Origin of the sequence: Salinicola peritrichatus (genome assembly GCF_003206715.1) — a bacterium.
In the GTDB taxonomy this organism is placed as follows: domain Bacteria; phylum Pseudomonadota; class Gammaproteobacteria; order Pseudomonadales; family Halomonadaceae; genus Salinicola; species Salinicola peritrichatus.
In genome coordinates, this window is sequence record NZ_PZJU01000029.1 from 118,398 (window position 1) to 174,932 (window position 56,535).

Genomic DNA, 56,535 nt, shown 5'->3' on the forward strand with positions numbered 1-56,535 from the left:
CAGGCGTTGTGGGACCTCAAGGGGCGCGATCTCGGGGTGCCGGTGCACCAACTGCTGGGCGGCGCCTGCCGTGACAAGATGCGCATGTACGCCTGGACCGGCGGCGACAAGCCCAGTGACGTCGGTGCCGGCGCCAAGGCGCTGGTGGACCGGGGCTTCACCGCATTCAAGATGAACGGCACCGCCGAGATGGCGATCGTCGATTCCCACGCCAAGGTGGATGAAGCGATCGCGCGTGTCGCCGAAGCGCGCGATGCGGTGGGCCCGGACGTCGGCATCGGCATCGATTTCCACGGCCGCGTGCATCGGCCGATGGCCAAGGCGCTGCTGCGCGAGCTGGAGCCTTACCATCCGATGTTCGTCGAGGAGCCGGTGCTGCCGGAGCACCTGCCAAGCCTCAAGCACATCGCCGGCGGCCTGGGCTACCCGATCGCCACCGGCGAGCGGCTGCATACGCGCTATCAATTCCGCGATCTGCTCGCCGAGGGCATGGTCGATATCGTCCAGCCCGACCTCTCCCACTGTGGTGGCATCAGCGAAGGCATGAAGATCGCCACCCTGGCGTCCTGCTTCGACGTGGCGCTGGCGCCGCACTGCCCGTTGGGGCCGCTGACGCTGGCGGCCTCGCTGCACGTGGATGCGGTCAACCACAATGCCTTCATTCAAGAGCAGAGCATGGGCATCCACTACAATCGGGACAACGACGTGCTCGATTACCTGGTGGACAAGTCGGCGCTGGCGATCGAGGACGGTTACTGCGCGATCCCCCAGGGGCCGGGGCTCGGCATCGAGATCGACGAGGCTTTCGTCGAGGAGCGCGCGAAGGTCGGGCACCGCTGGCGCAATCCCGTCTGGAGCCATGAGGATGGTTCGATAGCAGAGTGGTAATTCTCGGCGCTCTGCTGGCTGCGCTCGATCATGCGGCGTTGACGGACGGACAAGCTTACTCATTGAACCCCATGTCAACTCCGTCGCTTGTCCGCCTTTTGCCTGGCCTGATCGTCGCTCGCCGACGCAGAGCATCCGAGAATGTGACGCCCTGCGGGCTACGCTCAATCATGCGATGTTGAAAAGGCGGGTGCGAATACAGGAGGAAAAAGGATGAATGAAACACGTAAATTCGCGCTGGAGCAGGCGATGCGCGAGCGGCCGCTGGTGGCGATCCTGCGCGGCATTACGCCGGCGGAAATCGATGCGGCGTTCGATGCGCTGGTGGCGGCGGACTTCAAGCTGATCGAGATTCCGCTCAATTCGCCCCAGGCCTGGGACAGCATCGCCAGGATCGCCAAGCGCTGCCCGGACGACGTGGTGATCGGCGCCGGTACGGTACTGGACGCGGCCCACGCCGAGCGGCTGGCGGCGCTCGATGCGCCGCTGCTGATCACGCCCAACACCGATCTGGAGGTGATCCGTGCCGGTGTCGAGCACGGCCTGGCGCCGATGATCGGCTGCATGACGCCGAGCGAGGCCTTGGCCGCGGCCAAGGCCGGCGCCACGGCGCTCAAGCTGTTCCCGGCGGCACGCCTGGGTACCGGCTATTTCAAGGATATCAGTGCGATCCTGCCCAAAGGGTTGCCGGTGTTGGCGGTCGGCGGCATCGACAAAAGCAACATGAGCGAGTGGCATGCCTTTGGCGCGGCCGGCTTCGGCTTTGGCAGCAACCTCTACAAGCCGGGTCGCAAGGCGGAAGAGGTTGGCGCTATCGCCGCCGAACTGGTCGCCGAATGGCGCAGACTAACCGAAGTCGCGCGCCAGGCCGACCATATCGAACGCGAGGCCGACGCATGAGCGGTGGGCGTAACGAATGTCTGATCGTCATCGACTGGGGGACCAGCAACTTTCGTGCCTTTCTGGTCGATGCCGCCAGCGGCGAGGTGCGTGACAGCCGCCGCTCCGCGTCCGGTTTGCGTGCCCTGGAGCAGAGCGAATTTCCGCATTACTGCGCTTCGCAGATCGACGACTGGCGGGATGGCGGCGGCGCGGCTTCGGGCGCTGAAGGTGGCGCGGGTTCGGGCGTCGAAAAAGTGCCGACTTATCTTTCCGGCATGGTCGGCTCCAAGCGGGGTTGGTTCGAGGCGCCGCAGCTGGAACTGCCGGTCTCGACCGCGGATCTGGCCGACAATGTGGTCGCCGCGCCGAGGCTCGATAACGTCTGGATCGTGCCCGGAGTCAAGCAGGTCGCGTCCGAGCATGTCGATGTCATGCGTGGCGAGGAGGTCCAGGCATTCGGCGCGCTGGCGCTGGCGGGCGTCGAGTCGGCCGATTGCTGCCTGCCGGGTACCCACAGCAAGTGGGTTCATCTCGAAGACGGGCGCATGCGCGATTTCACCACCGTGATGACCGGTGAGCTCTACCATGCCGTGCGTTTTCATACCCTGCCGGGGGAACCGGCGCGTGATGACGCGCCATTCGACCCGGCGGCGTTTCGACTCGGGCTGTCGCGTGCCGGCTGTCCGGGTGGGGTCATGCATGCGCTGTTCGAGGCGCGCAGTCGGCATCTGTATGCGGGGCTGGCGGCGGAGCAGGTGGGCAGCTTCCTCTCCGGTGTGTTGATCGGGGAGGAGGTCCGGGCGATGCGCCAGGCACGGCCGGGTATCGAGACCGTACGCCTGATCGGGGCCGCATCGCTGCGTGAAAGTTATACGTTGGCGCTGGAGACCGCCGGCATTGCCGTCGAGGCCATCGACAGCGACCGGGCCACGCTGGCGGGCGTTACGGCGATCGCTGCTCGGCATGCGTCCCGGCGGTGACTCGAGTGCATCAATATGGTGCATCATCCAGTGACATTCCTGCGACGGCCCGGCATTCCCGGGCCGTCGTCGTTGGCACGATCCGTGCTACCTTCACTTCAATAGGCTGCGCAAGCGGGCAATCGTTAATCAGAGGCTTCCTTGAATGGCAAACAGGGTGATGCAATGGGCGATGCGACGAACGGGCCGGCCTTGAACAAGCCTCCGCTGCTGATCTTTACCGATCTCGACGGGTCTCTGCTCGATCACGATACCTATGACTGGCAGCCCGCTTCGGGCTGGCTCTCCCGGCTGGAACGGGAAGCCGTGCCGGTGATCCCGACCACCAGCAAGACCCGCGCCGAACTGTTGGCGCTGCGCGAGGAACTCGGCCTTATCCAGACGCCGTTCATTGCCGAGAACGGGGCAGTGATCGGCCTGCCGCCTTCGTGGCAGCATGCGCGTCTTGATCGCGATCCGGCATCTCCGGACGGCCTGGTGGTGAAGACACCGAGCCTGGACGTCGATTTCATCCGGCGGCGTCTGGACGTGATTCGCGAACGGCACGACCTGCGCTTTCGCCGCATGGGGGAGATGAGCCTCGAGGAAGTCCGCGAACTGACCGGGCTCGGTGCTGCCGCGACCGAGCAGGCAATGACCCGCGAGGGGAGCGAGCCGCTGGTCTGGGAGGACGACGAGGTCAAGCTGGGCAAGCTGCATGAGACGCTGCGTATCGACGGCCTGCATCTGACGCGTGGCGGGCGTTTCTGGCACGTGATGGGCGCGGTCGACAAGGGCCAGGCCGCCGAGTGGCTGGTGGCGCGATTCCAGGCGCTGCGTGGTTACCGCCCGCGGACGCTGGGGCTCGGCGACGGGCCCAACGATCTGGCGCTGTTGGCGGCCACCGACATGTCGGTGGTGATCGCCGCCGGTCACGGGCAGCCGATGCCGCTGGAGAAGCCATGTGTGTACCGTACGCGGGCGCACGGACCGCAAGGATGGTCCGAAGGGGTGTCCCATTGGTTGCAGAAGGAACTGGGGTGGGAAACGGAATTCCCCGATGAACGACAGGCGCCGGAGAATGACGCCGGCGACAATTGACGAGGACGCCGCATGAGCGATTTCTATCAGAACGGTATCATCACCAACTTCCATAACCTGACCCGGCGTTCGATCGAGGCGCTGGAGAACGACCTCAAGCGGTTTTCGCGCAGCCGCCCAATGGGCCTGATCCTGCCGTCGCTCTACTCCGAGCTGGAAGGGCCGGCACTGTCGCGCATCGTCGACGAGCTGTGCAAGGTGCCCTATCTCAGCGAGATCGTGATCGGCCTCGATCGCGCCGATCGCGAGCAGTTCCTCAAGGCGCGGGAGTTCTTCTCGCGCCTGCCTCAACACCATCGCATCCTGTGGAACGACGGCCCGCGCTTGCAGGCGTTGCAGCAGGAGCTGTCACAGGAGGGATTGGCGCCACAGGAGCCGGGCAAGGGCTGCAACGTCTGGTACTGTTCCGGCTACGTGCGCGCTTCGGGCAAGGCCGATGCGGTGGCGCTGCACGACTGCGATATCGTCACCTACGATCGCAGCCTGCTGGCGCGGCTGATCTATCCGGTGGCCAATCCGCGTTTCCACTACGAGTTCTGCAAGGGCTACTATTCGCGCATCGCCTCCGGCAAGCTCAACGGCCGCGTCGCGCGCTTGATGGTCACGCCGTTGATCCGTGCATTCAAGATGATCTACGGGCCGTTGCCGTATCTCGACTATCTCGACAGCTACCGCTACCCGCTCTCCGGCGAGTTCTCGATGCGCGCCGACGTGCTCGACGGCATTCGCATTCCCAGCGATTGGGGGCTCGAGATCGGCGTGCTCTCCGAAGTCCACCGCAATTTCTCGACCAAACGCCTGTGCCAGGTGGATATCGCCGATGCCTACGACCACAAGCATCAGCCGGTGTCCGAGGACGATCCCTCCGGCGGTCTCAACCGCATGAGCATGGACATCGCCAAAGCGATGTACCGCAAGCTGGCGACCCTCGGGGTCGAGATGAGTGTCGAAAGTTTCCGCACGGTGAAAGCCACCTACTATCGCGTGGCGTTGGACCTGATCGAGGCCTATGACCACGATGCGGCGATGAATGGACTAAAGCTCGACCGCCATAGCGAGGAAGCGGCGGTCGAGCTGTTCGCCGACAACATCATGCAGGCCGGTTCCGCGTTCTTCGAATCTCCCCGCGACAAGCCGTTCATCCCCAGTTGGAACCGGGTGCAGGCGGCAATACCCGACCTGCAGGATCGTCTCTATGAAGCGGTGGAACTGGATAACACAGGAGACGTCTGACGCGGAATCATATGCCCGGTGCAATACCGATTGCCCCGGGCATGTGACTTAGAAGCTCAAGGTCAGTCCGGCGTTGTAGGCACGTCCGTCCAATACGCGGCCGTAGCTGCCGTAATCCACGCGCTTGTCGAAGAGGTTATAGACCCCGCCGTAGAGCGACAGATTGGACATCAGACGGTAGTTCAGGCCGGCATCCACCAGGGTGTAGCTGGGGTAGGCGTCGGATAGTCCCGAGCGCGCCGCCACCTGTTCTGCCTCGCCCTTGAAGCGCGCTCGCGCCCAGATATTGGTCGCGGCGTTGGCGGCCCAGTCCAGCCCCAGGCTGGCGCGGTGTTTAGGCTGGTCGTCGAGTGGCAGACCGGCATTTTCACCACTTTTCTGCTCGCTGTCGGTATAGGTGTAGCTGGCGTTCAGGTCGAGTGTGGCAGTCAGGGCCCAGTCCAGTCCGAGTTCGACACCATCAACCGAGGCTTCATCCACGTTCATGTACTGGTAGAGAGCGGTGTAGTCATCCCCCAGATAGATGCAGGAGGCATCGCCTTCGCGGGTGTCACAGACTACTGGCTTCTCGATCTTGTCCTCGAATTCGGTGTGGAACACTGTGGCGCTGGCGAGCAGGGCAGGCGTCGCCTGCCAATAGGCTGCTAGCTCATAGGTAAGGCTCTTCTCCGGCTTGAGGTCCGAGTTGCCAACGTCGCGGCAGTCGGCGCAACTCGGTCCACCGCCACCCTCCAGCCAGTTGGAATCGCCCTCCTTGAGATCCGGTGTGCGGTAGCCGGCGCTGACGCCCCCTTTGAAGGTAAGCGTGGGAGTGGCATCGAACACACCGTAAAGGCGCGGCACGAACTCGCTGCCGTAGTTTTCGTCCTTGACCCAGCGGGCGCCAGTAGTCAGCGAGAACCGATCGGTCAGAAACCATTCGTCTTCGGCGAACAGGGCACTGTCCCAGCGCTCCAGCGTTGCTACGCCCAGCGCTCGATCGGGGTGGTCGATCTCCTGCTTGCGATATTCGGCACCAACGGTCAGCAGATGATCGGCCAGTGGGATCACCGTGGAAGATTTGACCGTAGTGCGCTCGTAGGTCGAGGTGTACGAGCCGTCGTCCTGATCGAGATCGGTGTGCTTGACGAAGCTGCGGGTCTTGAGCCGGTCTCCCCAGTCGAGTTCGTGCGTCAGGGTCTGATGGCGCCGCCGGGTTTCAAAGTCGCGCTCACTACTGCTGCTGCGTCCTTCGGTTGCGCGTGTGTGCTGGTCGCCGTAGCCCGCCTCGAGGCTCAGTGTGTTGGCATCGTTGGGCGTCCAGGAAAGTTTGCCGCTGTAGGTGTCGCGGTCGTAGTCGGGGTAGCCGTACTCGATGTCGTCCTCGCCGCGTTGCAGTTTCGAGGCGCTGAAGGTCGCCGATAGTGTGTCTTCGATCAGCGGACCAGACAGGTAGAGATTGCCTTGCTGGCGGTTGCCGGAGTCGCTGTGCTGTTGCACCAGCGTGTCGGCGGTTAGTGAACCGGTCCAGCGTTCGGGTACCGCACGGGTGATGATGTTGATCACCCCGCCTAGAGCGTCGGAGCCGTAGAGTGTCGACATCGGTCCACGAATCACCTCGATGCGCTCGATCGCTGCCATCGGCGGTAGCCAGCTGTATTCGGCGCCGCTGCCGTAGCCGTTGTAGTAGGCTTGGGAAGAGTCCTGGGGTACCCCGTCGACCAGAATCAAGGTGTACTGGGAGTCGAACCCACGGATCGATATCTCGCCGGTACCGCCTTTGCTGGTCGGTCCATCGTCGACGTAGACCCCCGGTACGTCCTGCAATGCCTGGGTGATGTCGCGATACGATTTGCCTTCCAACTCCTCCCGGGTAACGACTGAGATGCTGGCTGGCGCATGCACTGGGTCGACGGCGTAACCCGACGCAGAGGCCGAGGTCACGGTCAAGGGGGCGAGCGTTTCGGCGCTCTGGGCCTGGACGGTGGCAGGGAGCGTGCCGCTCAAGGCCAGTCCCAGACTAGCCAGTACCCATTGGTGTCCGGTGAGCCCTCCTCGAGAGGTAAGGTCTGAGTGTGTTCGTTTCAGTGACATGTGATGTTCCCTGTTTTCTTTGCCTTGCTGAGAAAGTCAAAGGGCTCATCGCAGTCCGGCCTTGGGAAATCGGCATCCGGTCGATGACGGCAAGTTGCGCTATGGCATCTCGGTCCGCGTCGGTTGGTTGCGTGTTTCCTTATCGTTGTGTCGTCAGGTGTATGTCGTTACGTTCGTCGGGTGCCTGGGGTATCGTTGTCGTTTCTCTTCGGTGAGCCGAGCGCGCGAATGGCGGTGGTCGTCTCCTCGAGCGTTTTCAAGATCATTCGTTGCTTGTCCGGCGGCAGCGCGAGACTCTCGTGCAACGCCGCCTTGAGGTCCATGCGGGCTTCCAGCATCGCCTGGGCCAGCATCGAACTATCTTCGTCCGGCATGTTGAGTTCATAGGCTCGCCGCATGGCGGTGAGCTTGTGCCCGGCGCGCTGCAGGCGCTTGCGAACTTTGTCGGCTTCGCGCCGGAGCTCATCACATTGCCTGTGTCCGTCTTTGGTCAGTCGATAGATCTTCAGTCGTCCTTGCCTGGATCTCTCGATCAAGCCTCGTTCGAGTAGCTTCGACAGGGCGGGATAGAGACTGCCCGGGCTGGGACGGTAGAAGCCTTGCGACAATTCCTCGATCCGCTCACTCAAGGCGCTGCCGTGAGCGGGTGACTCCCCGATCAGAATGAGCAGCAGTAGCGCCAGTTCGCGGGCGTTCAATTTGCGTGCGGTGGGCATGCCGAGAGGCAGGCCTGGCGGTCGCCGTTCCTTGCCTTTCTGATGTTCGCTCTCCAGCACGCGCTGGGATTGAGGACCGTCGAGTGTCGCTGTCATCGATAGGCTCGCGTGATGCCGTCTTGGGTCGTGATGCCATCGGGCGTTGCCTCGTCGGAGGGCGTGTCGCAGGTAACGACTATGGGGCAATCGCGCTGCGGGTGGCTGATCACACTGACCGGCTGGCGATAGACATTGCCCAGGCGTTCGGCGTCCAGTACTTGCCATGGCGTGCCTTGTGCCTGAATCTTCCCCTCGGCCAGCAGTACTAGATGATCGGCATGCGCGGCCGCGAGATTGAGATCGTGCAGGACCACCACGACGCAGCATCCCGCTTGCGCCAGCTTTCCCACGCTCTTGAGCAGACGCTCCTGGTGCCGGAGGTCGAGTGCGGCGGTGGGCTCGTCGAGTAGCAGAATCGGTGTCTGCTGCGTCAGCACGCGCGCGAAGGTGGTACGTGCTTGCTCGCCGCCGGAAAGCGTCGTCGCATCGCGTGTCGCCAGGTGTCCGATCTCTGCGGCATGCAGGCTGGCGGTCACGACGGTGTCATCCTGCTCGGGCGGCAGGTCGCGCAGGGCTCTGCCCATGCGTACCACTTCTTCGACTTGATAGGCGAAGCGCAGCACGCTGTCCTGCGGCATGACCGCTCTCCGCGCGGCGAGTTCGGCAATGCTGAGGTCCGTCAGGCGATCGCCGGCGAGACGCACCTCGCCTGTGTCCGCCTGTTCGTCACCGGCGATCAGCGACAGCAGTGACGACTTACCGGCGCCGTTGGGACCGATCAGAGCGGTGATGCGGCCGTATTCGCAGCGTAGGTCGATGTCATGCAGTACCCGCTTTCCGCCCAGCGTTAGCGACACCGAGACGACATCGATCGCCGATACTGCGTTCTCGAACGTGTTGGGCGAGGGCGGATTCATGCGCGCTTTCCCATGCCACGCCCGCGTGCGATCAGCCAGAGGAAGAAGGGGCCGCCGAGCGTGGCCGTCAGAATACCGATCGGTATCTCGCTGGGCGGGTCGAGCGAGCGGGCGCCGATGTCGGCCAGCATCAGAAGCAGTCCGCCGGCCAGCGCGCTGAGCGGCAGCAGGTGCCGGTGGCCCGGCCCCATCAGCAGGCGGATCAGATGCGGTACGACCAGTCCGACGAAACCGATAGTACCGGTGAAGGAGACTGCGGCGGCCGTTAGCAATGCGGTCAGTATGACCAGATTGCGGCGCAGGCGGACGACATCGACACCGGCATGTCTGGCCTGGCGTTCGCCTAGTGCCAACAGGTCCAGCGGCGTTGCCTGGCGACGTAATAGCCAACCAGCCAATACTACGATCGGGGCGATTACCGCCACGGCCCGCCAGTCGATGCTGCCGAGTGATCCCATCGCCCAGAAAAGCAGGCTCTCCAGCTGTGCGGTGCTGGCGAGGTAAGTGAGATAACCGGTCGCGGCACCGGCGATGGCGTTGATGGCAATGCCGATCAGCAGCAGACTGGCATTGTCGCCCTGGGGTGTGCGTACCGCCAGGACATAGATAAGCGCGGTCGTGGCGGCGCCGGCGACGAAGGCGCCCAGCGGGAGCGTCCACAGTCCGAAGGTGTCGAGCTGGAGTACGATGACGGCGACGGCGCCCAGCGATGCACCGCTGCTGACGCCGACGATGCCGGGATCGGCCAGTGGGTTGCCAAACAGCCCCTGCAGAGCGGCACCGGACATCGCCAGTGCGGCGCCGACCAGCAACGCCATCAGGGCTCGTGGTAGTCGCAACTCCCAGAACACTACATGGGCCAATCGTTGGCCCTCTTCGGTCTCGAACGGTGTGATCAGCGCTTTCAGGATCTGGTCGAGCGATAGTGGCACCTGGCCGGTTACCGCAGCGCCGATCAAGGCCAGCAACAGCCCGACCGATAGACCCAGATAGACGGGAATCGCAGCTGGGCGGGAGCGGCGACGGGTACGCATGATGAGCAGGTTGCGAGGGGGAGCCGTTGTCATGGTGAACGCTTGCCTCCGACATCGGCTAAAGCGCGGGCCAAGGCCAGCGTCGCTTCGCCGCTCTGTGCGGCATCGAATTTCACCGCGGCGTGAGGCAGCACGACCAACTGCCGGTCGCGGGCGGCAGGCGTATTGGCCAGCCCCGGTACTTGTTGCCAGATGCCGTTCGGCCCACCCAGCGCCGGCAGTTCGAGATCGGAGACCAACACCACCTCCGGCGCCATGCCGATGACACCTTCCGCCGTCAGTGACTGATAGCGTTCCAGTCCGGCTTCGGCGCCGGCATTGATGCCACCGGCGCGTTCGATCAATCCATTGACTGCCGTCGAGCGGCCGGCGGCGGTAACGGCACCGGTCGTTCCCGCGCCACTACTCGAGACTTGAAGTACCGTGGGGGAGTGATCGATGGGGGCGACGATGCGGGAAGCCTCTGCGTAACGGGCCTCGATCCGGGTCACCAGTTTCTCACCTTCGGCTTGGCGGCCGACCAGCTTGGCGATTTGCTGGATACGCGTCGTCGCCGGCAGTTCGCGGGAGACCATATGATTCTCGATATCCAGCGAGCCGGCGCGCTCGAGAATCGATAGGTCGCGCCCGGGATTTCCGCCGATGATGAGCGTCGTGCCCGCGGCCAGAATGCCCTCCAAGGTCGGCAGTCGCCGATAGCGTGCCGCATGGGGAAAGGCTGTCCGAAACGCCGGATCTGTCGGCATCAGTACCAATTCGTCCCCTACGCCCAATGCCTCGAGAATCTCCGCATGCCCCGGATCCATGACTGCAATTCGCGGGACATCCCGGTTCGCCGCTTGCGCGCCGTTGCAGGCGAGAAGCCAAAAAAGTAGAGCGACGATCGATACGGTCCACAACTGACGCATCCCCGAGTCTGGAGTGGAGAGGACTGCTGCTGTCATCGGCGATGGAGGGGGCACGGCGATAGCTACCTAGCATGGAATGATAGGATATATCGTACGATAAATTAAATGATAATCAAACTCATTAATGAATCAGCCATCAACGGCTGCCGCCCGAACGTAGAGAGCCGAGGCTTTATACCTCGGCTCCTATGGCTAGAGGGTATCGGATCCCGCCGAAATGCCCCATGTGATGACCTTGCGCGAAAACGGGCTCTGATACGAGCCGCTATGCTGTCTAAGCCGGGTCGCTGTCATGAATACGCCGTAGTGCTTCCGCCACGGCGGCACTTTGGCCTTCCGCCGCCAGGTTCTGGCGATGCGTACCGTAGCGCACCATGGTTTCCATGGACGTGCTGTTCTGACTGGCGCGAAGCGCTTCCGCCCCTGCGTCGCTCTGACCGGCACCGATGTCGAGGCGCCACATTCCGAACTGGTTAGTGGACATCAAGGCGGGTTGTACGTTGAGTGGTTGATGCAAGCGCTGCATTGCGGCCTGCTGAGCCACGCTATTGCCGGCTTGTGCCAGTACGGGAGCGCAACCTGCCAAGGCGACGGTTGCCGCAATGCGCATCCAACGAGAAAAGATCGCTGATTTCATGATGACCGGTTCCTATTGCAAGAAGGTGTTTGCGACCGCGTTCACGATCGTGGTCGACAGCGGGTCGACTACGGTGCAACTCGCTGTCGGCTGACCGTAAGACGCATGGGCAGGTGATCTATTCCTGGGTTGGCTGAAATGTCTCACCGGGGAAATGGCGTCGGAGTGCGCAGTCAGGAAATAAAGGAATATGAGCAGGCTCTAGATTTTATATTCAAAAAAGATCTAACGTTAGAACTTGATTGGCGATATGCTGTGAGGTGTATCGACTTCCAGGAGCCCTCATGCAGACCTTCGCGCTTTCGAAAGGCCAGCCCGATGTCGCCGGTTTTTTCGATCCCCGCACCTTCAGCATCCAATACGTGGTCAGCGACCCCGCCACGCGGCAATGCGCGATCATCGATCCCGTACTCGACTATGACGAAAAATCCGGTGCCACGGCGACGCACCATGCCGATGAGCTACTGGCCTATATCGCGCGGGAGGGCTTCACGGTGGAGTGGATCCTGGACACTCACCCTCATGCCGATCACTTCTCCGCCGCCCATTACCTCCATGGCAAGACGGGGGCGCCGACCGCGATCGGCCGCCCGGTGACCCAGGTCCAGGCGTTGTGGAAGGAGATCTACCACTGGCCGGATTTCACTGGCGACGGCAGCCAGTGGGACCGCTTGTTCGCCGATGGTGACACCTTCCCGATCGGTGAGTTGACAGCGCGAGTCATGCATTCGCCGGGGCATACCCTGGCCTCGATTACCTACGTCATCGGCGATGCCGCCTTTGTTCACGACACCTTGTTCCAACCCGATTTCGGCACGGCTCGTGCCGATTTTCCCGGTGGTAGCGCGCATCAGCTTTGGCATTCGATCCAGGCGATACTCGCGCTACCCGAGGAAACGCGCCTATTCACCGGACACGATTACATGCCCGATGGCCGCGAGCCGCAGTGGGAGAGCACGGTGCGCGAGCAATGCGAACGAAACAGGCATCGGGTCGGCCAGTGCAGCGAGGCAGAGTACGTCGAACTGCGCCGGCGCCGTGATCGCGAACTGCCCATGCCCAAGCTGATCCTGCATGCGTTGCAGGTGAACATTCTGGGCGGGCGTCTGCCCGAGCCGGAAACCAACGGCAAGCGCTATCTGAAGATCCCTCTCAATGCTCTGGAAGGTGCCGCTTGGGAGTGATGACGCGCCGAAGTCTCAGCGGAATCCATCATGACAGGAGGAAACGATGAACGAACCGGCAGCGGTGAATGGGAAACGCCATGATGTCGTCATTATCGGTGGTGGCGCCGGAGGTATTGCGGTGGCGGCGAGTCTGCACAAGCGCCAGCCGGATCTCGACATCGCGATCGTCGTCGCCAATCTGCTCGCATTTCTCGACAATAAGTCGCTGCCTTCCGGTTACCGTGGATCTACTGGACCTTGATGCTCAAGGGGCTCGAGTGGTTGGCGAAATCGGCGGCACGTTCGTGAGAATCGGCCGGTCACTCGTGAAGCATGCAGAGATGGGCTCGGCAACGAACCGATGAGAGCGCCAATGTCGATACGAGAGAAGGATACCGGGGCGTGAGCGGGAGAGGGCGCTCGGGCCTGACGCGCTGGTTGCCGATCCTGGCGTGGGGGAGGCGCTACGACCGGAAAATTTTCGGCGAGGATCTGGTGGCGGCAGCGATCGTCACGCTGATGCTGATCCCGCAGGCGCTGGCATACGCGATGCTGGCCGGTCTGCCGCCGGTCGTCGGACTCTATGCCAGCCTGCTGCCGCTGATCGTCTATACGCTGATGGGAAGCAGCAGCACACTTTCCGTCGGACCCATGGCCGTGGTGTCGCTCATGACCGCTGCGGCACTGTCGCGGGTCGCCGAAGCGGACTCCGCCGGCTATGCGGCCGCGGCGCTCGTCCTGGCGCTGCTCTCGGGCGGCATCCTGCTGATCATGGGGGTGTGTCGACTCGGTTTTCTGATCAATTTCCTGAGCCACCCTGTCATGACGGGATTCGTCAGTGCTTCGGGATTACTGATCGCCGCCAGCCAGCTCAAGCACCTGCTGGGCATTCCTCTCTCCGGTTCGACGCTACCGGCGCTGCTTTCTCGACTGCCGTCGGCGCTGGAGCGGCTGAACTTGCCGACGCTCGCCATGGGCTGCGCTTCCCTCATCATGCTATGGCTGATCCGACGTTGGGGAAAGGCGGGCCTCGAACGTTGCCGGGTGCCTTCACGCGCTGCCGGTATGCTGGTCAAGCTCGCGCCCATCGCGACGGTCGCCATTGCGGCATTGGCTGCCAGTACCGTCGGGTGGCTGGGACACGACGTTTCCACCATCGGGAAGATTCCGACAGGCCTGCCATCGTTGATGCTGCCTCCCTGGGATCCCGGGCTCTGGCGGACATTGATATGGCCGGCGATACTGATCAGCATCGTCGGCTATGTCGAATCGGTATCGGTGGCCCAGGCGCTGGCCATCCGTCGTGGCGAACGGTTGGACCCCGACCAGGAGCTGGTTGGCCTCGGCGGTGCCAATCTGGCTGCTTCGATCAGTGGTGGCATGCCGATTACCGGTGGCTTTTCGCGGTCGGTGGTCAATTTCGATGCCGGCGCACGCACCCCGGCCGCCGGTGCCTATACCGCCGTCGGTATCGCCGTGGTCATGCTGCTGTTCGCGCCATGGCTGCGCGAACTGCCAATGGCCGCGCTGGCGGCGGTCATCGTCATTGCCGTGCTCTCTCTGGTGGATCTGCCGGCGTTCGCGCGCGTCTGGCGTTATTCGCGGGGCGAGGGCGTAGCGATGGCGGCGACGGCGGTGGCGACACTGCTGCTGGGTGTCGAAATCGGTATCCTGGTCGGCGTCGGCATGTCGCTGGCGCTACATCTCTACGGCACCAGCCGACCCCATAGCGCGGAGGTCGGGCGGATTCCCGGCACCGAGCATTTTCGCAACATTCGTCGCCATGCGGTGGAGACCGACTCCCACCTTGCCATCCTGCGTGTCGACGAAAGCCTCTATTTCGCCAATGTTCGCTATCTCGAGGATCTGGTAACGATGGTGACAAGCCGCGATCCACCGCCACGGAACCTGGTGTTGACATGTCAGGCGGTCAATGTGATCGACGCCAGTGCCCTGGAGAGTCTCGAGGCGTTGAACCGGCGCCTGACGAATCAAGGGGTCGGTCTGCATCTGGCCGAGGTCAAGGGCCCGGTGATGGACCGCTTGAGCCATACGGGGTTGCTCGAATCGCTCAATGGACGTGTCTTTCTGAGCACGTTCGAGGCGTGGCGCGCACTGCATGGCCGTGGGCCAGCGCGGCTCTCCATGCCCTGTATCGCTACACCTGGCGTCACATTCCCATCGCCTCGGCAATCGGCTTCATGACTCAAGCAGAAGGAGCGGTGACATCGTGGAACTCGTGAGTGCGTTAAAGGGCTTGATCGGCGGCGGATTGATTGGTCTCGCCGCCGTGCTGCTGATGGGCCTTCTCGGCCGCATTGCCGGGATCAGCGGCATCGTCTCGGGAGCGCTGTTCGAGCGTGGTAGCGACCGCGGCTGGCGGCTGGCATTCATAGCCGGATTGATCGCCGCTCCGGTGCTGCTGGCCATGACGGGGCTCGAGTGGGGCAACGTCGTCGCCGAGCCGGGGCGCCTGATCGGAGCGTCGGCCTACGGTCCCGGCGTCATGCTGATCTCCGGCCTGTTGGTCGGTTTGGGCACCGGCATCGGCAGCGGCTGTACCAGTGGCCATGGCGTGTGCGGGCTGGCTCGCCTTTCGCCGCGCTCGATCGCGGCGACACTGACCTTCGTCATCGTCGCCATGCTGACCGTCTACTTGCGCCACGTGATAGGGGAGTGATACATGATCGTCTTGTCTGGACTGCTTGCCGGACTGCTGTTCGGACTGGGCCTTTCGATCGGCGGCATGACCGATCCCACGCGGGTGATCGGCTTTCTCGATGTGACCGGGACGTGGGATCCGACTTTGGGCTTCGTGCTCGGCGGCGCCGTTGTTACCTCATTCGTCGGCTATCGACGGGTGTGGCGGCGCGGTGCGCCGCTCTTTGCCGAGCGCTTTCAACTGCCGAGCCGGCGCGATCTCGACGCGCGTCTCATCGGAGGCGCTGCTCTGTTCGGCATTGGCTGGGCGCTGTCCGGCTACTGTCCGGGGCCGGCGCTCGCCTCGCTGTCGGCAGCAGGCTGGCCTCTGATCACTTTTCTGGCGGCGATGATCGCTGGCTGGTGGCTGGCGCGGCGATGGTCGGCGCGCCACTGAGCGTCAATTCCTGCCACTGCCAGTCCCATCTGGGCTGGCTCCTCTGCCCGGACTCGTGGGTATTTGGTGTGGGTGGAGACTTCACCGACATTCTCCGCTTTTGATCCCATGACGCGTGATTGCCTCATACCCGATGCGTGGATATTCAACCGTATTTCGAGCATGAAAAGCAGGTATGAAAGCCATGGTTAGCCGTGTCGTAGCCAGCCGTAGCAGGCGATTCCCAGCAGCGTCATCGCGAAGGAACCGAGCACATGTATCAGGGTGCCGGCCAGCGCCCAGATCCAGCGGCCGCTCTGGATCGCGGTCACCATCTCGGCGGAGAAGGTGGAGAAGGTGGTCAGGGCGCCCAACAGGCCGGTCACGGCGAACAGCTTCCACTCCACGCTCAGCGACGAATCCTGAAAGAAGCTCAGCGCCAGCCCGATCAACCAGGCGCCGGCCAGGTTGGCGATCAGCGTGCCGGGCGGGATATGCAGAAAATAACCGTTGTACTGCGCGCCGAGCCACCAGCGCAGATTGGCGCCGATGGCCGCGCCGAGGCTGATGGCGAGTATGGGTAACCACATTGACCTTTCCTTATCGCGTATCGATGGGATGGGTGGCGCTGGCGGGCGATAACTTTATCATCTCGAGACGAAGCGACAAGAGGGGCACTGGCGTCTTCAGGTTCTCAGGGCTGCACCAACCACAGACTGCGATAGGGGCGCAGAATATCGCGCTCTTCCGGATGTGGATTCCAGTGTCTGCCATCCTTGAGTACGTCGTACCAGTCGCCTTCGGCGAGTTCGGCGATATCCAGTGGCTGGCGCTTGTCGCTGATGTTGTAGATCGCCAGCAGACGGCGGCCGTTGGCCAGCGGGCCGCGCTCGATGGCGAAGATGCCCGGCGGTGTCTCGAGCACCCGCTGTGGCGCCTCGGGATGGAAACAGGGCTCGTTGGCGCGAATGTTGAGACGCCGCTTGAGCGAGGTGAAGGCCTCGCGGGTCGGCGTGCTGCGGCTGTCGATCAGTTCGTCGAGTTCTTCCTTGGGCCATTGGCGGCGATTGATCGAACGCAGCCGACCACTGCGCTCGACGCCCTCGTGATCGTTGAGCGTCGCGGTCAGCGAATGGAAGTAGATCCCGGGAATCCCCTGCAGCGCCAGCATCAGGTTCTGGCTGCACAGGAAGCGTTCCACCTGCCAGGCATCGGGACCGCGGCGCGTGCCTTTCATGGCATCGTAGTAGGTGATGTTGATCTCATAGGGGGAATCGCTGCCGTCGGGGTTGGTCCTCATGCTGACGTAGCCACCGAAGCGGTGCATCAGTTCGAGCAGGATCTGCAGGTCGTGCGGTGGCAACAGGCCTTCCAGCGCGCGTACGCCGATACCGTCGTGGCTGGCGGTGAAGTTGAAATAGGTACATCCCGGTGGCAGCTGCGGCAGCGAGCGGGCCCAGTCGCTCAGCGTGGTGGCGTCGCCGCTGGTCAGGGTGTGCACCAGCAGCGGCGGCAACGTGAACTGATAGATCATGTGGGCTTCGTCAGGCATCGTCCGGGGATCCTCGAGACGCTCCAGTCCGAAGTAGCTCATGTTCTCGTTGTGGGGCACGTTGGTTTCGGTGATCAACAGCGTACCCGGCGCCACGAAATCCAGGATCGCGCGCATCAACCTCACGATGGCGTGGGTCTGCGGCAGGTGTACGCAGTTGGTTCCGACCTCTTTCCACAGATAGGTGATGGCGTCCAGGCGAATGATGCGGGCGCCTTGCTGGACATAGAAAAGCAGGATGCCGACGAATTCGAGCAGCACGTCCGGATTGGCGAAATTGAGATCGATCTGGTCGTCGGAGAAGGTGGCCCACAGGTAGCGGGTGCCACGACGGGTCGAGACCGGTACCAGCAGCGGCGAATTGCGGGGCCGGGTGACCTGGGACAGATCGGTTTCCGGGTCCATCTCGATGAAGTAGTCACGGCCTGGCTGGGTGCCGGAGAGATAGTCGGTGAACCATAGCGACTCGCGCGAGACGTGATTGATCACCAGGTCGACCATCAGGTCGATGCGCGAGGCAAGACGCCGCACGTCCTGCCAGGTGCCCAGCTTGGGGTTGACTTCGCGATAGTGAACGACCGAGAAGCCGTCGTCGCTGCTCCAAGGGAAGAAAGGCAGGATATGCAGGCCGCTGAAGGTGCCATTGAGGCGGGTCGCGAGGAAATCGTCGAGGACCTCCAGCGGCGGGCGCTCACCGTCGATGATGGTGTCGCCATAGGTGATCAGGATCTGGTCGCGTTCGCTCCAGGTCGGCCGCGGAAGACTGTCCAGTGCACTTCGCTGGTGCATCAGCAGTGTCATCAACCGCCGCATCACCTCGTCGCGGCGCGGCCCGTAGACCTCTTCGAGTCGCGCACTGGCGCGTTCAATGAATGCCTCTTCGGAGAGCGCAGGATAATTCGCGGCACGGCTGGGCATGATAGAGCGGTTCCTGGTTCAACAATGGACAGCACGAAGGCGAGAGAGTCACCGAATGTGACCGAATCGTCACACTATCCTTGCAGAAGATGGGCCAACTTTAAAACCGATCCTTAATTTCAGTGTATTTCCGGTATGTTGCACAACCCGTTACACTGAAGGACGAGTTCAATTCGCGGGGCGATCCTTCGATTGCCCGCGCCGCCAGGTAGAATACCGATGCATTGTCCTTTCTGCGGTACGCACGACACGAAGGTGACCGACTCGCGCTTGGTAGCCGAAGGGGACCAGGTGCGTCGACGTCGTCAATGCGCCGCCTGCGGCGAGCGCTTCACGACCTACGAGACGGCCGAGCTGGTCATGCCCCGGGTGGTCAAGGCGGATGGCTCGCGAGAGAGTTTCGATGAGCAGAAGATGCGCGCCGGCATGTCGTTGGCCCTGGAAAAGCGCCCGGTCAGCGTCGAATCCTTCGAGGCGGCGGTCGAGCGCATCCGGCAACGGCTGCGTGCACGCGGAGATCGCGAAGTCGAGGCACGCGAAATCGGCGAAGAGGTGATGGAGATGTTGAAGCGTCTGGATCACGTCGCCTATATCCGCTTTGCTTCGGTCTACCGCCGTTTCCAGGATCTCGATGAGTTCCGTGCCGAGATCGATCGTCTGACGCAGGAGCCCCGTACTCCTTCGGGCGATGACAGTCCACCGGGCAACGGCAAGGGAAACACCGCCTGAATGTCTGCGTATGTCGTGTTCCCCAGACGTTGAACCCGCCCCTGTCGAGTCGCGGCCGGCTCGCCGGCCGTGCTGAACGAGCGAATCGCCATGTCCTCTGCCTTCGAAAGCGCTTCCCAGATCGACCGGCCCGTGGCCGAGGCGTGGATGAGCCGCGCCATTCGCCTGGCCTGGAAAGGGCGCTACAGCTGCGATCCCAACCCACGCGTGGGCTGTGTGCTGGTCAAGGATGGCGTGCTGGTCGGCGAGGGCTTTCACGCCCGCGCCGGCAAAGCGCACGCCGAGATCAACGCGCTCGAGGCGGCCGGTGAAGCCGCGCGTGGCGCAACCGCATACGTGACCCTCGAACCCTGCTCGCATACCGGACGCACCGGCCCTTGCAGCCAGGCGCTGATCGAGGCCGGCGTGGCGAGAGTCGTCGCGGCGATGGAGGACCCCAACCCGCAGGTCTCGGGGCGCGGATTCGCCATGCTGCGCGCCGCCGGGATCGACGTCGTTGTCGGGTTATTGGAGAGCGAGGCGCGCGCGCTCAATCCCGGATTCATCCGTCGCATGAGCGAAGGCCGACCGCGGGTCACGCTGAAGATGGCGATGAGCCTCGACGGCCGTACCGCCATGGCCAGCGGCGAATCGCAGTGGATTACCGGCCCCGCCGCGCGCCAGCAGGTGCAGCGCCTGCGCGCGGCCTCGAGCGCCGTGCTGACCAGCGTGGAATCGATCATCTTCGATGATTCGCGGCTAACGGTGCGTGCCGAGCAGTTGGGGCTCGAGCAGGCCGAATCGATCGCTCGGCGCCAGCCGCTGCGGGTGGTTCTCGACAGCAGTCTGCGCCTGCCGCTGGCCGCCGCCTGTCTGAACGAGCCGGGACGCACGCTGGTGTTCACCGTGCAGGATGAGCGCGCGCCGCGCCGGGCCAGGCTCGAGGCCGCCGGGGCCGAAGTGATCTGCATGCCGGCCACTAATGAGGGCCGGGTCGAGTTCGACGCCGTGTTGCGCTATCTCGCCGCCCAGGAGGCGTGCAACGAGGTACTGGTGGAAACCGGCGCCACACTGGCTGGCGCGCTGCTCGAGGCGCAGTGCGTCGACCGTCTGGAACTGTTCATCGCACCGACCCTGCTGGGCGGCGAGGCACGGCCACTGTTCGCGCTGCCGGGGTTAAAAAACATGAGTCAGCAGCGCCGGCTCGAGATCGACGAGATTCGTGCCGTGGGCAACGATTGGTGGATCAAGGCGCGTCCCGCCTCGGACGGTTAGTGCCGCGCCGGGCGTCGTTTCACGGCGACGCCGGTTGGCGTTGCCATGTGCCGACAGTGGCGTCAGCGTCTCCCGACAGGTAGTCTGTGCCGTCATCGAACCCTAGCGGTCTGTGTGGACGAATCAGCAATGACGACAGCGCAACCGAGCCAGCTGGCCAGCATCGAGGCTCTTGTCGAAGACATTCGGCAGGGCAAGATGGTCATCCTGATGGATGACGAGGATCGCGAGAACGAAGGCGACATCATCATGGCCGCAGAGTGTGTCGAGGCGAGCCATATCAATTTCATGGCGCGCCACGCCCGTGGCCTGATCTGCCAGCCGATGAGCCGCGAGCGATGCCAGCAGTTGAAGCTACCGCTGATGGTCAGCGACAACGGCTCCGGCTATGGCACCAAGTTCACCGTCTCCATCGAAGCCGCGCGCGGTGTCTCGACCGGCATCTCCGCCGCCGACCGGGCCTTGACCGTGCGTGCCGCGGCGGCGCGTGACGCCAAACCCGAAGACATCGTGCAACCGGGTCATATCTTTCCGCTGATGGCGGAGCCGGGCGGGGTGTTGCGGCGTGCCGGGCATACCGAAGCGGCCTGCGATCTGGCGACGATGGCCGGTTTCGAGCCGACCGGCGTGATCTGCGAGATCATGAACGACGACGGTAGCATGGCACGGCGCCCGGAACTCGAGCGCTTCGCCGCCGAGCACGATATCAGGATCGGCACCATCGCCGATCTGATCCACTATCGCATGCTCAACGAGCGCACCGTCGACGCGGTGGAGCAAAATCCGGTACGCACCGCCTTCGGCGACATGCTGCTGCACGTTTTCCATGACCGTATTCAGGACACGCACCATCTGGCCCTGGTCAAGGGTAAGCCCGAGCCCGGCACACCGACGACGGTGCGCGTCCATGGCGGCGACACGCTGCGCGACCTGCTGGCGCTGTGCAGGGGCGACAGCCACTGGACGGCCTATACCGCGCTGGAGGCGATCGCCAATGCCGAGTCCGGTGTGTTCGTGCTGCTCGAGGAAGCCCGGCCGCAGGGCGATTTCAAGCTCCAGCTCGACGTGCTGCTCGGGCGCCGCCCGCCGCCGCGCTCAAGCGCTTCGGATGGTGCGGGCAATTTTCTGTCGATCGGCACCGGCGCGCAGATTCTGCGCCAGCTCGGTGTCGGCAAGATGCGACTGCTGAGTTCGCCGTGGCGCTTCTCGGCTCTTTCCGGCTTCGACCTGGAAGTGGTCGAACTGGTCAGCGGCGATGCGTGAAGCCGGTGCGCTAGCGCATGCGATTCCTGCTCATGCCCCATCCTGATTCGAACCCGTGAACGCGCGGCCGTGATAAGATGGCCGGCTTCGCGCGCCGAGCGCTGGCGCCGGTCAACCAAACTGTTTTATCGTGCGCCCTGTCCGATTCATCGTACTTTTGACTCATCAACAGGGCGCAGTGACTCCGGAACCCGACAATGCAACCGATCGCTCAACTGGAAGGTCAATTCACCGATGTCGACGGGCGCTATGCCATCGTCGTCGGCCGTTTCAATCATCATGTCGTCGATAGCCTCGTCGAAGGGGCGGTCGATAGCCTGATGCGTCACGGCGTCGGTGAAGACAACATCGAGCTGATTCACGTTCCCGGCGCCTGGGAACTGCCGCTCGCGGTCAAGCGCGTGCTGCAGGTGTCCCGACCGGACGCGGTGGTCGCGCTGGGCGCGGTGATTCGCGGTGGCACGCCGCACTTCGAATACGTCGCCGGCAACTGCAATTCGTCGCTGAGTGCGTTGCAACTGGAGTTCGATACCCCGATTGCCAACGGCGTGTTGACGGTCAACTCGATCGATCAGGCCGTCGAGCGTGCCGGTACCAAGGCCGGCAACAAGGGAACGGAGGCGGCCATGGCGGCAATGGAAATGGTCTCGCTGCTCAAGCGGCTGGGAGGTGGTGAATGAGCGCGCCTTCCCGCCAGCCTTCCAAGGCCCAGGAGTCGCGTCGCGCGGCGCGTGAACTTGCCGTGCAAGGGCTCTATCAATGGCAGATGACCGGCAAGTCGATCAGCGCCGTCGAGGCCGAGTTTCGCGCCCAGGTCGCCGACGAGGATCTCGAGGATCACGAGAACTGGCACAAGGTGATGCAGATCGCCGATCAGGCGCTTTTTCATGATCTTTTGCACAACACCGCGGGCCACCGTGCCGAACTCGATGCCGCTATCGCGCCGCTGCTCGATCGGCGGCTGGAGGATCTCGACCGCATCGAACTGGCGATTCTGCGTCTCGGTGCCTATGAGCTGTCGCGGCGTCCCGAAGTTCCCTATCGCGCGGTGATCAACGAAGGCGTCGAACTGGCCAAGATCTTCGGCGCCACCGATGGCCACAAATACGTCAACGGCATCCTCGACAAGCTGGCGTCGCGCCTGCGGGGTGCCGAGGTCGCTGCTCGCCGTCGTTGACATGACTCGCGCTTCGTTGAGCGAATTCGAGCTGATCGCTCGCTACCTGTCACGCCCGCCGGCGGGGGAGCGCGGCGACATCGTTGTCGGCAACGGCGACGATTGCGCGGTGCTCACGCCGACGCCGGGGCACCAGTTGGCGGTCAGCGTCGATACCTCCGTGGTCGATATCCACTTTCCGCACGATGCGCCGCCCGACGCCATCGGCCATCGCGCGCTGGCGGTCGCGCTGAGCGATCTGGCGGCGATGGGTGCCAAGGCGCGCTGGTGCTGCATGGCGCTGACGCTGCCCGAGGCCGATCCCGCCTGGCTTGCTGAATTTGCCGCAGGCTTCCGGGCGCTGGCCGAGCGTAGCGGTTGCGAGCTGGTGGGCGGTGACGTCACGCGTGGTGCGCTGACGATCGGCGTCACGGTGCACGGCGAGTTGCCCGCCGGTAGCGCGCTGCGTCGCAGCGGGGCGAAACCGGGCGAGCTGATCGCCGTCACCGGCTATCCCGGGCGCGCGGCCGCCGGACTGCTGCGTTGGCAGCAGGACGAGCGCGAGGCCGGGCATCCGCTGCTCGAAGCGTACTTGCGTCCCGAGCCGCGACTGGCGGCCGGTGAAGCGTTGCGGGGATTGGCGAGCAGCGCCATCGATATCTCCGATGGGCTGCTGGCGGATCTGGCGCATATCCTGCGCGCTTCCGGGGTTGGCGCACGGCTCGATCTCGAGTCGCTACCCTTGGCCACGCCGCTGCGTGCGATCTTCGAGACCGGCGCGGTGCATGAGCTGGCGCTCAATGGCGGCGATGACTACGAGCTGCTGGTGACGCTGGCCGAGTCGGACCTGGCGGAGGCGCAGCGCCGGCTGGCGGCGCTGCATCTGCCACTGACGCCGATCGGACGCATCGTCGACAGCGAGGGCATTCATGGTGTCCCGCCGCACTATCTGCAGCGCAGCGGCTGGGACCATTTTCCGGAGACGGCACCATGAACCGGGCGCCCTCCAGCGTGTGGCGCCGGCCGCGCCACTTCCTGGCCTTCGGCCTGGGCAGTGGCGCGGTGCCGTTCGCGCCCGGCACCTTCGGCACGCTGGCGGCGATTCCCTTCTATTGGTTGCTCTCGGGGCTGCCGCTGTCGATCTACCTCGGAGTGATGGGCGTGGCGACCCTGGTCGGCATCTGGCTTTGCGAAACCACGTCGCGCGATCTCGGCGTTCACGATCACTCCGGCATCGTGTGGGACGAATTCGTCGGCTACTGGCTGACCATGGCGGCGGTACCGTTCTCCTGGGAGGCCGCGCTGTGGGGATTCGTCGTCTTTCGCGTGTTCGATATCATCAAGCCGTGGCCGATCCGCTGGGTCGATCGTCGGGTGGCCGGCGGCATCGGCATCATGTTCGACGATATCCTGGCCGGGGTGTATGCCTGGTGCACGATGCATCTGTGGTTCTGGCTGCACTGAGATCGCGACACTCATCGACCCATGACAGCTCACTCGCGGTGGGCACTCTTCTTCCTTCAACGTGAGGAGCCAGGAATGCGCAAGTGGATTGGCGCGGGTGTCGTCGTCCTGCTCATCGCCGGGGCGGGCTATCTCGGCGCCCAGGCCTATTCGAGCCAGCGTTTCGAAGATGAGATGGCCAGATCGATCGCGCGGCTCGACGCCAGTCCGCAATGGCAGCTATCGCGCCATGACGTCGATAGCGGCTGGTTCCACTCCAGTGGCCGGATCGAAGCGCATTATCTCGATCTCGCCGAGGGGGCGGATGCCATTGTCATCGATACGCCTTATCACGCCGAGCACGGGCTGCTCGAGACGACGCTCGGCGGCGAGAGCCAGGTTCGAGTCGGTGACGACGATGAAACGTTGTTCGGCGACGTGCTGAAAAGTGACGCTCCGGTGACCTGGAAAGGGCGATTTCTGACCCGTGACCAGCGCCTCGAGGCCTCCGTCGAGGTGCCGGGCTTCTCGCAGCGCGTGACCGTTCCCGCCAGCGGGATCGAGGGCGAGATGACGCCGCCCGGAAAGATACGACTGGACTTCGACGGGCTGTCGCTGGATATCGTCCAGGTCGGCGATCGCGTCACTCTCGATGGCCAAGCGCCACGGTTGCAGGTGGTCGATGACGAGGCCGATGTTCGCCTGGACGATGTGGCGCTGGCGGGAACCTTCAAGGGTGACGATCGGGCATTCGAGCAGCAGGTCACATTGACGATCCCCACGGCCACGGTAACGCCAAGCGACGGCCCGAGCGTGGTTTCCAAGGACATCCGCTATGCCATGCGGGCGACCCTGGATGCCGAGCAACTGGCGATGCAGTTGAAGGCCGACGTCGGCGAGAGTCGCATCCAGGGCCAGCGGATCTTCAGCGGCAGCTTGAACATGACGCTGGATCGTATCGATGGCGATGCCTATCGGGCGCTGGCGGCGAATCTCGATTCGCATCTCGGCGCCATCCAGGCGGCCATCGATGCCAACGATGAAGCAGCGCTGGACGCGGCCCTGGCGCCGCTCGCGCCGCAGATCCAGGCGATACTTGCCGGTTCGCCGCGGCTGGCGCTGGATACGTTCGATGTCGACAGCCCGCTGCTGGGCATGCGAATGAACGGCAGCGGCGAACTCACGCTCGACGGCGCCGGTATCGAAAGCTGGAATCCTGGGGCGATGAGCGATCAGGCAACGGCGAATGCCTTGATCGAGCGTCTCGAGGGGCACTTGATTTTCAACGGCGCGCCGCCGCTGCTGTCGATGTATCTGGGGCTGCCGACGACCAGCGACCCGCTGAAGGTCGAACTTGCCGGCGGCGTGCTCGACGTCAACGGCCGGCGGATGCCGTTGTTGCTGCCTGAACTCGCCGAGTAGATCGTCCGTGCGGCGTCCGACGATACGGGGCGGGCTTGGGTATTCGTTCCGTCATTTCCGCTGGTTGTCCGGCCGCGTGACTTGAACTCCTGCCCGGGCGCCCACATCCCTTGACCATTCGGCCATTTCTGGCTTCTGACTCAGGGTGAATGATGAGCGAATACGATCGGGATTCCGCGGAAACCTTCGACGCAGGACAGGACGCCCAAAGCGACGGCGGACAGAGCCACAGAACCTCGGCCAGTGGCGCCGTCGTGCCGTCCGGCGATTATCTGCCGGAGCGCATCTACCTTCTTCCTATTCACAATCGCCCTTTCTTCCCGGCCCAGGTACAGCCGTTGATCATTCAGCGCCAGCGCTGGGAAGAGACCATGCAGCGGGTTGCCAACACGCCGCATCACATGGTCGGCGTCGCTTTCGTGGGCGAGGTCGGCGTCGATGAACTGGGGGTGGACAGCTTCCCCGAGATCGGCACGGCGGTGAAGGTGCACCGCACCCAGAGCGAAGAACAGCAGATCCAGTTCATCGCCCAGGGCATGCGCCGTTTTCGCATCCATCGCTGGCTCTCCAGGAAGCCGCCGTATCTGGTCGAGGTTTCCTACCCGCGGGAGCCGGTCGACGCCGAGGCCGAGGAAGCGCGTGCCTACGCGATGTCGTTGATCAATGGCATCAAGGAACTGCTGCCGATCAACCCGCTCTATGGCGAGGAGCTGAAAAGCTATCTCAATCGCTTCAGCCCGCACGAGCCCGGCCCGCTGACCGATTTCGCCGCCGCCATCACCTCGGCCAAGGGCCGCGAGTTGCAGAGCGTGCTGGAGACGCTGCCGATCATGGAGCGCATGCAGCGCGTGCTGCCGCTGCTGCGCAAGGAGATCGAGGTCGCGCAGTTGCAGAACCAGATCAGCGAGCAGGTCAACTCGCAGATGCAAAAGCATCAGCGCGAATTCTTCCTGCGCGAGCAGCTCAAGGTCATCCAGAAGGAACTCGGCATCTCGAAGGACGACCGCGAGAGCGATGTCGACACCTTCCGTGGGCGGCTGGAAAACCTGCAGGTACCGGAGCGCGTGCAGGCGCGCATCGACGATGAGTTGACCAAGCTCTCGGTGCTCGAGACCGGCTCGCCGGAGTACGGCACCACGCGCAACTATCTCGACTGGCTGACCTCGCTGCCCTGGGGGATCACCTCCGAGGATCAGCTCGATCTCCAGCGGGCGCGCAAGATACTCGATCGCGATCATGACGGTCTCACCGACGTCAAGGAGCGCATCATCGAGTTTCTCGCCGAGGGCGCCTTCAAGGGCGACGTCGGTGGCTCGATCGTGCTGCTGGTGGGGCCGCCCGGGGTCGGCAAGACATCGGTCGGGCGCTCGATCGCCGAAGCGCTGGGACGCAAGTTCTATCGCTTCTCGGTCGGCGGCATGCGCGACGAGGCCGAGATCAAGGGCCATCGCCGGACCTACATCGGCGCCATGCCGGGCAAGCTGGTGCAGGCGTTGAAGGAAGTCGAAGTCGAGAATCCGGTGATCATGCTCGACGAGGTCGACAAGATGGGTCAGTCGTTCCAGGGCGACCCGGCGTCGGCGCTGCTCGAAGTGCTCGATCCCGAGCAGAACGTCGACTTCCTCGATCATTATCTCGACGTGCGTCTGGACCTCTCCAAGGTGCTGTTCGTGTGCACGGCGAACCAGCTCGACACCATTCCCGGACCGCTGCTCGATCGTATGGAGCAGATTCGACTGTCCGGCTACATCGCCGAAGAGAAGCTGGCGATCGCCAAGCATCATCTGTGGCCGAAGTTGCTCGAGCGCGACCGCATTCCGAGGAAGCGGATCAACCTCACCGATGCCGCGCTCAAGCAGGTGATCGAAGGCTACGCGCGCGAGGCCGGCGTGCGGCAACTGGAGAAACAGCTGCATCGGATCGTACGCAAGGCGGCGGTGAAGCTGCTCGAGAGCGGTCAGCAGAGCGTCAAGGTCTCGGTCAACAACCTCGAGGAATTCCTCGGCGCGCCGTTGTTCCGCAAGGAGAAGGTGCTCAAGGGCGTCGGGGTCGTCACCGGCCTGGCGTGGACGGCCATGGGTGGCGCCACGCTGCCGATCGAGGCGACCAAGGTGCATGCGCTGACGCGCGGCTTCAAGCTGACCGGCAAGCTCGGGGAGGTGATGCAGGAGTCCGCCAACATCGCCTACAGCTACACCTTGGGTCACCTCGGTGAATTCGGCGCAGACGCGGACTTCTTCAACGATGCCTTCATCCACCTGCACGTGCCGGAGGGGGCGACCCCGAAGGATGGCCCGTCGGCGGGCGTCACCATGACCACGGCGCTGATGTCGCTGGCCAGGAACCAGAGCATCGATCGCCCGTTGGCGATGACCGGCGAGTTGACCCTCACCGGTCAGGTGCTGCCGGTCGGCGGCATTCGCGAGAAGGTGATCGCGGCGCGTCGCAGCGAGATCTTCGAACTGATCCTGCCGGAGGCTAACAAGCGCGACTACGACGAACTGCCGGACTATCTCAAGGAAGGTGTAACGGTGCACTTCGCCAAGGTCTATCAGGACGTCGCCAAGGTGGTGTTCGAGCGTTGAGGAAGACAGCATTGGCGTTGAGCCAGGCCGGATCTGTCGATCGGCCTGGACTAATGGATTAGGAGCTAGGGATGTCGAGCCAATCAATCCAATCGAAACGCCGATGGATGGTTCACGGTGGCTGGGCGATGCTGGTCATGCTGCTGCTCAGCGCGTGCAGCTACCATCCAGCGCGTATCGAGCCGGAGCCGGCGGTCATCATCGGTGACGACCATCGCCATGGCGATGGGGATTTCTGTCCACCGGGACAGGCCAAGAAAGGCAACTGCTGAGCGAAATCGTTACGCTGAAAGTGTCAACGAAGGCAGTGCGACAGCGCTGCCTTCGTCGTTTCGGAAGCCGGGCGTGATGCCGGATACCCGTGGCGGCCAGCGCTTCACATGCTCGCCGGGTTGTGCCGGTCTTCCCGGGTCCAGCAGCGTCTCGATCGGTTGAGTTGATCAGCTCGCCTTGGGTTTCCTGCTGACCAGCGCGACCCCGAGCGCGGCGATGCCCATGCCGAGCCAGGCGATCGGCGGCATCGGCTCGTCGATCAGCCACCACGACAGCAACGCGGCGCAAGGCGGTACCAGATAGAACAGTGCCGATACCCGGGAAGCTTCTCCGCGCCGTATCATCGCCAGCAGCAGCGAGATCGCGATCAGCGAGTTGCCGATCACCAGGTAGGCCAGCGAGCCGATCAACGGCCCGTTCCAGGTGAGCGTGAAGTGGCCGAACAGGGCAATCAGCGGCAGGGTCGTGATCAGGCCGGTGAAGTACTGGATAAGATTGGCGCTGACCGGATGGAGCGGGCGACCGTAGCGCTTTTCATAGAGCGTGGCACCGCTCATGCCGAGCAGTCCGGCCACGCTCAACAGCAGGCCGGCCAGTGTCGTGCCCTCGATCGTGGCGCGCCCGAGTATGACCACCAGCGCTCCCAAAAGGCCCAGGCCGAAGCCGATCCAGCGTCGCGTGCCGATGGTTTCCCCCACCATGACGGGGGCCAGCAGGGCGACCAGCACCGGTTGCAGGGAGACGATCAGGGCGACGACGCCGGCGGAACTGCCCAAGGCGAAGGCGCTGTAGCAGCAGCCGAAATAGACGGTCTGGATCAGGAAGCCGACCACGGCCTGATGCCACCAGTCGATGCGGCGAGCAGGCATCGGCGGGCGCAGCCAAAGCCATACCGGTACCATCAATAGCAGCACCAGGACGAAGCGTAGCCCGAGAAACAGCAGCGGATCGATGTGCTGCGTACCGATCTTGGCGACCGGAAAGCCGAGCGACCAGAGCAGCAGGAAAAGGCCGGGCGCGGCACTAAGCCACAGTGGTTTGGCCGCGGGCGAGGAGGGTACCGCCGCAGCGGTGCGAGATTCCGGCATGAGGGTCCGTTATTGTGATTATCGAAAGGTGATCAATGCGCTCGTGGTCAGCGGTTGCTAGGTATTGCCGGTGTGTTGCGCTTCGATCTCGGCGCCGGTCAGCCGCGACGTCTCCTCGGCCAGCGAGTAGTAGTTCGGCTTGGCGTCGATATGGATCTGCTGTGTCAGTACCCAGTCGCCGTCATCCTCCAGCACGCCGACGGGGACCGCCTGATAATCGGCATCCAGCAATCGATAGAAGAGATGGGTGCCGCAGCGTTTGCAGAAACCTCTCTCCGCCCAGTCCGACGAGCGGTAACGCATGACTGCGGCTTCGTTGTCGAAGGTCAGTCTGGTGCCGTGCGCCACGAACAGTGGGCCGCCACCCCAGCGCAGGCACATGCGGCAGTGGCAGCCTTCGGCATGACGCTCGTCGACTTCCAGCGTGAGCGCTACGTCGCCACACAGACAGCGGCCTTGCATCGAAGTAGCCATTTTCGCGACTCCTGGCTTCGCGGGCGATGCCGCTGCATGCGGCATCGCCCGACGGTGGGAAGCTCAACCCCGGTCGATCGACAGACCGTTCCATGACTGACAGACCGGCATCAGTTCCAGACGATTGATGTTCAGATGCGGCGGCAGGGTCGCGGCATGGAAGATCTGCTCCGCCACGTCTTCCGGCTGGATCGGTTCGACACCGCCATAGAGCTTGTCGTGAGCGCTCTGGTCGCCCTTCATGCGCACCAGGGTGAATTCCGTCTCGGCCATGCCCGGGGCGATGTCGGTCACACGTACGCCGGTACCCTTGAGGTCGCAGCGCAGATTGTACGAGAATTGGTTGACGAAGGCCTTGGACGCCCCATAGACGTGGCTGCCGGGGTAGGGCCACAGCGCCGCCGTGGAGCTAACGTTGATGATCGCGGCGCCGCGACCGACCTCGATCAGTGTCGGCAGCAACATACGCGTGACGTTGACCAGTCCGGTGATGTTGGTGTCGATGACGGTCTGCCAGTCATCGAGATTGGCTTCCTGGGCCGGGCCGGCGCCGAGCGCCAGCCCGGCATTGTTGACCAACACCTTGACCGCCTTGAACGCTTCCGGCAGTGCCTCGACCACCTGGACGACGGCTGCGCGGTCGCGCACGTCCAGCGAAGCGACATGCACCGGCACCTTGTCTTCCAGGCTCTGCTTCACTTCCTCCAATCGCTCCTGCCGCCGGCCGGTGAGAACCAGGGCCCAACCGGCCTCGGCGAAACGATAGGCGCAGGCGCGACCGAAACCGGAAGTGGCACCGGTAATGAAAGCGACGGGGGGCTGCTGATTCATGACGACTCCTGAGTGACGGGACGAATAGTGGTACGGCGAATACGCTCAAGATAAACGGTACTCGCCTGCGCTAGAAAACTTTTTCATCTCACCGTAGCACGCTCGGAACCGCAATAGTGCATGCCTCGATAGCGGGGCCGGCGGTTCCTGGAGTGCTGTCGGCATTTGCCTACAGTACACGGTCATTTGTGTAAAATTCAGTGATTCATTGCAAATCGATGTGCGCTTCATTGCCGTCTGGTTACACTTCGCTGACCTCTCGGAGCCCGCCCACTGCACCGAGCTACCGCGACGCGTTCGCGTAGGCAGAGGAGAGCACAATGGCCAATACCCAAAAGCGACGCTACTACGGTCTGGAGTGGCTGCGCTTCCTGATGGCGCTGTGGATGGTGATATACCATTTCGGCGGGATCTACCGTGACATGCCCGCCATGCTGGAAAGCTTCGTCGGCATGGGATTTTTCGCGACCAGCACGTTTTTCATGCTCTCGGGGTTCCTGCTGGCCCACGTGGCGCTGGATCACGCCGGTGAGATGAAGATGAACGGACCGGCCTTCATCGTCAGGCGCTTGTGCAACCTCTATCCCATCCACGTGATCACCTTGCTGCTGGCGTTGGGGCTACTGCTTTTCCAGTACCCGATCCGGCCCGAAGGCGTGCATGTCTATTTCAATACGCATCCCTATCATCCATTGAGCGACGAGGCGCGGGCTGCATTTACCGAGCGCCTCTCATGGCCGAGCGCCATCGGCTACATCGCCATGCAGTTGATGCTGCTGCAAGCCTGGGAGCCGCGATTTCTGTGGCTCAACGGCGCCTCCTGGTCGATCTCGGCGCTGCTGTTCTTCTACGCCTGCTTTCCCTGGCTGGCGCCACGGCTGATGCGCGTACAGCGCTGGGGCCTTGCGCTGCTCGCCATCTGGGCGGTCTACGCCGCGGGGCCGTTGATCGCAACGCTGATGGGGTCCTTCGACTACGTGACGGTCGGCGTGCTGCACCGTAATCCACTGTTCCGGCTACCGGAGTTCCTGGCCGGCATTCTGCTCTATCGGGCGATGCAGTCCGAGGCATTGAACGATCTCTTCCGCCGCTTCCGTTACCCGCTGCTGGTACTCGGCCTGTGTGGCGTGCCGGTCGGGGCATGGTTGCTGAAGCAGGATGGCCTGCATCTCTACTATCTCACTCATAATGGGCTGCTGATGCCGTTTCAGGCCCTCGTGCTGCTGAGCGCCACCGCCTTCGCCACACCCTCCGGCGCGGCCGTGCGTGAAACGGCAACAGCCCCTATGGCACAGCGTCTCGGCGAATCGGCGCTGTGCATCTTCGCGCTTCATACACCGCTGATCGGACCGTTCGCGCGGGCGACACGTTGGCTCCTCGCACGCTGGCACGAGGGATGGATCGCCGAGAGCGGCAACGCGGCGCTGAAGTTCGCGATTCCACTTTGGACCATGGCGTTCCACCTTGCGCTGATCGTCGTGCTCGCGCTGCTGATGCAACGCTTCGTGGTGGTGCCGATGCGCCATTGGCTGGAAGCGCGTCTACCGGCGCAATGGCAGCAGCGGCCGGCAATGATGCCGGTCAGGGCATGAACCGATATGGCGAGGCGGGCGCCCCGCCGTGTGGAGGTTAGACGACGAGCAGGACGCCACCGATGATGACGCCCGAGACGAGCAGGATGATGGCGCAGAATCCCATGATGTCGCGTGCCTTGAGACCGGCGATCGCCAGCGCCGGCAAGGCCCAGAAGGGCTGGATCATGTTGGTCCAGCTGTCGCCCCAGGCAAAGGCCATTGCCACTCGCGGAATGTCAGCGTTGAGGGCTTTGGCGGCCTCCATCAGGATCGGCCCCTGCACGGCCCATTGGCCGCCGCCGGACGGAATGAAGATGTTGAGTAGCCCCGCGGAGAGAAAACTCAGCGCGGGCAGCGTATCCGCGCTGGCGATATCGACGAAGCCTTGGGCAATCGTCGAGGCAAGGCCGGAGGCGCCCATCATGCCCATGATCCCGGCATAGAACGGGAACTGGATCAGCACGCCGCCGGCGCCACCGATACCCTCGGCGAGAGTATCGAGAAAACGGCGAAGGGTGCCATGCAGCAGGATGCCCAGGAATAGGAGTATGAAGATCACGACATTGAGATTGAGGCCGCCGCCCGAGAAGGCGTAGACCGCGATAGCCGCGAATCCCATCAGCGCGATCAGCCTCGCCAGCCAAGACGAGCGTTCGAGGCGCTCCGCCGGCCGGGTCACCGCGCCTTGCGGGGTCGGCGTCGCTGCGGTTTCCTCGATCTCGAGCGTCACCGGCGTGTCGATTCCGCGAAGCATCAGACAGTTGGTCACGGGGAGACAGATCAACAGCAGGACGACGATCGCCAGGTTGAACGGGCTCAGCAACGTCTCGCTGGTGGGAATGAGGCCGACCTGCGACTCGAGGAAGTGCCCCGGCGTGGCCAGCGTCAAGGGCACCGCGCCCGAGAGTCCGCCATGCCAGATCAGAAAACCGGAATAGGCGCTGGCAATCAGCAGGCGGTAGTCGACATCCGCAACCCGCCGTGCCAGTTCCCTGGCCAGGATGGCGCCGATCACCAAACCGATGCCCCAATTGAACCAGGTCACGATCAGCGACGTCAGCGTCACCAGCAGCACGGCGCGACCCGGGGTACGGGCGATTTCAGCGATGTGAGTGACCAACCGCATGAACAGCGGCGCCTTGGCAACGATGAAACCGGTGACAAGGATCAGTGCCATCTGCATGGCGAAGGTATGCAGCGTCCAGAATCCGTCCATCCAATAGCCGAGCATATCGACCGGCGTGCGTGCCTCGAACAGCATCCCGGCGGCGAATACGATCAACGTGATCAGCACGACCAGGACGAGCGGATCCGGCAGGTAGCGGTCGAACAGCCGAACGCAGGCGTTGGTGAAGAATTTCAACATCGGATTTCCTCGCGTGTTGTTGTTGTGACTTGGGTTGTTGTGTCTCGGGTTGTTGTGACTGGGGTGGTGGCAATCAAAGATCCAGGGTGAGATCGGTCAGTGGAATCGCCTGGCAGGTCAGACACTGGTCCGCCTCGAGATCGTTCGCGGGCGAGGCGACTTCTCCCGAAATCAGAGTCGCGGCGCAGCTCTCGCACTGGCCGACGCGACAACCGCTGGGCATCGCAACGCCGTGTCGTTCGGCGCTGTCGAGCAGGCTTCCCTCGTCGGGCCGCCAGACGAACTCGCTCCCCGTGCGGGCCAGCCGAACGCGCCGCGGCCGGTGACGCCCGGTCGATGGGCGAGCCGGCGAGACGAAGGCTTCGCTGAAGATGGCATGCGGCGGTACGCCTCGGGCACGCAGCGTGCGTTTCAGTGCTTCCACCATGGCAACACTGGCGCACAGGTAGTAGCGCGCCTCGTTCGGCAGGTTCAGATGCTCGATCACCTTGCCGTCGATGCGCCCCGTTATCCGGTGTCCACGATCCTCGGCTTCGGGAGCGCTGTAGGCCGTGATCACGCGTAGACGGGGGAGTGCGGCTTCGAGTGCCGCGAGGCGTTCGCGGAAAGCGTGCGAGCGTCCGTTGCGGTTGGCGTAGATCAGCGTCATGGCGGGCATTTGTGCCGAGCCATCGTTGGCCAGTGTCTCGAGCAAGGAGAGAAACGGCGTGATACCGATGCCGCCGGCGATCAAGACGATCGGCAGGCCATGGCGACGCGGCAGCGTGAACCGCCCGGTCGGCATGGCTATCTCGACTTCGTCGCCGGCCTGGAGCGACTGGTGCCAGTGAGAGGAGACGATGCCTGCCGGCAGCGCAGGTGTGGCCGCCGCGCGTTTGATCGAGATGCGGTAGCGTTCGTGCCCCGACGGATCGGCCGGGCCGGACAGAGAGTAGCTGCGGTGATGGAACTGCCCATCGAGCATGAGGCGAACCGCAACATGCTGGCCCGGCAGGTAGTCGGGCAGGCGCTGCCCGTCGATCGGCGTCAGCCAGAAGGAGACCACATCCGGCGTTTCCACGATTCTTTCGCTGATGCGCATGCGGCGGTAGCCCTGCCAGGCGGAGGCGGCCGTGGCCGATCGCCTGACCTCGCAGGGCGCCGAGCGTAGCGGCAGCGCGCCGCTTACCGGATCCCTGTTGCGAGTGCCGAACAGCGCATTGACGCTGCGGGATCCCGCGCCATGAATCGGCGTCGCCGGACGGCCGAGATCGTCGCACGCCTGCCACCAGCCGTAGTCGGTGACGACGAGGTCGTCGGCCAAGGTGTCGTCGACGTTGACCTTGAGCGTCACCGAACCCTTGTCGCCGATCAGTTCCGCCCACTCGCCGTCCTCCAACCCTCTGGCGGTCGCGAGCCCGCTGCCGAGCGTCATCGTCGGTTCCGGCGAGCGGCGGCGCAGCGAAGCGATCTGGCGCTGCTGGCTGTGGCAGTAGCGGCCGTTCTTGACGCTGACCAGGGTCAACGGGAGCCCGGAGTCGGCAACCGGCCGGACCGGTAGATGGCGGGGCACCGGCGGATAGCCGGCGTCGGCCAGCGTCTGCGAGTAGAACTCGACCCGGCGCGTCGGCGTGTCGAAACCCCGGCAGCGGCCCGAATCGTCGAGCCGGGCGTAACCGCGAGCCGTCTGTTCGAGCGCCACGCGGTAGCCTTCGGGATGGCGCCGGAGAAAGTCGACGTCGAGTCCGCTCGGGGCCAGCACATGATTCCAGGCCTGCTCGATATCCCCGTCGAAGAACGCCTCGCGCATGCCCAGCCGGCAGCCGAGCTCCAGCGCGATGTCATAGTCGGCGCGGGCCTCGCCGCGAGGAGAAACCATGGCCCGGCGCAACTGAATGTGGCCGACGGCCTCGGCATTGATCTCGAAGCCGATGCGCAGCCCTTCCCGCTCCCACGGCGTGCCGATCGGCAGCAGGATGTCGGCATGGGCATTGGTCGGCGAGTGAAACAGATCGCAGTGGACCTGAAACTCGAGCGCGGTAAGCGCCCGCTCGCCGCGCTCGGGGTCGGGCTGGGAGACGAGAAAGTTGCCGCCGAAGCCGAACAGTGCGCGGGGGCGATAGGGTTTGCCGGTTTCGATCGCCTCATAGAGCGCTTCCGCCGTGATCCAACCGCTGGCGGCGGGGCCCAGAGGACGCGACTCGAGTCCGAGCGCCTTGCATCTCTGCGCCTCGGCGAGAAGCGCCAGGTCGTTGACGCTGTTGGTCGGCGGCTGGGACCAGCGCCGGTTTCCCCCCGGGCGATCGAAACTGCCGGTCAGCGCGTAGAGCGTCGCCAGTGCCCGCTCGGTCTGAGTGGCGTTGGCATGCTGTCCGATGCCGGTCCAGGCGTGGTAGCTGATCGCCGCTCCCGCCTCGGCGATCATCTCGACCGCGGCCTCGATCGACGCGACGCAGAGACCGGTTGCGGCGGCGGCGCGCTCGAGGGTCCATTCCGCGCAGGCGCGCTGGTAGAGTTCGAAGGCTGGATGGCAGTGGCGTACGCTGCCGTCGGCGCGTGCCACGGCGTATCGCCCCGTCAGCGCCAGTTCCCGGGCCCGTTCGGCGTCGAGCGGGAATCGCGTGTCCAGTGCGACGGCCCGTCGCTGTTGCGGGTGCCAGGCGAGAAACTCCCCGCCGGGCGCGGTGATGAAGCGTCCGGAGGCTTCGTCCACCAGCAACGGCGCATTGCTCCAGCGTGCCACGAACTCGTGGTCGAAGCGCTCCCGGCGAATCAGCTCGCGAGCGATCGCCATCGCCAGCGCGGCGTCGCTCCCCGGCCGGATGGGGAGCCATAGGTCGGCGCGTTTCGCCAGCGGCGTCTCGCGGGGATCGATGACCAGCAGCCGGGCGTCGGCGGCGCCGATTTCGCCCGCTTGGGAGAGCCACACGTGGGATGGGTTGTGGCCCCAGAGAATGTTGAGTCTCGAGTTGGCGTAATCGGCAGCCGGCATGGCGCAGCCGAAAGTGAAACGGTGGGCGACATCCTTGTGCCAGTTGCAGATTTCGGTGCCGTAAATCGTGTTGGGGCTGCCGTACAAGCGGATGAAGCGCTCGACCCAGTCGCTGCTGTCGCTCATCGGCGTGCCGCTCGGGGTGGTGACGCTGAAGGCAACGCTTTCCGCGCCGTGGGTATCGCGATAATGGGCCAGTTTCCGGGCCACGAGGCTCAGCGCTTCGTCCCAGCCGATGCGCTCCCAGCCGGGATCGTCGGCCCCCTTGGGACGGGTGCGTCGCAGCGGATGGAGAATGCGCTGCGGACTGTCGACGATCTCCGGTGCCGCCCGTCCCTTCGCGCAGGTGGCCCGTCCGGTTGGATGGCCAGGCAGCGGTTCCACCCGAATGAGGCGGTCGTTCTCGATATGGTTCAGCGTGCCGCAGCGGGAGCGGCATAGGGTACAGAACCCGGGTACTGCGTTTGTCGTTGTCATGGTGCCGGAACAGTGCTTGGCATCTTGCGGCACCGTATCGTCGAACGAGCGTTACAGCTAATATGTATTAATTGTAATGTGGTATAGATACTGTCTATGACCTTTCAGCAACTGCGCCATTTCCTAGCCATCATCGAGACGGGCAACCTGTCCAAGGCCGCCCAGCGTTGCCACATTTCCCAGCCCTCGATGTCGGCGTCGCTGAAAGCGCTGGAATCGGATCTCGACTGTCAGCTGTTCAAACGTCATGCCAAGGGCTTGCTGCCGACGGAAGCCGGGCGCAAATTGCAGCAGCACGCTTCACGGCTGTTGGATGAGGCGCATCTGGCTCGCCAGAGCCTGAAGGCCCAGACAGCGTTGCCCACCGGAGAACTGCGGCTCGGAGTGACCGAAACGATATCCGCCTATCTGCTGGCGCAGATGTTCCGCTGGCGATCGGGCGTGTTCAGGTCGATCACGTTGCAGATCGAAGAGGGCAGTGTCGAGTCGATCCAGCAGAAACTGCGCGCCGGTGAAATCGACCTGGCGCTGATGGTGACCGACAACGTCGAACCGGGGGGTGATCTGCGGCTCGACGAGCTTTTCGTGACGCCCCGAAGACTCTGGGCGCCGGCGGGTCATCCCCTGTTGCGTCAGCCCGAGATCGCGTTGCGCGATGTCTGCCGGTATCCGTTCGTGCTGCTGGAAATGGATGACCACGTCAAAACCTGGAAGCGTTATTGGCAGGCGCAGCCCCGGCAGCCGGAGATCGTGTTGCGAAGTCATTCGATCGAAGCCGTCCGCAACTGGGTTGGTTCCGGGCTTGGTATTACCATTTTGTCGGACCTCATCTTTCGCCCCTGGTCGCTCGATGGCGATCATCTCTCCCGGCGCGAACTCACCGAACCGGTTCCCGGCATGCAGATAGGATTTCTCTCCCGGAACGCCGGCTGTTCGTCACTCGCCGGTCATTTCGTCACGCGCCTGCGTGCCGCGGTCCAGGAGTACGGCTGGCTGGCACACTGAGGGAGACGGTTCCGGGCGGACTACATGCTCGCTGTCGGCACTCTTTTCCGGCCTCGGGCTGCGATATCCTATAACCGATGCAAATTCAACGGCGAAGGAGACAGGCATGAAGGGCACCATAGGCGTGGGGCTGGTCGGTTACGGCATGGCGAGCAAGCGCTTCCATGCACCGCTGATCCAGGCTCAGGAAGGGCTCTCGCTGGTTGCCGTGGCGAGCCGCGATCCCGGCAAGGTGCGTGCCGACTGGCCGGAGATTCCGGTGGAGGCGACACCCGGGGCGCTGTTCGCGCGGGACGACATCGATCTGGTGGTCATTCCGACGCCCAACGCAACGCACTATGCGCTGGTCAGCGAGGCGCTGGCCGCCGGCAAGCACGTCGTTGTCGACAAGCCGTTCACCGTCACCGTGGACGAGGCCGAGCGGCTCTGCGTCCAGGCAGCCGAGGCGGAGCGCCTGCTCAGCGTGTTCCACAATCGACGCTGGGATGCCGACTTCCTCACCGTGCGCAAGCTGCTCGATAGCGGAGCGCTGGGCCGGATGATGCATTTCGAATCCCACTTCGACCGCTATCGCCCGGAAGTGGCGCAGCGCTGGCGTGAAGAGCCGGCGCCGGGGAGCGGGGCCTGGTTCGACCTCGGCTCGCACCTGCTCGACCAGGCGCTGGTGCTGTTCGGCAAGCCGCAGTCGATCTGGCTCGACCTGGCCAGTCAGCGCGAGGGCGCACGGGTCGACGACTACTTCCACGCCGTGTTGCGTTACGGCGAGAACCGGGTGGTGCTGCATGGCGGCACGCTGGTGGCGGCGCCGGGAGCGCGTTTCACCATCCACGGTACCCGGGCGAGTTACATCAAGCACGGCCTCGATCCGCAGGAGGATATGCTCAAGCGCGGCGATCGCTTGCCTTCGCCGGGCTGGGGCGAGGACTGGCGGCACGGCATGCTCACCACCGGTCAGGCACGCGAGGGCGGTCAGCCGGAGCTGCACGAAGTTCCGACACTGCCCGGCGACTATCTGGCCTATTACGCCGGCGTTCGCGACGCCATTCTGGGACGTGGCCCGCTGCCGGTGACGGCGGAGTCGGCGCTCGAGGCGATGCGCCTGCTCGAAGCGGGGCGCCGGAGCGCCGAGACGGGGCGGGTCGTCTCGTTCTAAAGATACGTCGGGTCAGGATGATGGCGTACTGGCTCGATACGTTCAGTAGGTCGTCTCCTTGGCTCATTTCATCAAGGTGCCGGACTCGAACGAATCGGCTCTCTCTAACCTGCTGATTTCGCTATTCCCATCCGGCGCTTTCAATTCCCCATTGCGCTTGAGCAACCAGGAGGCGATGGCGGGCGCCATCAAAGCCGACACCAGCACGCAGGCGGCCACCTGAGTGGTGGCGACTCCGACATAGGATTGCAGCGAAGGGTCTGCTGCGGCAGCGATCGCCGGAGTGGCAATGGAGTTGCCAGCCGTGGTACCCGCCGCGAAACCGATGCCGCTGCGGGGGCCGCGTTTGAGCACATAGCGGTAGCCAAGGTAGACCAGTCCGCCGGTAAAAGGCGCGACGACCAAGCCGAGCGCGAGGCCGCTGAGCCCGCCATGGAGTACATCGGTCAGGTTGATGCCGGTGCCCAGTCCGAAGGAGAAGAACGGAATCACCATCTCGGGTACCGGGCGCAGTACTTCGGTCCACTTTGGGTCGAGATTACCGACCAGGATGCCTAGCAGCAGCGGGATGATCGCCGCCATGAAGACTTCCAGCGGAATATCGGCCAGCCCGGAGGCGCCGATCAGAATCAGGGTGAAAAAGGGGCCGTCATTGATGGCGCTGGCAATGTAGGCGCCACGGTCTCGCTGGTCGCCGTAGCGACCGGTGAAGGCCAGCCAGATACCGCCGTTGCTATTGTCCATTGCCGCCAACATGGCCAGGATCGAGACTCCGAACAAGCCATGCATGCCGGTCGCTAGGCCCAGCAAGGCGATCAGGATTCCCGGCATCACGCTTTTCATCAGCAGGATCACGCTGGCGGTACCGATGATTGGACCGGCGTTGCGTGGGGTGATTTGCATGCCGGTGGCGAAAATCACCAGTGCCATGAACGCCATGGCGCCATCCTTAAACAGCGCCGTGGTGAAGCTGCCGATCTCCAGTGCCGATGGCGCCAGGGTCCCGACAATCGAGCCGAGGATCAGTGGCACAATCATCAGCCCGCCGGGGATACGGTTCAGGGTGTCGTAAATGGGAACGCGGGATATCGGGGACGACATGCAATCTCCTCCCTCTGATGATGATATTTGCCGAGCCAGATATTGGCCTCAGGTAATGACGCCGATCTGCCAGGGCACGAACTCCTGCTGGCCGTAGCCATGGCGCTCGCTCTTGCTGCGTTCGCCGGAGGCGAGACTGAGCAGGCGCTGGAAGATCCGCTCGCCGAGCTGGTCGATATCGACTTCGCCATCCAGCAGCGCGCCGCAGTTGATGTCCATGTCGTCGGTCTGATGGCGCCACAGCGCGCTGTTGGTCGCCAGCTTGAGCGATGGCACCGGGGCACAGCCGAAGGCGCTGCCGCGTCCGGTGGTGAAGGCGATCAAGTTGCAGCCGCTGGCGACCTGGCCGGTCACCGAAACCGGATCGAATCCGGGCGAGTCCATGAACGCCAGGCCGCGCTCGCGCATCGGTTCGGCGTACTCGAGTACCTCCACCAGCGGCGTTGTGCCGGCCTTGGCCACGGCACCGAGGGATTTCTCCAGGATCGTGGTCAGGCCGCCGGCCTTGTTGCCGGCCGAGGGATTGTTGTCCAGCGAGGCACCGCGGACGCGGCAGAACTCTTCCCACCAGTGGATGCGCTCGATCAGCTTGTGGGCCACCGCCGGCGTTATCGCGCGGCGGGTCAGCAGGTGTTCCGCACCGTAGATTTCCGGAGTCTCGGCGAGTACCGCGCTGCCGCCATGCGCGATCAGGCAGTCCACCGCGGCGCCGAGTGCCGGGTTGGCGGTGATGCCGGAGTAGCCATCCGAACCGCCGCACTGCAGCGCGAGGCGCAGATGCTCGGCGGGGCAGGGCTCGCGCTCGATCTGGTTGGCTTCCTTCAGCAGGCTTTCGACATGGCGAATGCCTTCGGCGATGGCGCGGGTGGTGCCGCCGATCTGCTGAATGGTGAAAGGGTGCAGTCTGGGTCCCGGCTCGAGCCTCTGTGACTCGATCAGGGCATCGATCTGGTTGGTCTCGCAGCCCAGCCCGATCATCAGCACGGCGGCGAAGTTGGCATGGCGGGCATAGCCGGCCAGCGTCCGGCGCAGCATCGTCAATGCCTCGCCGTCGGCGGCCACCGCGCAGCCGACACCGTGGGTCAGGGCAACGACACCATCCACGTTCGGGTAAGGCGCCATCGCCTCCGGATGGACATCGCGGCGGAAGTGATCGGCAATCGCGTGGGCAACGGTGGCCGAGCAGTTGACCGAGGTCAGGATGCCGATGTAGTTGCGGGTGGCGACCCGGCCGTCGGCGCGCCGGATGCCCATGAAAGTGGCCGGCGTCGGGACCCGTTCCACCGGCGTCACTTCGCTGCCGATGGCATAGTCCCCGGCGTAGCTCCGCTCGTGTGCTTCGCCCTCCAGGTCGCCAATGTTGAGGTTATGCACATGCACATGGTCACCCGCCGCGATCGGGCGGGTCGCGCGGCCAATGATCTGGCCGTAACGGCGGATCAGCTCACCTTCGGCCAGAGCGCGAACGGCAATCTTGTGGGCGGCGGGTACCGCGCCGCCCAGGGTCACGCCCGGTAGTATCTCGGTGCCGGCGGGCAAAGGCTGGCGCGCGATGACGACGTCGTCGCGCTCGTGCAGGCGAATCACCGAAGCGGGCGCTTCGGCGATGTGTTCGATCAGTGCCATGGGTTGATCTCCTCGGTCTATCCACTTTCGTCTATACGACTTATGGGTAAAAATCTTTTTTAATCAGTTTCTTAAGATGACAACTGCATAATGGAACCCTATCGAGCGATCGCTGGCGCCGCTACTGAGAATGTCTGATTGGGCGATAACCCGGCTGCATTGAACCAAAGTCGTAATTCCGAGGTCTGCCATGACGCCAACGCTGGATGAACTGATGTCGCGCCTGCGCCTGCGACAGCTGCGTCTGTTGATGGCGCTCGACGAGTGCGGATCCATCCACAGGGCGGCGGAGCGGGTGGCGATTTCGCAACCCGGGGCGACCCGGGCGCTCAACGAGATCGAGGCCACCTTCGGCGCGCCCCTGTTCATGCGCAGCGCGCGCGGGCTCGAGGCGAATGACCTGGGCCGCTGCGTGGTGCGCTATGCGCGTCTGATCCAGACCGATGTGGCGCATCTGCGCGAGGAGATGATCGGCATTCAGCAGGGCTATGGCGGACATCTGGCGGTGGGTGGCACCATGGGCGCGATCGCGGCGATCGTCGAGGCCATCGTCAAATTGCGCGCAGAACAGCCCTCGCTGTCACTACAGATTGTCGAAGACACCAGTGAGGGCCTGTTGCGATTGCTGGACCAGGGGCGCATCGATGTCGCCCTGTGCCGCTCCGACTTCGGCCGCCGTCCCGCCGATTACCACTGTCACGGCAGCTTCCCTGAACCGCTATGGGTAGTGGCCAACCCGACCCATCCGCTGGTGAACGCCACCGTACCGGATTTCGCCGCGCTGGCCGGTCAGGCCTGGATCGTCTATCCGGTAAGCATGCCGCGCATGCTGGAGCAGGAGTTCGTCGCCGCCGGTCTGTCGCGGCCGGTCAAGTCGATCGAGATCTCCTCGACCTACGCCATTCTGGCCATGCTGGCACGGGACGCAGGCGTGCTGGCGCTGTTGCCGGAACGTATCGCAAGCGACCAGGTGGCGAAAGGCAATGTCGCGCGCATCGACTACACGCTCGGCACGCAGAATCCGCCCTTCGAACTGCTGTGGCGACGGGATCGGGAGCCGTCACCGGCGGCCAAGCGATTCATCGCCTGGTATCAGGAGAGTGGTTAATCTATGTGAAACGTAATTGAGTGAATTTCCTTGAAAATTTGCGTGAATGGCATTGGGTGTCTAGGTTTTGCCATAGTGCATTCTGACCTCGTTTCGAGGCCACGATGAATTCAGGGAGGATTCATATGAAAACGCTCAACGCCGTCATTTTTTCTGCTCTGCTGTCGCTACCGACCGCCGGAGCATTCGCGCAGAGCGACGCGCCCGACGTCAGCCCCGAAACGGGCTCGGCCAACACGCAGACCGGTGGCTCTACGCCGACCCAGGTGGAAGGCGCCACGGCGGCAGGCGACAGCGAAGGTAGCCTGCCGTCCGAGAACAACCTGCCGGATGAGAACAATGGCCAGACCGGTTCCGCCAATACGCAGCCGGGCAGCCTGAAGGCCGAGGGCAAGACGGCGCAGGATCCCGCCGCCGCCGACGGCCCGATTCAGGACGATTCCATGGAAGACAACCATGGTGTCGATTCCGCGCAGGACGTCGATCCCGACTAGACCGCGACAGTCAGGCATGTCGTACCGCAAGATCGCTCCGCATCAGCGGGGCGATCTTTTTGTGTCGTGTCTCATGTCGTGTCAATCGACGTTACTTGTGTCGTGTCTCATGTCGTGTCAATCGACGTTACCACCAACTCGCGGTTTGCTGTTCGTTGCGCAGCATCTCGCGGGCGATGAACAGCGCGGCAACGGCGCGTGCCTCATGAAAGTCTTCCCGAGCGAGAAGGCTGGTAATGTCGTCGATGGCGTGCGTTTCGACGATCAAAGGCTCCGGCTCGTCCCCTTCGAGGCGCTGCTCATACAGGTCGCTGGCCAGCATCACGTGCATGCGGTGATTCATGTAGTTGGGCGCCAGCGACAGTTCCACCAGGGGTTCGATGCGATTGGCGCCGAAGCCGCACTCTTCCATCAATTCGCGATTGGCGGCGGTGACGATATCCTCGCCGGGGTCGACCAGGCCCTTCGGCAGGGTCAGCGCGTACTCGTCGAAACCGGCGGCGTATTCACGAATCAGCAGGACATGATCGGGATCGGGCATCGCGACCAGCATGACGGCGCCCTGGCCCTTGCCCTTGAGGCGCTCGAAGGTGCGCTCGGCGCCATTGGAGAAACGCAGTTCCAGTTCCTCGATGGCGAACAGGCGGCTGGCGGCCAAGTCGCGACGCGCGAGAATGCTTGGCTTGGTGGGGAGAGTCGGCGGGAAGTCTGTTGGCGCCATGCGGCCTCCGTGCAATGGGTGGGATGCACTAGGGGCTGTTGACGTTTCAGCGCGGCCGTGAATGAAACGACAACAGCTCCTAGGTACAATAATGGACACTCAAGCTTCTGGGAAACTCCGTCTGGCGTAACGCCGTCCCGTGCGAAGACGGCGCGACCGTCGCGCGGCACGCGCCAGCGGGTTTCCGACATTCACCGCCCGGCCTGGAATTCGCCGAATGATCGATTGGAACGCCATCGATACCGTCTTCCTCGACATGGACGGCACGCTGCTCGATCTGCATTTCGACAGCCACTTCTGGCTCGAGCATCTGCCGCGACGTTATGTCGAGCTGCATCGCCTGGACGAGTCGCATCGCCTGGCGCTGGAAGCGCGTATCCTGGATAGCCGTGGTACGCTCGACTGGTACAGCCTGGCCTACTGGAGCCGGGAACTGTCGTTGGATATCGTCGCCCTCAAGCGCGAGGTCGCCCACCTGATCGGCTGGCGTGCCGATGCCCTGGCATTCATGGAGTGGCTGAAGGCGGCGCCGATCGATGTCGTGCTGGCCACCAACGCCGATCGTCAGAGCCTGGGGCTCAAGCTACCGCTGACCGGGCTCGACCGCTATGTCGATCGCATCGTGTCGTCGGCGGATTTCGGCCATCCCAAGGAGCAGCCGGCATTCTGGGAAGCGATGCAGTCGCTGCATCCCTTCGATCCCGAACGCAGCCTGTTCATCGACGACAATGCCGACGTGCTCGAATGCGCCCGACGCTATGGCATCCGCCATTTGTTGGGAATCCACCAACCCGACAGTCGCCGGCCGGGCAGGGCGCATCCCGGCTTCACGGCGGTCGAGCAGTTCGCTGCGCTGCTGCCCGCGGGCACGGGTTGAAGGGTGGGGCGTCCGACCCCATCTAGGCCCATCCCGTGGTCGAAGTGAGAGACCCATGAGTGAAACGGTTCGTATCGACAAATGGCTGTGGGCCGCACGCTTCTTCAAGACCCGCCAGTTGGCCAAGAAGGCGATCGATGGCGGCAAGGTCCGTTACAACGGCAGCCGGGTCAAGACCAGCAAGAACGTCGAAGTCGGGGCGCTGATCGAGGTGCCGCAGGGTTGGGACAGCGCCACCGTCGAGGTGTTGGCGCTGTCGGATCAGCGGCGCGGCGCACCGGAGGCCCGGCAGCTCTACGCCGAAACTGCGGACAGCATCGCCCGCCGCGAACGCGAGGCGCACAACCGCAAGCTGGCCAATCAGGTCATGCAGCCACCGATCAAGCGTCCCGACAAGCGCCAGCGCCGCAATATCCAGCGTTTCCAGCGTCAGCATGGCGACGACTGATCCTCGCTTGCCCTTTATTCCCGCCATGCCGTGCCACCACGATGGCCGGCCGATGGCCGACGAGACCCGATCATGAACGACCAGATCCAGCGTTTTCTGTTTGACGACACCAACGTACGTGGCGAGATCGTGCAATTGGAGCGCGCCTACGGCGAGGTGCTCGGCCGTCACGACTATCCCGAGGCGATCGGCCACCAATTGGGAGAACTGCTCAGCGCCGTGGCGCTGCTGACCGAGACCGTCAAGCTCGACGGCACGGTGAGCCTCGAGGTGCGCGGCAAACAGGGTGTCGACGTGCTGATGGCCGAGTCCAATCCCGGCGGGCAGCTTCGCGCCATCGCCCGCTACGACGAGTCCCAGGTCTTCGCCGACAATGCCAGTCTGCGCCAGCTCGTCGGCGACGGGCACATCGTGATTACGCTCGACCCCAAGGAGGGCAATCGGTACCAGGGCATCGTCGCCCTCGAGCACGCCGATCTGGCCGGCTGTCTGGAGGCCTATTTCGCCCAGTCCGAGCAGTTGGCGACGCGGCTGTGGCTCAGCGCCGATGGTCAGCGCAGCGCCGGACTGCTGTTGCAGCAGCTCCCGGACGATCACTCGAACAAGGACCCCGACGCCTGGGATCGGGTGGTGCATCTGGCGGCCACGATCACCGACGACGAGCTATTGACCCTCGAAGGACAGGACGTGCTCTATCGCCTGTTCCACGAGGAAACCACGCGGGTCTTTACACCGAAAGCGCTGGAATTCGGCTGTACCTGTTCCCGCGAGCGCATCGCCAACGCCCTGCATACGCTGGGCGCCGACGAGTTGCGCGGCATCCTGGAGGAGCGCCAGGCGATCGATACGCAGTGCCATTTTTGTCATACCCGCTACCATTTCAGCGCCGCCGAGATCGAGGCGATCATCGATTCGCCCCAGGCGCCATCGCCGACACTGCATTGATCGCCGCGATCGAAGGCCGATTGACAGGGAGCGCCCAGCGTTTGCGCGTTGGGCGCTTTTTGCCATAATGGCGATCCTTTATTTGCCCGCCACATGTCGTCGCCGGCCTGAGAGAGCGGTGTTCCTCCCGGCCCGGAGGGCGATGGATCGCGCGGCGGGTTGCGACGCTGCGAAAACGACACGAACAGAGGCCTTCGAGCCCAGGACTGGATGATGACCACCTCTCAAGCCGCCTTCCAGGCTGCCCACGATTCCCGCCCCGCGAAAGCGCATACCAATTTGACCGCGGCCGAGCTGGTCGAATACGCCCTCGCACGAGGAGAAGGGGTTCTGGCCGCCAACGGAGCCCTGGTGGTGGAGACGGGCGAACGAACCGGGCGATCCACCCTGGATCGTTTCATCGTCAAGGAACCCTCGACAGCCGATCTGATCGACTGGGGGCAGGTCAACCGCCCGATCGACCCGGACGTCTTCGACGCCCTCTGGGAGCGGGTCGAGGATTACCTGGCCGGCGGCGAGACGTTCGTGTCCGAGCTGCATGTCGGGGCCGATCCGGAACACTACCTGCCGATTCGCGTCACCACCCAGCGGGCCTGGCACAACCTCTTCGGGCGTAACCTGTTCGTGCGCCCCGATGGCTACAACCCCAAGGGCAAGAGCGAATGGTCGGTACTGAGCGCGCCCGGTTTCGTCTGCGACCCGGCGCGTGACGGTACCCATTCCGGCGCCACCGTGATGATCAACTTCGCCCGCCGCAAGGTGTTGCTGGCGGGCATGCGCTACGCCGGCGAGATGAAGAAGGCGATGTTCTCGGTGCAGAACTTCCTGCTGCCGGAGAAGGACGTGCTGCCGATGCACTGCAGTGCCAACGTCGGCGAAGACGGCGAAACCACGCTGTTCTTCGGTCTCTCCGGCACCGGCAAGACCACGCTCTCGGCCGATCCCGAGCGTTATCTGATCGGTGACGACGAGCACGGCTGGGGCGAGGGCACGGTATTCAATTTCGAGGGCGGCTGCTACGCCAAGACCATCGACCTGTCGCGCAAGAACGAGCCGATCATCTGGGACGCCATCCGCTTCGGGACGGTGCTCGAAAACGTCGTGCTGGGCGCAGATCGCGTTCCCGACTACACCGACGACAGCCTGACCCAGAACGGCCGCGCCGGGTATCCGCTGGAATTCGTCGACAAGCGCGTCGAGGAGAACCGTGCCGGCGAGCCGAGCGCGATCATCTTCCTGACCTGTGACATGAGCGGCGTGCTGCCGCCGGTTTCGCTGCTCTCCAAGGAAGCGGCCGCGTATCACTTTCTCTCCGGCTACACCGCCAAGGTCGGCTCGACCGAGATGGGCTCCACCAGCAGCCTGGAAGCGACTTTCTCGACCTGCTTCGGGGCGCCGTTCTTCCCGCGTCCGGCGCATGAATACGCCGAACTCCTGATCAGGCGCATCGAGGCGTTCGGCTCCCGCGTCTATCTGGTCAATACCGGTTGGAGCGGCGGCGCCTACGGTCAGGGCGGCAGCCGTTTCAGCATCCCGACCACCCGCGCGATCATCCGGGCGATCCAGGCGGGCCAGCTCAAGGGCGTCGAGACCCGCCACATCGACGGGCTCAACCTCGACGTGCCGCTAACGGTCGAGGGCGTCGACGCCAAACTGCTCGACCCGCGCGAGGCCTGGGGCGACCAGGAGGCCTACCGCGAGCAGATGAACGCGCTGATCCGCAAGTTCACCGACAACTTCACCAAGTTCGACGGCGTCGATCCGGAGATCGTCGCGGCCGGCCCGCAGACGCTGTAGAGCATGTCGGCGCCTGGTGGAAAATAGCGATGGGGATGGCCTGGGCCATCCCCATCCTGCATGGATTCCCTTTCTCCGTCGCCCTCGCGGCGCGTGAGCCGCTAACGGCTCTGTGCTACCTTGGCGCGATCTTTCCCGTCGTGATGTGCTTCATGTCCAACACCCAAACCGCAATCGTCTCCGTGATCGCCGACGAACTCGGCGTGCGCTCCCAACAGGTCCAGGCTGCCGCCGAATTATTGGATGGCGGCGCGACCGTTCCTTTCATCGCCCGTTACCGCAAGGAAGTCACCGGTGGCCTCGATGATGGCCAACTGCGCTCGCTGGAAGAGCGCCTGCGCTACCTGCGTGAGATGGAGGAGCGGCGTGGCGCGATCCTGCAGGCGATCGACGAACAGGGCCAGATGACCGCTGCGCTGCGCGCCGAGCTGATGGCCGCGACCACCAAGCAGCGCCTGGAAGACCTCTATCTGCCCTATCGCAAGAAGCGCCGGACCAAGGCGCAGATTGCCCGCGAGGCCGGGCTCGAGCCGCTGGCGGATCGCCTGCTGGATGATCCTGCCCTCGATCCGGAGCGGGAGGCGGCGCAGTACACCGATGCCGTCACCGGCCAGTCGCACGGCATCGAGGACGCCAAGGCCGCGCTCGACGGCGCCAAGCAGATCCTGATGGAGCGCTTCAGCGAGGAGGCCGAACTGGTCGGCCGGCTGCGCGAACGCCTGTGGGAGGAGGGCCAGCTGCGCTCGCGGGTGGTCAAGGGCAAGGAAAACGAAGGCGCCAAGTTCGCCGACTACTTCGAGCACGACGAAGCCCTGGCCAGGACGCCGTCCCACCGCGCGCTGGCGATGTTCCGTGGCCGCAACGAAGGCGTACTGGCGCTGTCGCTGGTCATGCCCGGCGAGGACGAGGCGCCGATTCACCCCGCCGAGGTCGCGATCGCCCGCCACGTGGGGATCGATCTCGGCGCCGAGCTGCCGTCATCGCGCTGGTTGAAGGAAGTGGTGCGCTGGACCTGGCGGGTCAAGCTCTATACCCACCTGGAAACCGAGTTGATGGGGCGGCTGCGCGAGGGCGCCGAGCAGGAGGCGATCGATGTGTTCGCCGCCAACCTGAAGGATCTGCTGCTGGCGGCGCCGGCCGGGCCGCACGCGACACTGGGGCTCGATCCCGGCCTGCGTACCGGTTGCAAGGTCGCGGTGGTCGACGCCACCGGGCGTTTCGTGGAGCACGCGGTCATCTATCCCCACGCCCCGCAGAATCGCTGGGAAGAGTCGCTGGCGACGCTGACCGCCCTGGTCGAGCGTCACGCGGTGACGCTCATCGCCATCGGCAACGGCACCGCTAGCCGCGAGACCGATAAGCTGGCCGCCGAACTGGTCAAGCGACTGGCGCCGCGCCAGATCGCCAAGGTGATGGTCAGCGAGGCGGGAGCTTCGGTCTACTCGGCCTCGGAACTGGCGGCGAAGGAGTTTCCCGAGCTCGACGTGTCGATTCGCGGCGCGGTATCGATTGCCCGGCGTCTGCAGGACCCGCTGGCGGAACTGGTCAAGATCGACCCCAAATCGATCGGGGTCGGCCAGTACCAGCACGACGTTTCGCAGCTGCGCCTGTCGCGCAGCCTCGAGGCGGTGGTCGAGGATTGCGTCAACGCCGTCGGCGTCGATCTCAACACCGCTTCCAGCGCGCTGTTGTCGCGAGTCTCCGGCTTGAGCGCGATGCTGGCCGAGAACATCGTCGCCCGGCGCGACCGCGAAGGACCGTTCCGCAGCCGCCAGGATCTGCTCGGGGTCGAGCGTCTCGGACCCAAGACGTTCGAGCAGTGCGCCGGATTTTTGCGCATCATGAACGGTGACAATCCGCTCGATGCCAGCGCCGTCCATCCCGAGGCCTATCCGCTGGTTGCCCGCATCGCCGAGCGCAACGGCCGCCAGCTCGGCGGCTTGATCGGCGACAGCCAATATCTCAAGTCGCTGAAGCCATCCGACTATGTCGACGAGAAGTTCGGGGTGCCGACGATCATCGACATCCTGGGGGAGCTCGACAAGCCCGGCCGCGATCCGCGTCCGGAATTCAAGGCGGCGACCTTCCGCGAAGGAGTCGAAAAGCTTTCGGATCTCGAGCCCGGCATGCTGCTGGAAGGGGTGGTGACCAACGTCACCCATTTCGGCGCCTTCGTCGATGTCGGCGTGCACCAGGACGGCCTGGTGCATATCTCCGCGCTGGCCGACAAGTTCGTCGAGGACCCGCGTCAGGTGGTCAAGGCCGGCGACATCGTCAAGGTCAAGGTGCTCGAGGTCGACGTGCCGCGTCAGCGCATCGGGCTGACGATGCGGCTGAACGACACACCGGGAGAAAAGCGTGAGCGCCGTTCCGGCAATGATGGCGCCGGTGGTGGCGAGTCCCGCCGTGGACGGCAACCACGACAGGGCGGTCGCGAGCGTCAATCCGGCCAGCCTGTCGGTGCGCTTGGCGAGGCGCTGTTGAAAGCGCAGCGCCGGTCATGACAGGGGGGCCGGCGACGAACAGATTATTAGGAAATATTGAATAAATCGCCGAATGGCGTGAAGCGCAAGGCGCACGCAGCGCAAAAACCGGAGCCTATGGGGTATAGGTGAGGATTTTGAGCAGCGCGCAACGCAGCGATTTACCCATGCAGGCATTTATGCGGTGTTTCCTTAGCCTTGAAAGCGCTATCGCCGGCTCCATAATGGGGTTTTGCTCGCGACGGATCGTCGACGGGGCGTTGGCCATCACGGCAACGTCGATGCACGGACAACGGGGAAGCGGCGCTTCCTCATGACATAAGGTGTTGAGCGTGTCTGATCAACTCGCCACGAACGTCGGCCGACTGATGGCGCCGGCCCGCAATGGATTGCTTGGTCGTCTGCGGCGAGGCATCGAAAAGGAAGGGTTGCGCGTCGACGCCCATGGCGCCATCGCGGCGACGCCGCATCCCTATACTTTCGGCTCCAAGCTGACCCACCCGCACATTACCACCGATTATTCCGAGGCACTGCTCGAGTACATCACGCCGGTCTACTGCCGTCCCGCGGATGCGCTCTCCTTCCTCGGCGATCTGTTGCGCTTCAGCTATCGCAATCTCGATGACGAGTGGATCTGGCCGGCCAGCATGCCGGCGCGCCTTCACGGTAACGAAAGTATTCCGATCGCCGACTACGGCACCTCCAACATCGGCACCATGAAACACGTCTACCGCAAGGGCCTGGACGTGCGCTACGGCCGCATCATGCAGTCGATCGCCGGCATTCATTACAACGTCTCGTTGCCCGAGGACATCTGGCCGCTGCTGCAGTCGCTCGAGGGGCGCGAGGATGAGTCGCCCAAGGGGTACCGGTCGACCCGCTATTTCGACCTGATACGCAATTTCCGCCGCAACAGCTGGCTGCTGCTCTATCTGTTCGGCGCTTCGCCGGCGCTGGATCGCAGCTTTCTGGGAGGTGTCGGCGGTGACCAGCGCTGCGACAAGCTCAAGGCGTGGGGAAAAGGGCAGGAAACGCTTTACGCCCCCTATGCCACCAGCCTGCGGATGTCCGACCTGGGCTATCAGAACAAGGTTCAATCGCAGCTCAAGATCTGTTTCAACTCGCTTTCCAACTACGTCGGCACCCTGCGCCACGCCATCTCCACCGAGTGGCCGGACTATCGCCGCATCGGGGTCGAGGTCGAGGGTGACTGGCGTCAGCTGAGCGCCAACATTCTGCAGATCGAGAACGAGTACTACAGCGATATCCGCCCCAAGCGGGTAGCCCGTCACGACGAGACGCCGACCCAGGCGCTCGAGGCGCGCGGGGTGGAGTATATCGAGGTGCGCTGTCTCGATCTCAATCCGTTTTTGCCGCTGGGCATCGATGAGCCGCAGATGCGGTTTCTCGACACCTTCCTGCTCTGGTGTCTATTGTCCGAGAGCCCATGGATTCCCGACGAGGAGTGCGATCGCCTGGACGACAATCGCCGGCTGGTGGTCGAGCGCGGCCGCGATCCCGAACTCGAGCTGCAGGTGGGCGAACGTCGCATGCCGCTCGCCGCACGCGGCCACGAGATCATCGCCGGCATGCGGAAAGTCGCGGCGCTGCTCGACGTGATCGAGGGTGACGAGCTGCACGTCGCGGCGGTGACTTCGCTGGCCCGGCGGCTGGACGACCCGGAGTCGACGCCGTCGGCGCAGATGCTGCGGGCGCTCGAGGCACACGGTGGTGAGTGGGCCGATTTCGTGACCGACCTGGCCAAGGCGCAGGCACGTCAATGGCGCTCGACGCCGATGGATCATGATCGGGATGCGCTGTTCAGCCAACTGGCGGAGACCTCGCATCAACAGCAGCACGATATCGAGGCCGAAGATCAGGTATCGTTCGCCCAGTTCATCGCCGATTATTTCGAACGGGCGAGGGAACCGCGCTCGGCAGCCTGAGTCTGTTAGGTGAGCACACGAGCCGAACCTGTGGGATGGGGCGTCGTCGATAACGAATACCGGATAATCAGTGGAAGAGCTGCATGCAAATCAAGCATCGGATAGCGCAGGCCAGTGTCCGTCAATGGTGCCTGCTGGGGCTGTTGATGTGCTGTTTCATGATGGCCGTCGCCCTCTACCTGCAATACGGGGTCGGGCTGGAGCCCTGCCCGTTGTGCATTTTTCAGCGCGTCGCCGTCATCTCGGCAGGTGTATTCTTTCTGATCGGCGCCATCCACAATCCCAGGCATTGGGGCGGGATCGTCTATGCTGTGCTGGCGCTGCTCGCGGTGCTGGCCGGGATCGGTGTGGCGGGACGTCACGTCTGGCTGCAGACGCTACCTCCGGATAGTGTGCCGAGTTGCGGACCTGGCTTAGACTACATGATGGACATGCTGCCGTTGTGGGACGTGATGTCCCGCGTGCTGTCGGGCTCCGGCGAGTGCGCTGCGGTGGAGGGCGCGCTGTGGGGGGTGACGCTGCCGCAATGGACACTGCTGGGCTTCGTCGTCATGGGGCTGATCCCGGTGATGATGCTGGTTTCGCAATTGCGTCGCGGCGCCGGCGGAGCGACGCATGGGGTGATTGAACAGACGCCCTGATCCGGATGGCCGTCAATGGCGTCACGGCAAGCGAGATACGACTACGCTTTGTCTGAAAAATGCCTGCGCTCGTCCATACGGCGTTAAAAATCGGTTTAAAATGCTCATTTACACCCTTGTAAACTCCGCTTTTTCGCCGATTTTCGCCTTGTCTGGCCATCACTCGTCGATTTTTCAGACAGAGCTTAGGGAGAAGATCATGCTGGAAGATTGCAAAACCGCGCAGGAGCGCTGGGGGAGCGTCCACTCACTGATCGACCAATGGCTCGAACAGCGCTACGACATGCTGGTGACGCTGATGGATCTGCGCGAAGCGTGCGAAACCGACTCCGAGGCAGTCCCAAAAACGCGCATCGACGCTTTCAGTGAAGCATTGATGGATTACATCAGTGCCGGCCATTTCGAAATCTATCCCCAACTGCGCGAGGAAGCGAAGGCCTTCGACGACCATGAGGCGTTGCGGGTCGCCGATCAGTTGCTGGCACGTGTCGAGGCGTCGACGCAACTCGTGCTCGCGTTCGACGAGGATTACGCAACGCCATCGCGCTGCCAGCGTTACACCTCGCGGTTACCCGACTGGCTGGAGCGCCTGAGCGGCGCGTTGACCGAGCGCTTCGCGCTCGAGGATCAATTGATCAGCCGCCTGCATGCGGTACATGCGTCGCCACCGGCGGCGGCCATGAGTTCTACGATCACTCCTACCCGCTGATCCAGCGTCAAACAGCAACGGCCCTAGTCCCGTAGCGAGATGATCCGCCAGTCGCGGCTTTCGGCCAGTCGTCGCAGCTCGGCATCCGGATCCACGGCCACCGGGTTGGGCACCAGTTCCAGCAGGAAGCGGTCGTTGATGGAATCGCTGTAGAACCAGGCGTCGTCCAGCGTCAGTATCGGTTGAGATTCCAGCCATTGATTGACCCGCGTCACCTTGCCTTCGCGGTAACTGGGGACACCCTCGACACGCCCGGTATAACGCCCTTGCTCGCGTTCGGTCTCGATGGCGATCAGATCGTCGACGCCGAGACGATCGGCAATGGGAGCGGTAATGAAACGGTTGGTCGCCGTCACCACCAGCAGAAAGTCTCCGCGCTGGCGGTGCCAGGCCAATAGCTCCTCGCCCCGGGGCAGAATGTGCGGCTCGATCTTGCTGGCCATGAACTGCTGGTGCCACGCCTTGAGCTGTTCATCGCTGTGCTCGGTTAGCGGCTTCAGCGCCATCGCCAGATAGGCCATGATATCGAGCTCGCCGGCTTGATAATCACGCAGGTACTGATCGTTGGCGCGGCGATAGGCTTCGCCGTCCACCGCACCCTGTTCGATGAGGAATTCGCCCCAGGCGTGGTCGCTGTCACAGCTCAATAATGTATTGTCGAGATCGAAAATGGCCAGACTCAAGGTTGGCTCCTGTCAGGTTGGGTCACGGTGCAAACGCTGCGCAGTATCGCAAACTCGCATCGCCTTGCCCATGCGGGGGCCTAGGTCGTATTGATGCGCTTTCTCGCTTTGTGGAAGAATGACCTTAACGATGATTGAGTTAAGGTGAACTCCGTGATAGACGCCGATGGCTTTCGGCCAAACGTTGGCATCATCATTGCCAACTGTGATGGCCAGTTGCTTTGGGCGCGTCGGGCGGGCCAGGAAGCGTGGCAGTTTCCGCAAGGAGGTATCAAAGCCTACGAGACACCGCAGCAGGCACTCTTCCGGGAACTCGAGGAAGAAATTGGGCTGACGTCCAACGATGTCGATGTGGTGGCCTGTACGCGAGGATGGCTACGTTACCGTCTCCCACGGCGCATGGTGCGAACGCATTCCAAACCGATCTGCATCGGGCAGAAGCAGAAGTGGTTTCTGCTGAAGATCCGCTGCCACGACAGTCGGGTCTGCGTCGATAGCACGCCCAAACCGGAATTCGATGGCTGGCGATGGGTCAGTTACTGGTATCCTTTGGGGCAAGTAGTGTCCTTCAAGCGTGAGGTCTACCGGCGCGCACTGCGGGAACTTGCCCCTGACTTTCACCGGCTGGCGCTGGAGGAGGTGCCGTAACCTCTAGCTAGGGGCTGTTGCTGTTTCATGCACGGCCCCCGCCCGGCCCTTCGGGTTGCGCAGCCCCTACGCCATGACGGGCCGCCTTGGGGGCTGTCCTGATGTCACCACGAGGCGCTTTCTACTTCGCCATTCGCCCACAAGAAATAGGCCCATGCTCGATACTCTTCGCCGCATAGTCCAGGAAGTCAACGGCGCGCGCAGCCTGGACGCCGCGCTGGCCACCATGGTGCGACGCATCCGCAAGGCGATGCACACCGACGTTTGCTCCATTTATCTGTTCGATCGCGAGCGTGAACGCCTGGTATTGATGGACACGATCGGTCTGCGCACGCAGGCCGTCGGCGTGGTGACCTTGCGCCTGGGCGAGGGCCTGGTGGGGCTGGTCGGGCAGCGCGAGGAGCCGCTGAACCTCGAGGACGCGCCTTCTCATCCCCAGTTCCGTTATTTTGCCGAGACCGGCGAAGAGCGCTTCTCCAGTTTCCTTGGCGTTCCCATCATCCACCAGCGTCGCATGCTGGGCGTTCTGGTCGTCCAGCAGCAGGAGAAGCGTCGCTTCGATGAGGGCGACGAGGCCTTCCTGGTGACCATGGCGGCGCAACTGGCCGGCGTGCTGGCCCACGCTTTGGTCTCCGGCACCCTCGGTCGTCGTGCCCAGCCCGATGGGCAGGCGATGTTCTCCGGTGTGGCGGCCTCTCCCGGCATGGCGATCGGCGAGATCGTGGTCATCGCGCCGCCGGCGGATCTGGACAATGTGCCCGATCTGATTCCGACCGATCCGGATGCCGAGGTCGCTCGTCTGCATGCGGCGATTGCCCACGTCCGCGAAGAGATTCGCGAAGCCGGCGCGAGGCTGGCCAGTCGCATCTCGGCGCAGGAACTGGCGCTGTTCGATGTCTATCAGCAAATGCTGGGCGACGCCGCACTGGGCAACGAAGTCGAAAAACGCATTCGTGAGGGGCAGTGGGCACCGGGTGCATTGGCCGACGTGGTCCGGCGCCACACGCAGTATCTGGAGCGGGTCGATGACGGCTATCTGCGTGAGCGGGCTGCCGATATCCGCGATCTGGGGCGTCGCGTATTGGCGCATCTCCAGGAAGGCAATGAACGTACGCCTTCGACCTATCCCGACAACACCATCCTGG

The 56,535-nt window shown here is 63.8% G+C and carries 52 protein-coding genes (2 of these 52 running past the window's edge); 35 read left to right on the forward strand and 17 right to left on the reverse strand.

The window, feature by feature from the left end:
- The 5 genes from dgoD to DOM57_RS12060 all read left to right on the forward strand — a co-directional run.
- A protein-coding gene (gene dgoD / locus DOM57_RS12040; protein ID WP_110649431.1) for a galactonate dehydratase crosses the window boundary here: on the forward strand, nt 1-888 show its 3' portion. 261 nt of this gene lie to the left of the window's left edge; the window shows 888 of its 1,149 coding nt (coding positions 262-1,149); the start codon falls outside the window, past its left edge; it ends in the stop codon at nt 886-888.
- Between the two features lie 213 nt (nt 889-1,101).
- Nucleotides 1,102-1,788 carry a 2-dehydro-3-deoxy-6-phosphogalactonate aldolase gene (locus DOM57_RS12045; RefSeq protein WP_110649432.1) on the forward strand — a complete coding sequence of 229 codons (687 nt, stop codon included), beginning with the start codon at nt 1,102-1,104 and terminating at the stop codon, nt 1,786-1,788.
- Entirely contained in the window at nt 1,785-2,750 is a 966-nt protein-coding gene (locus DOM57_RS12050; protein ID WP_110649433.1) for a 2-dehydro-3-deoxygalactonokinase, read from the forward strand. The genes DOM57_RS12045 and DOM57_RS12050 overlap by 4 nt, the downstream gene beginning before the upstream one ends.
- A gap of 165 nt (nt 2,751-2,915) precedes the next feature.
- Complete coding sequence (locus DOM57_RS12055; RefSeq protein ID WP_110649434.1) at nt 2,916-3,830, forward strand: HAD-IIB family hydrolase; 915 nt, start codon at nt 2,916-2,918, stop codon at nt 3,828-3,830.
- A gap of 12 nt (nt 3,831-3,842) precedes the next feature.
- Entirely contained in the window at nt 3,843-5,063 is a 1,221-nt protein-coding gene (locus tag DOM57_RS12060; RefSeq protein WP_110649435.1) for a glycosyltransferase family protein, read from the forward strand.
- A gap of 48 nt (nt 5,064-5,111) precedes the next feature.
- Here DOM57_RS12060 and DOM57_RS12065 read toward each other — a convergent pair whose 3' ends face one another.
- From DOM57_RS12065 to DOM57_RS12090, 6 genes are all read right to left on the reverse strand, one after another.
- On the reverse strand, nt 5,112-7,136 hold the full coding sequence (locus DOM57_RS12065; protein ID WP_110649436.1) for a TonB-dependent receptor domain-containing protein: 2,025 nt from the start codon (nt 7,134-7,136) through the stop codon (nt 5,112-5,114).
- A gap of 167 nt (nt 7,137-7,303) precedes the next feature.
- Complete coding sequence (locus DOM57_RS12070) at nt 7,304-7,948, reverse strand: PadR family transcriptional regulator (protein WP_162619518.1); 645 nt, start codon at nt 7,946-7,948, stop codon at nt 7,304-7,306.
- Nucleotides 7,945-8,808 carry a heme ABC transporter ATP-binding protein gene (locus DOM57_RS12075; RefSeq protein ID WP_110649438.1) on the reverse strand — a complete coding sequence of 288 codons (864 nt, stop codon included), beginning with the start codon at nt 8,806-8,808 and terminating at the stop codon, nt 7,945-7,947. Before DOM57_RS12075 ends, DOM57_RS12070 begins: the two co-directional genes overlap by 4 nt.
- The gene (locus tag DOM57_RS12080) at nt 8,805-9,875 is read right to left on the reverse strand and encodes a FecCD family ABC transporter permease (RefSeq protein ID WP_239496205.1); all 1,071 of its coding nucleotides are present in this window, start codon (nt 9,873-9,875) and stop codon (nt 8,805-8,807) included. Before DOM57_RS12080 ends, DOM57_RS12075 begins: the two co-directional genes overlap by 4 nt.
- A complete protein-coding gene (locus tag DOM57_RS12085) occupies nt 9,872-10,648 on the reverse strand; it encodes an ABC transporter substrate-binding protein (RefSeq protein ID WP_162619519.1) in 777 nt (258 codons plus the stop codon). The genes DOM57_RS12080 and DOM57_RS12085 overlap by 4 nt, the downstream gene beginning before the upstream one ends.
- 376 nt (nt 10,649-11,024) lie before the next feature.
- Nucleotides 11,025-11,387: a hypothetical protein gene (locus DOM57_RS12090; RefSeq protein WP_110649440.1), complete on the reverse strand. Its 363-nt coding sequence runs from the start codon at nt 11,385-11,387 to the stop codon at nt 11,025-11,027.
- A gap of 284 nt (nt 11,388-11,671) precedes the next feature.
- Here DOM57_RS12090 and DOM57_RS12095 point away from each other — a divergent pair, with 284 nt between their 5' ends.
- The 5 genes from DOM57_RS12095 (at nt 11,672) to DOM57_RS12115 (ending at nt 15,650) form a co-directional block, all read left to right on the forward strand.
- Complete coding sequence (locus DOM57_RS12095) at nt 11,672-12,571, forward strand: MBL fold metallo-hydrolase (RefSeq protein ID WP_110649441.1); 900 nt, start codon at nt 11,672-11,674, stop codon at nt 12,569-12,571.
- A gap of 46 nt (nt 12,572-12,617) precedes the next feature.
- Entirely contained in the window at nt 12,618-12,815 is a 198-nt protein-coding gene (locus DOM57_RS12100; RefSeq protein ID WP_110649442.1) for a hypothetical protein, read from the forward strand.
- A 140-nt stretch (nt 12,816-12,955) separates the two neighbouring features.
- The gene (locus tag DOM57_RS12105; protein ID WP_239496206.1) at nt 12,956-14,758 is read left to right on the forward strand and encodes a SulP family inorganic anion transporter; all 1,803 of its coding nucleotides are present in this window, start codon (nt 12,956-12,958) and stop codon (nt 14,756-14,758) included.
- Nucleotides 14,759-14,783: 25 nt separating this feature from the next.
- The gene (locus DOM57_RS12110; protein WP_110649444.1) at nt 14,784-15,233 is read left to right on the forward strand and encodes a YeeE/YedE family protein; all 450 of its coding nucleotides are present in this window, start codon (nt 14,784-14,786) and stop codon (nt 15,231-15,233) included.
- Between the two features lie 3 nt (nt 15,234-15,236).
- A complete protein-coding gene (locus DOM57_RS12115; RefSeq protein WP_110649445.1) occupies nt 15,237-15,650 on the forward strand; it encodes a DUF6691 family protein in 414 nt (137 codons plus the stop codon).
- A 188-nt stretch (nt 15,651-15,838) separates the two neighbouring features.
- Here DOM57_RS12115 and crcB read toward each other — a convergent pair whose 3' ends face one another.
- Together crcB and DOM57_RS12125 are read right to left on the reverse strand one after the other, a co-directional pair.
- On the reverse strand, nt 15,839-16,219 hold the full coding sequence (gene crcB / locus DOM57_RS12120; protein WP_110649446.1) for a fluoride efflux transporter CrcB: 381 nt from the start codon (nt 16,217-16,219) through the stop codon (nt 15,839-15,841).
- A gap of 104 nt (nt 16,220-16,323) precedes the next feature.
- Nucleotides 16,324-18,099 carry a sugar phosphorylase gene (locus tag DOM57_RS12125; RefSeq protein ID WP_110649447.1) on the reverse strand — a complete coding sequence of 592 codons (1,776 nt, stop codon included), beginning with the start codon at nt 18,097-18,099 and terminating at the stop codon, nt 16,324-16,326.
- A gap of 219 nt (nt 18,100-18,318) precedes the next feature.
- Between DOM57_RS12125 and nrdR the strand changes: the two genes are divergently transcribed.
- The 10 genes from nrdR to DOM57_RS21790 all read left to right on the forward strand — a co-directional run bounded on the left by nrdR (nt 18,319) and on the right by DOM57_RS21790 (nt 28,223).
- On the forward strand, nt 18,319-18,828 hold the full coding sequence (gene nrdR, locus DOM57_RS12130) for a transcriptional regulator NrdR (protein ID WP_110649448.1): 510 nt from the start codon (nt 18,319-18,321) through the stop codon (nt 18,826-18,828).
- Between the two features lie 90 nt (nt 18,829-18,918).
- Complete coding sequence (gene ribD / locus DOM57_RS12135; RefSeq protein ID WP_110649449.1) at nt 18,919-20,082, forward strand: bifunctional diaminohydroxyphosphoribosylaminopyrimidine deaminase/5-amino-6-(5-phosphoribosylamino)uracil reductase RibD; 1,164 nt, start codon at nt 18,919-18,921, stop codon at nt 20,080-20,082.
- Nucleotides 20,083-20,211: 129 nt separating this feature from the next.
- Complete coding sequence (ribBA, locus tag DOM57_RS12140; protein WP_110649450.1) at nt 20,212-21,345, forward strand: bifunctional 3,4-dihydroxy-2-butanone-4-phosphate synthase/GTP cyclohydrolase II; 1,134 nt, start codon at nt 20,212-20,214, stop codon at nt 21,343-21,345.
- A gap of 197 nt (nt 21,346-21,542) precedes the next feature.
- Nucleotides 21,543-22,025 carry a 6,7-dimethyl-8-ribityllumazine synthase gene (ribH, locus tag DOM57_RS12145; RefSeq protein ID WP_110649451.1) on the forward strand — a complete coding sequence of 161 codons (483 nt, stop codon included), beginning with the start codon at nt 21,543-21,545 and terminating at the stop codon, nt 22,023-22,025.
- On the forward strand, nt 22,022-22,522 hold the full coding sequence (nusB, locus tag DOM57_RS12150) for a transcription antitermination factor NusB (protein WP_110649452.1): 501 nt from the start codon (nt 22,022-22,024) through the stop codon (nt 22,520-22,522). Before ribH ends, nusB begins: the two co-directional genes overlap by 4 nt.
- Before the next feature lies 1 nt (nt 22,523).
- Nucleotides 22,524-23,495: a thiamine-phosphate kinase gene (gene thiL, locus DOM57_RS12155; protein WP_110649453.1), complete on the forward strand. Its 972-nt coding sequence runs from the start codon at nt 22,524-22,526 to the stop codon at nt 23,493-23,495.
- The gene (locus tag DOM57_RS12160; RefSeq protein WP_110649454.1) at nt 23,492-23,965 is read left to right on the forward strand and encodes a phosphatidylglycerophosphatase A family protein; all 474 of its coding nucleotides are present in this window, start codon (nt 23,492-23,494) and stop codon (nt 23,963-23,965) included. The genes thiL and DOM57_RS12160 overlap by 4 nt, the downstream gene beginning before the upstream one ends.
- A 75-nt stretch (nt 23,966-24,040) precedes the next feature.
- Nucleotides 24,041-25,366, forward strand: a complete 1,326-nt coding sequence (locus tag DOM57_RS12165) for a DUF945 family protein (protein WP_162619520.1) — start codon at nt 24,041-24,043, stop codon at nt 25,364-25,366.
- Nucleotides 25,367-25,518: 152 nt separating this feature from the next.
- The gene (lon, locus tag DOM57_RS12170; RefSeq protein WP_110649456.1) at nt 25,519-27,951 is read left to right on the forward strand and encodes an endopeptidase La; all 2,433 of its coding nucleotides are present in this window, start codon (nt 25,519-25,521) and stop codon (nt 27,949-27,951) included.
- A 71-nt stretch (nt 27,952-28,022) separates the two neighbouring features.
- The gene (locus DOM57_RS21790; protein ID WP_162619516.1) at nt 28,023-28,223 is read left to right on the forward strand and encodes a hypothetical protein; all 201 of its coding nucleotides are present in this window, start codon (nt 28,023-28,025) and stop codon (nt 28,221-28,223) included.
- Nucleotides 28,224-28,391: 168 nt separating this feature from the next.
- Here DOM57_RS21790 and DOM57_RS12175 read toward each other — a convergent pair whose 3' ends face one another.
- The 3 genes from DOM57_RS12175 to DOM57_RS12185 all read right to left on the reverse strand — a co-directional run bounded on the left by DOM57_RS12175 (nt 28,392) and on the right by DOM57_RS12185 (nt 30,617).
- The gene (locus tag DOM57_RS12175) at nt 28,392-29,312 is read right to left on the reverse strand and encodes a DMT family transporter (RefSeq protein WP_110649457.1); all 921 of its coding nucleotides are present in this window, start codon (nt 29,310-29,312) and stop codon (nt 28,392-28,394) included.
- A gap of 57 nt (nt 29,313-29,369) precedes the next feature.
- Nucleotides 29,370-29,786: a GFA family protein gene (locus DOM57_RS12180; RefSeq protein ID WP_162619521.1), complete on the reverse strand. Its 417-nt coding sequence runs from the start codon at nt 29,784-29,786 to the stop codon at nt 29,370-29,372.
- A gap of 63 nt (nt 29,787-29,849) precedes the next feature.
- Entirely contained in the window at nt 29,850-30,617 is a 768-nt protein-coding gene (locus tag DOM57_RS12185; protein ID WP_110649459.1) for an SDR family NAD(P)-dependent oxidoreductase, read from the reverse strand.
- Nucleotides 30,618-30,937: 320 nt separating this feature from the next.
- On the opposite strand from DOM57_RS12185, the gene DOM57_RS12190 reads away from it, so the two are divergent.
- Complete coding sequence (locus tag DOM57_RS12190; protein ID WP_110649460.1) at nt 30,938-32,209, forward strand: acyltransferase family protein; 1,272 nt, start codon at nt 30,938-30,940, stop codon at nt 32,207-32,209.
- 37 nt (nt 32,210-32,246) lie between these two features.
- On the opposite strand, the gene DOM57_RS12195 is transcribed toward DOM57_RS12190, so the two are convergent.
- Both DOM57_RS12195 and DOM57_RS12200 read right to left on the reverse strand, forming a co-directional pair.
- Nucleotides 32,247-33,557: a short-chain fatty acid transporter gene (locus DOM57_RS12195; RefSeq protein ID WP_110649461.1), complete on the reverse strand. Its 1,311-nt coding sequence runs from the start codon at nt 33,555-33,557 to the stop codon at nt 32,247-32,249.
- A 73-nt stretch (nt 33,558-33,630) separates the two neighbouring features.
- A complete protein-coding gene (locus DOM57_RS12200) occupies nt 33,631-37,005 on the reverse strand; it encodes a molybdopterin-dependent oxidoreductase (RefSeq protein WP_110649494.1) in 3,375 nt (1,124 codons plus the stop codon).
- Between the two features lie 96 nt (nt 37,006-37,101).
- Between DOM57_RS12200 and DOM57_RS12205 the strand changes: the two genes are divergently transcribed.
- Nucleotides 37,102-38,010, forward strand: coding sequence for a LysR family transcriptional regulator (locus DOM57_RS12205; RefSeq protein WP_110649462.1), 909 nt, complete (start codon nt 37,102-37,104; stop codon nt 38,008-38,010).
- Nucleotides 38,011-38,116: 106 nt separating this feature from the next.
- The gene (locus DOM57_RS12210; RefSeq protein ID WP_110649463.1) at nt 38,117-39,163 is read left to right on the forward strand and encodes an oxidoreductase; all 1,047 of its coding nucleotides are present in this window, start codon (nt 38,117-38,119) and stop codon (nt 39,161-39,163) included.
- A 63-nt stretch (nt 39,164-39,226) separates the two neighbouring features.
- Here DOM57_RS12210 and DOM57_RS12215 read toward each other — a convergent pair whose 3' ends face one another.
- Together DOM57_RS12215 and DOM57_RS12220 are read right to left on the reverse strand one after the other, a co-directional pair.
- Nucleotides 39,227-40,264: a 2-keto-3-deoxygluconate permease gene (locus DOM57_RS12215; RefSeq protein ID WP_110649464.1), complete on the reverse strand. Its 1,038-nt coding sequence runs from the start codon at nt 40,262-40,264 to the stop codon at nt 39,227-39,229.
- A gap of 48 nt (nt 40,265-40,312) precedes the next feature.
- Nucleotides 40,313-41,890: a UxaA family hydrolase gene (locus DOM57_RS12220; RefSeq protein ID WP_110649465.1), complete on the reverse strand. Its 1,578-nt coding sequence runs from the start codon at nt 41,888-41,890 to the stop codon at nt 40,313-40,315.
- A 190-nt stretch (nt 41,891-42,080) separates the two neighbouring features.
- Between DOM57_RS12220 and DOM57_RS12225 the strand changes: the two genes are divergently transcribed.
- Both DOM57_RS12225 and DOM57_RS12230 read left to right on the forward strand, forming a co-directional pair.
- Nucleotides 42,081-42,998, forward strand: coding sequence for a LysR family transcriptional regulator (locus DOM57_RS12225; protein ID WP_110649466.1), 918 nt, complete (start codon nt 42,081-42,083; stop codon nt 42,996-42,998).
- Nucleotides 42,999-43,123: 125 nt separating this feature from the next.
- Nucleotides 43,124-43,492 (forward strand): hypothetical protein, encoded by a 369-nt coding sequence (locus DOM57_RS12230; RefSeq protein WP_110649467.1) that lies wholly within the window; start codon nt 43,124-43,126, stop codon nt 43,490-43,492.
- A gap of 127 nt (nt 43,493-43,619) precedes the next feature.
- Here DOM57_RS12230 and nudE read toward each other — a convergent pair whose 3' ends face one another.
- Complete coding sequence (gene nudE / locus DOM57_RS12235) at nt 43,620-44,213, reverse strand: ADP compounds hydrolase NudE (protein WP_110649468.1); 594 nt, start codon at nt 44,211-44,213, stop codon at nt 43,620-43,622.
- 217 nt (nt 44,214-44,430) lie between these two features.
- Between nudE and yrfG the strand changes: the two genes are divergently transcribed.
- The 8 genes from yrfG (at nt 44,431) to rsd (ending at nt 54,059) form a co-directional block, all read left to right on the forward strand.
- Nucleotides 44,431-45,090, forward strand: a complete 660-nt coding sequence (gene yrfG, locus DOM57_RS12240; RefSeq protein WP_110649469.1) for a GMP/IMP nucleotidase — start codon at nt 44,431-44,433, stop codon at nt 45,088-45,090.
- A gap of 55 nt (nt 45,091-45,145) precedes the next feature.
- Nucleotides 45,146-45,538, forward strand: a complete 393-nt coding sequence (locus tag DOM57_RS12245) for an RNA-binding S4 domain-containing protein (RefSeq protein ID WP_110649470.1) — start codon at nt 45,146-45,148, stop codon at nt 45,536-45,538.
- A 72-nt stretch (nt 45,539-45,610) separates the two neighbouring features.
- Nucleotides 45,611-46,483 carry an Hsp33 family molecular chaperone HslO gene (gene hslO / locus DOM57_RS12250; protein ID WP_110649471.1) on the forward strand — a complete coding sequence of 291 codons (873 nt, stop codon included), beginning with the start codon at nt 45,611-45,613 and terminating at the stop codon, nt 46,481-46,483.
- A 213-nt stretch (nt 46,484-46,696) separates the two neighbouring features.
- Entirely contained in the window at nt 46,697-48,280 is a 1,584-nt protein-coding gene (locus tag DOM57_RS12255; RefSeq protein WP_110649472.1) for a phosphoenolpyruvate carboxykinase, read from the forward strand.
- A 152-nt stretch (nt 48,281-48,432) separates the two neighbouring features.
- On the forward strand, nt 48,433-50,784 hold the full coding sequence (locus DOM57_RS12260; protein ID WP_110649495.1) for a Tex family protein: 2,352 nt from the start codon (nt 48,433-48,435) through the stop codon (nt 50,782-50,784).
- Between the two features lie 347 nt (nt 50,785-51,131).
- Entirely contained in the window at nt 51,132-52,709 is a 1,578-nt protein-coding gene (gshA, locus tag DOM57_RS12265) for a glutamate--cysteine ligase (RefSeq protein ID WP_110649473.1), read from the forward strand.
- 83 nt (nt 52,710-52,792) lie between these two features.
- Nucleotides 52,793-53,350 (forward strand): disulfide bond formation protein B, encoded by a 558-nt coding sequence (locus DOM57_RS12270; protein WP_420820228.1) that lies wholly within the window; start codon nt 52,793-52,795, stop codon nt 53,348-53,350.
- A 199-nt stretch (nt 53,351-53,549) separates the two neighbouring features.
- Nucleotides 53,550-54,059: a sigma D regulator gene (gene rsd / locus DOM57_RS12275; protein ID WP_110649474.1), complete on the forward strand. Its 510-nt coding sequence runs from the start codon at nt 53,550-53,552 to the stop codon at nt 54,057-54,059.
- Between the two features lie 23 nt (nt 54,060-54,082).
- Here the strand turns inward: rsd and DOM57_RS12280 are convergent, their stop codons facing one another.
- On the reverse strand, nt 54,083-54,742 hold the full coding sequence (locus tag DOM57_RS12280; protein WP_110649475.1) for a histidinol-phosphatase: 660 nt from the start codon (nt 54,740-54,742) through the stop codon (nt 54,083-54,085).
- Nucleotides 54,743-54,895: 153 nt separating this feature from the next.
- On the opposite strand from DOM57_RS12280, the gene DOM57_RS12285 reads away from it, so the two are divergent.
- Complete coding sequence (locus DOM57_RS12285; protein WP_110649497.1) at nt 54,896-55,390, forward strand: RNA pyrophosphohydrolase; 495 nt, start codon at nt 54,896-54,898, stop codon at nt 55,388-55,390.
- Between the two features lie 154 nt (nt 55,391-55,544).
- Nucleotides 55,545-56,535: the 5' portion of a phosphoenolpyruvate--protein phosphotransferase gene (ptsP, locus tag DOM57_RS12290; protein WP_110649476.1), read on the forward strand. It continues 1,271 nt past the right edge of the window; 991 of the gene's 2,262 nt are visible here — the first part of the coding sequence; its start codon is at nt 55,545-55,547; the stop codon falls past the right edge of the window.

What these genes read in the sequence shown, in the direction of transcription:
- ribH (WP_110649451.1), top strand. Translation starts at nt 21,543, where the DNA reads ATGCAACCGATCGCTCAACTGGAAGGTCAATTCACCGATGTCGACGGG.
- DOM57_RS12175 (WP_110649457.1), bottom strand. Translation starts at nt 29,312, where the DNA reads ATGCCGGAATCTCGCACCGCTGCGGCGGTACCCTCCTCGCCCGCGGCC.
- yrfG (WP_110649469.1), top strand. Translation starts at nt 44,431, where the DNA reads ATGATCGATTGGAACGCCATCGATACCGTCTTCCTCGACATGGACGGC.
- DOM57_RS12075 (WP_110649438.1), bottom strand. Translation starts at nt 8,808, where the DNA reads ATGAATCCGCCCTCGCCCAACACGTTCGAGAACGCAGTATCGGCGATC.
- nudE (WP_110649468.1), bottom strand. Translation starts at nt 44,213, where the DNA reads ATGGCGCCAACAGACTTCCCGCCGACTCTCCCCACCAAGCCAAGCATT.
- DOM57_RS12115 (WP_110649445.1), top strand. Translation starts at nt 15,237, where the DNA reads ATGATCGTCTTGTCTGGACTGCTTGCCGGACTGCTGTTCGGACTGGGC.
- DOM57_RS12080 (WP_239496205.1), bottom strand. Translation starts at nt 9,875, where the DNA reads ATGACAACGGCTCCCCCTCGCAACCTGCTCATCATGCGTACCCGTCGC.
- ribD (WP_110649449.1), top strand. Translation starts at nt 18,919, where the DNA reads ATGTCCTCTGCCTTCGAAAGCGCTTCCCAGATCGACCGGCCCGTGGCC.
- DOM57_RS12200 (WP_110649494.1), bottom strand. Translation starts at nt 37,005, where the DNA reads ATGACAACGACAAACGCAGTACCCGGGTTCTGTACCCTATGCCGCTCC.
- ribBA (WP_110649450.1), top strand. Translation starts at nt 20,212, where the DNA reads ATGACGACAGCGCAACCGAGCCAGCTGGCCAGCATCGAGGCTCTTGTC.
- DOM57_RS12050 (WP_110649433.1), top strand. Translation starts at nt 1,785, where the DNA reads ATGAGCGGTGGGCGTAACGAATGTCTGATCGTCATCGACTGGGGGACC.
- DOM57_RS12255 (WP_110649472.1), top strand. Translation starts at nt 46,697, where the DNA reads ATGACCACCTCTCAAGCCGCCTTCCAGGCTGCCCACGATTCCCGCCCC.
- DOM57_RS12210 (WP_110649463.1), top strand. Translation starts at nt 38,117, where the DNA reads ATGAAGGGCACCATAGGCGTGGGGCTGGTCGGTTACGGCATGGCGAGC.
- DOM57_RS12070 (WP_162619518.1), bottom strand. Translation starts at nt 7,948, where the DNA reads ATGACAGCGACACTCGACGGTCCTCAATCCCAGCGCGTGCTGGAGAGC.
- DOM57_RS12100 (WP_110649442.1), top strand. Translation starts at nt 12,618, where the DNA reads ATGAACGAACCGGCAGCGGTGAATGGGAAACGCCATGATGTCGTCATT.
- DOM57_RS12090 (WP_110649440.1), bottom strand. Translation starts at nt 11,387, where the DNA reads ATGAAATCAGCGATCTTTTCTCGTTGGATGCGCATTGCGGCAACCGTC.
- DOM57_RS12045 (WP_110649432.1), top strand. Translation starts at nt 1,102, where the DNA reads ATGAATGAAACACGTAAATTCGCGCTGGAGCAGGCGATGCGCGAGCGG.
- DOM57_RS12060 (WP_110649435.1), top strand. Translation starts at nt 3,843, where the DNA reads ATGAGCGATTTCTATCAGAACGGTATCATCACCAACTTCCATAACCTG.
- DOM57_RS12095 (WP_110649441.1), top strand. Translation starts at nt 11,672, where the DNA reads ATGCAGACCTTCGCGCTTTCGAAAGGCCAGCCCGATGTCGCCGGTTTT.
- DOM57_RS12220 (WP_110649465.1), bottom strand. Translation starts at nt 41,890, where the DNA reads ATGGCACTGATCGAACACATCGCCGAAGCGCCCGCTTCGGTGATTCGC.
- DOM57_RS12065 (WP_110649436.1), bottom strand. Translation starts at nt 7,136, where the DNA reads ATGTCACTGAAACGAACACACTCAGACCTTACCTCTCGAGGAGGGCTC.
- gshA (WP_110649473.1), top strand. Translation starts at nt 51,132, where the DNA reads ATGGCGCCGGCCCGCAATGGATTGCTTGGTCGTCTGCGGCGAGGCATC.
- DOM57_RS12085 (WP_162619519.1), bottom strand. Translation starts at nt 10,648, where the DNA reads ATGGATCCGGGGCATGCGGAGATTCTCGAGGCATTGGGCGTAGGGGAC.
- crcB (WP_110649446.1), bottom strand. Translation starts at nt 16,219, where the DNA reads ATGTGGTTACCCATACTCGCCATCAGCCTCGGCGCGGCCATCGGCGCC.
- DOM57_RS12185 (WP_110649459.1), bottom strand. Translation starts at nt 30,617, where the DNA reads ATGAATCAGCAGCCCCCCGTCGCTTTCATTACCGGTGCCACTTCCGGT.
- DOM57_RS12165 (WP_162619520.1), top strand. Translation starts at nt 24,041, where the DNA reads ATGCGCAAGTGGATTGGCGCGGGTGTCGTCGTCCTGCTCATCGCCGGG.
- DOM57_RS12160 (WP_110649454.1), top strand. Translation starts at nt 23,492, where the DNA reads ATGAACCGGGCGCCCTCCAGCGTGTGGCGCCGGCCGCGCCACTTCCTG.
- DOM57_RS12190 (WP_110649460.1), top strand. Translation starts at nt 30,938, where the DNA reads ATGGCCAATACCCAAAAGCGACGCTACTACGGTCTGGAGTGGCTGCGC.
- nrdR (WP_110649448.1), top strand. Translation starts at nt 18,319, where the DNA reads ATGCATTGTCCTTTCTGCGGTACGCACGACACGAAGGTGACCGACTCG.
- hslO (WP_110649471.1), top strand. Translation starts at nt 45,611, where the DNA reads ATGAACGACCAGATCCAGCGTTTTCTGTTTGACGACACCAACGTACGT.
- DOM57_RS12245 (WP_110649470.1), top strand. Translation starts at nt 45,146, where the DNA reads ATGAGTGAAACGGTTCGTATCGACAAATGGCTGTGGGCCGCACGCTTC.
- DOM57_RS21790 (WP_162619516.1), top strand. Translation starts at nt 28,023, where the DNA reads ATGTCGAGCCAATCAATCCAATCGAAACGCCGATGGATGGTTCACGGT.
- DOM57_RS12260 (WP_110649495.1), top strand. Translation starts at nt 48,433, where the DNA reads ATGTCCAACACCCAAACCGCAATCGTCTCCGTGATCGCCGACGAACTC.
- DOM57_RS12055 (WP_110649434.1), top strand. Translation starts at nt 2,916, where the DNA reads ATGGGCGATGCGACGAACGGGCCGGCCTTGAACAAGCCTCCGCTGCTG.
- DOM57_RS12195 (WP_110649461.1), bottom strand. Translation starts at nt 33,557, where the DNA reads ATGTTGAAATTCTTCACCAACGCCTGCGTTCGGCTGTTCGACCGCTAC.
- DOM57_RS12215 (WP_110649464.1), bottom strand. Translation starts at nt 40,264, where the DNA reads ATGTCGTCCCCGATATCCCGCGTTCCCATTTACGACACCCTGAACCGT.
- DOM57_RS12225 (WP_110649466.1), top strand. Translation starts at nt 42,081, where the DNA reads ATGACGCCAACGCTGGATGAACTGATGTCGCGCCTGCGCCTGCGACAG.
- DOM57_RS12270 (WP_420820228.1), top strand. Translation starts at nt 52,793, where the DNA reads ATGCAAATCAAGCATCGGATAGCGCAGGCCAGTGTCCGTCAATGGTGC.
- lon (WP_110649456.1), top strand. Translation starts at nt 25,519, where the DNA reads ATGAGCGAATACGATCGGGATTCCGCGGAAACCTTCGACGCAGGACAG.
- thiL (WP_110649453.1), top strand. Translation starts at nt 22,524, where the DNA reads ATGACTCGCGCTTCGTTGAGCGAATTCGAGCTGATCGCTCGCTACCTG.
- DOM57_RS12230 (WP_110649467.1), top strand. Translation starts at nt 43,124, where the DNA reads ATGAAAACGCTCAACGCCGTCATTTTTTCTGCTCTGCTGTCGCTACCG.
- DOM57_RS12125 (WP_110649447.1), bottom strand. Translation starts at nt 18,099, where the DNA reads ATGCCCAGCCGTGCCGCGAATTATCCTGCGCTCTCCGAAGAGGCATTC.
- DOM57_RS12205 (WP_110649462.1), top strand. Translation starts at nt 37,102, where the DNA reads ATGACCTTTCAGCAACTGCGCCATTTCCTAGCCATCATCGAGACGGGC.
- rsd (WP_110649474.1), top strand. Translation starts at nt 53,550, where the DNA reads ATGCTGGAAGATTGCAAAACCGCGCAGGAGCGCTGGGGGAGCGTCCAC.
- nusB (WP_110649452.1), top strand. Translation starts at nt 22,022, where the DNA reads ATGAGCGCGCCTTCCCGCCAGCCTTCCAAGGCCCAGGAGTCGCGTCGC.
- DOM57_RS12180 (WP_162619521.1), bottom strand. Translation starts at nt 29,786, where the DNA reads ATGGCTACTTCGATGCAAGGCCGCTGTCTGTGTGGCGACGTAGCGCTC.